The following is a 56,827-nucleotide window of genomic DNA, read 5'->3' on the forward strand; positions in this document are numbered from 1 at the left end:
CCAGCTGCTGGCCATCATCCTGGCCACCCGGTTCAAGAAGCCGATCCCGATCATCCTGGGCATCCTGGTCGCCACCTTGGCCAACCACGCCCTGGCGGCCACGGCCGGCTATTGGGTCGCCGACCTGCTGAGCGGCGTCGCATTCAAGTGGGCGATCGCCGTCTCGTTCGTGGCCATGGCGGCCTGGGCCCTGATCCCCGACAAGGCCGACGACGAGGACGCCGGCGGCGCGGGCCGCTACGGCGTGTTCCTGACCACCGCCATCGCCTTCTTCCTGGTCGAGATGGGCGACAAGACCCAGATCGCCACCGTCGCCCTGGGGGCCAAGTTCCACTCGATCGCCTGGGTCGCCGCCGGCACCACCCTGGGCATGATGCTGGCCAACGTCCCGGCGGTGTATCTGGGCGAGGCGGCGACCAAGGTCGTGCCGCTGAAGTACGTGCGTATTGGGGCGGCGGTGATCTTCCTGGCTTTGGGGCTGTGGCAGGTGGCGGAGCTAGTGGGGGTGTTCGGCTAGAGCTCCAACGGCTGTCATCCCGGACAAGCGCGCTAGCGCGCCGATCCGGGACCGCCGGAAGCGCTGAGCCTGTTGCGGTCCCGGGTCTGCGCTGCGCTACGCCCGGGATGACAATGGTTGTGGACGCGCTATGAGGTGGCGAGCCAAGGAGTCCCGCCCCCCATGACCCATGATCCGACCGCGCGCGGCTGGGAGTTCTGGATCGACCGGGGCGGCACCTTCACCGATATCGTCGCGCGGCGTCCGGACGGATCGCTGGTCACCCACAAGCTGCTGTCGGAGAACCCCGAGCGCTACGCCGACGCCGCCGTCGCGGGCGTCCGGGCCCTGCTGCCCGAGGGCGCGAGCATCGACGCGGTGAAGATGGGTACCACGGTGGCCACCAACGCCCTGCTCGAACGCAAGGGCGAGCCGATGGTGCTGGCGATCACGGCGGGCCACGCCGACGCCCTGCGCATCGGCTATCAGGCGCGGCCCAAGTTGTTCGAGCGCCACATCGTCAAGCCCGAGGCCCTCTACGACCGGGTTGTCGAGATCGACGAGCGGATCAGCGTCGAGGGCCAGGTGCTGCGGCCGCTGGACGAGGATGTGGCGCGGGCGGGGCTGCGGGCTGCGTTCGACGAAGGCTTCCGGGCCGTCGCCATCGTACTGTTGCATGGCTTTCGCTTCACCGACCACGAGGCGCGGGTGGCTCGCATCGCGCGCGAGATCGGCTTCACCCAGGTCTCGGTCAGCCACGAGGTCAGCCCGCTGATGAAGCTGGTCGGGCGGGGCGACACCACGGTGGTCGACGCCTACCTGTCGCCGATCCTGCGGCGCTATGTGGATCAGGTCAGCGACGCGCTTCAAGCGAAGGATGGGGGCGAGGACACGCGGCTCCTCTTCATGCAGTCGAACGGCGGTCTGACCGACGCGCGGGCCTTCCGGGGCAAGGACGCCATTCTGTCCGGCCCGGCCGGCGGCGTGGTCGGCATGGCGCGGACGGCGGAGGAGGCCGGCTTCACGCGGGTGATCGGCTTCGACATGGGCGGCACCTCGACCGACGTCTGCCACTTCGCGGGCCAGTACGAACGCGCCTTCGAGACGGTGGTGGCCGGGGTGCGGATGCGCGCGCCGATGATGAACATCCACACCGTGGCGGCCGGCGGGGGCTCGATCTGTTCGTTCGACGGGGCGCGGCTGCGCGTGGGCCCGGCCTCGGCCGGCGCGGTCCCCGGCCCGGCGGCCTATCGCCGGGGCGGACCGCTGACGGTGACGGACTGCAACGTCATGCTGGGCAAGCTGCGGCCGGAGTTCTTCCCCAAGGTGTTCGGGCCGAATGGCGACCGGCCGCTGGACGCCGAGGCCGTGGCGCGCGGCTTCGACGCCGTGGCGGCCGAAATCGCCAAAGCGACCGGCAAGGCCATGACCTCGCAGGAGGTCGCCGAAGGCTTCGTCACCATCGCCGTCGAGAACATGGCCAAGGCCGTGCGGCAGATCTCGATCCAGCGCGGCTATGACGTCACCCGCTATGTGCTGGCCTGTTTCGGCGGGGCGGGCGGCCAGCACGCTTGTCTGGTCGCCGACGCCCTAGGCATGACGCAGGTGATGATCCACCCGTTCGCCGGGGTGCTCAGCGCCTACGGCATGGGCTTGGCCGACCTGCGCTTGATCCGCGAGCAGACGGTCGAGCGGCCGCTGGATGAGGCATCCGATCTTGCCGAACGGGCCGCCGTACTGGCGATCGAAGCCGAAGCCGCCCTGCGCACCCAGGCCGTGCCCGTCGCGTCGGTCGAGACCGTGGCGACCTTGCGCGTGAAGTACGCCGGGACCGACACGCCGCTGGTCGTCCCGCTGGCGGATGCGGCCGGCGTCCGCGCGGCGTTCGAGAATCTGCACCAGCGGCGTTTCGGTTTCGCCTCGCCGACCACGCCGCTGGTCGTCGAGACCTTGTCGGTGGAAGCGATCGGCCACTCGGACGCGGGAAGCGCGCCGGACCTAAAATCCGTTGGAGCAGATCAAACCGCCGAGCCGCTCGCCACGGTCGACGTCCGCATGGCCGGCGAGGTCCACGCCACACCGGTGTTCGACCGCGAGGCCCTGGCCTTCGGCGCCGCGATCCCGGGCCCCGCCATCATCCGCGAGGCGACCGGCACGACCATCGTCGAGCCTGGCTGGCGCGCCACGGTCGATCCTCGCCTGAACCTGATCCTCGACCGGATCGTCGCCCTGCCGGCCCGCAAGGCGATCGGAACCGAGGCCGATCCGGTCATGCTGGAGGTGTTCAACAACCTGTTCATGGCGGTCGCCGAGGAGATGGGCTTCGCGCTGCAGAACACCGCCTATTCGGTCAATATCAAGGAGCGGCTGGACTTCTCCTGCGCCCTGTTCGATCGCGACGGAAACCTGATCGCCAATGCTCCGCACATGCCGGTGCACCTGGGCTCGATGGGCGACAGCGTGCGGGCCATCCGCGACGCCCGCGAGGGCGACGGCCGGGGCATGAGGTCGGGTGACGTCTACATGCTGAACGCCCCCTACAACGGCGGCACCCACCTGCCGGACGTGACGGTGGTCATGCCGGTGTTCGACGCGGCGGGGGCGCTGCTGTTCTACGTCGCCGCGCGGGGCCATCAGGGCGACATCGGCGGGATCACCCCCGGCTCGATGCCGCCGACCAGCCGGACGGTCGAGGAAGAGGGCGTCCTGATCGAGAACTTCCTGCTGGTCGAGGGCGGCCGGTTCAGGGAGGCCGAGACCCGCGCGCTGCTGGCCTCGGGCCGGTGGCCGGCGCGCAATCCCGACCAGAACATCGGTGACCTGAAGGCCCAGATCGCCGCCTGCGCGCGCGGCGCCGAGGCTCTGACCGGCCTGGTCGCCGAGTTCGGCCAGGAGGTCGTCGAGGCCTATATGGCCCACGTGCAGGACAATGCCGAGGAGGCCGTGCGCCGCGTGCTGGCCACCTTGGAGAGCGGCGCGTTCGCCTACGAGCTGGACGACGGTTCGGTGGTGAAGGTCGCCATCACGGTCGATCAGCAGGCTCGCACGGCGCGCGTCGATTTCACCGGAACAAGCGACCAGGTCCCGACCAACTTCAACGCCCCGGCCTCGATCTGCCGGGCGGCGGCGCTCTACGTGTTCCGCACTCTGGTCGACGACGAGATCCCGATGAACGACGGCTGCCTGCGGCCGGTAGAGCTGGTCATTCCGGAGGGTTCGATGCTGCGGCCGCGCTATCCGGCGGCGGTGGTGGCGGGCAATGTCGAGACCAGCCAGGTGGTGGTCGACGCCCTCTATGGCGCGTTGGGCGTGATGGCGGCGGCGCAAGGGACGATGAACAACTTCACGTTCGGCGATGACCGTCGGCAATACTACGAGACCATCTGCGGCGGCTCCGGCGCGGGGCCGGGCTTCGCCGGGACCGACGCGGTCCAGACCCACATGACCAACAGCCGCCTGACCGACCCCGAGGTGCTGGAAACCCGTTATCCGGTGCTGGTCGAGGCGTTCTCGATCCGGCGCGGCTCGGGCGGGGCGGGCGGTTATCGCGGCGGCGACGGTGTCGTGCGCAAGATCGGCTTCCGCGAGCCGATGACCGCCACCTTGCTCTCCAACCGCCGCCGCGTGCCGCCGTTCGGGTTGGAGGGCGGCGAGCCCGGCGCGGTCGGCAAGGCGTGGATCGAGCGAGCGGATGGCGGCGTGCGGACGATGGCGGCCACCGACCTCGTCGAGGTCGACGCGGGCGACACGATCGTCATCGAGACGCCCGGCGGCGGCGGCTGGGGAAGGGCGTGATGGCCAGGGCCAGTGTGCTGTTCGTCTGTCTGGGCAACATCTGTCGCTCGCCCCTGGCCGAGGGTGCGTTCCGGGCGGAAGCCGAGCGCCTGGGGCTGGACGTCGTCGTCGACTCCGCCGGCACGGGCGGCTGGCACGCGGGCGATCCGCCGGACCCGCGCTCGGTCGGTGTGGCCCGCCGCAACGGCGTCGACATCGGCGGCCAGCGGGCTCGCAAGGTGACGAAGGACGACTTCCGGACCTTCACCCACATCTACGCCCTGGATCACGACAACCTGGAAGGCCTGCGGGCCATCGCCCCGCGCGACGCGACGGCCGAGGTCGGGCTGCTGCTGGACCTGGTTCCCGGCCACGAGGGCAGGGCGGTGGCCGATCCCTACTACGGCGACGACACCGGCTTCGACGTGACCTGGCGTGATGTGGTGATGGCGGCCCAGGTGCTGGCGCGGCGGTTGGCGGATGAGGGGTGGCGATAAAAGAGTTATGTCATCCCGGCCGCAGCGCAGCGGAGAGCCGGGACCGCCACAAGCGCCGAGCTTCTTGCGGTCCCGGATCGGCGCGCTCCGCGTTTGTCCGGGATGACAGGGATTTCTCAGTGCAACGTCGGCCTCCGCACCGGCGCCGCCACGACCTCCGGCGCATCGAAGCGCATCGGCAGGGCCTTGCCGTCGTTGGCCAGCGCCGTGTTCAGAAAGCGCGCCATCACCGTCACCGCCTCGGGCGTGACGACCATGCCTTCGAGCAGGCGGCCGGCGATCTCGGGCGAGGCGGGGCAGACGCCGCAGGCGGTGATCAGGCGCTGCTCGTCGTCGGCATAGCCGCCGCAGCAGGGCGCGGAGACGCAGAGCGGCCGCCGCACCTGACCCTCGATCGCGGTCATCATCAGGATGAAGGCGGTGGCCACCCGGGATGAAACCAGGGCGCCGGCCTTCTTCGACAGGCGCGCGCCGGGCTCCTCGCCCAGCACCCGGGCGGTGACCCACTGGCGCAGCATCCAGAGCAGGAGGCGCTCGCCGTCAGCCAGGCCCACGGGGCCGCAATGGTTCAGGTGAGTTTCGGAGAAAGGGTCGGACCGCACGCCGTAAATCTCCTCGCCAGACAGGGGGCCGACACCCGCCATGGCGAACCGATCTCGGTGAGCGGCCCGACGCGTTCTTGCGAACACTTCTCAACTAGATGGGATGTCTAGTTGAGAGTCAATCGCAAAAGTGTCGGGCCGGTCCTAGCCGCCGAAGCCGCCGCGATAGCCGCCGCTGCTGGCGTAGCTGCGACCACTGGAGGAACTGCGGCCCGTGGCGTAGCTGGAGCTGTTGCCGTAGCTGCTTCGGGCATAGCTTCGATCACCGCCGAACCCGCCACGCGAAACAACCGAAGTGCGGGTCTGGACCTTGGGCGGCGTTTGGCGGATCGCGGCGGGCGGATCAATGCTCTCGCGCGTGATCACCGTCCGGCCGGTGCTGTAGTCCCGGTCGAGGCGACCGCCCCAGGCGGAGTAGTACCCGCCGCCGTAGTCGTCGCTGCGGCGGTAGAGACTGGTGCCGCGATAGCCGCCGCCATCGAGCATCCGGCCAATCACGAAGCCGGCGAGCAGCGGCGTGAAGAAGCTCCCGCTCGAGCCGTTGTTATAGCTGCGCGGTACGCAGTTGCCGGGTCCGTAGACGTCCTCGCAGGTGGAGCGTTCGTCGTAGCGCGGCGCGGATTCCGCATCGTCCTTTTGGGCCGCGGCATACGACGTACGGCACTGGTCGTCCGGGACCTCGTCGGCTTTCAGGCACTCGGCGAGCGTTTTATAGTTGTAGGCCTGAATCTGTTCGCCGCGATTGGGGTCGAAGCTGGCTTGCGAGTTGTGATCCTCGCAGCCGGTCAGGCCCAGCGTGGCCGCGCCGGCCAACATGGTGGTCAGTTGCAGCGAGGCGGAGCGTTTGCGCGTGGTCATCCTGGACGTCCTTAGGCGGTCATGCAGGCGGCGTTCAGCAGGCCGACCGCGATCGAGACGCCCGCCAGATAGATGCCGATCGAGGTCTCGCCATTCTCGATGCGCGTCTTGACGTCGGGCAGGGCGATCATGCGCACGATGGAGAAGGTGACGATCTGGATGACGCCGGCCAGGGTCGCCCAGGCGGCGAATTCCGGCAGGCTGACGGTATGGCTCAGCGCGGAAGCCAGCGGCAGGACGTAGCCGATCAGGGCGCCGGCCAAGGCGATGGCGGCGGCGACGTTGCCGCCGCGGATCAAGGCCTTCTCGTTATAGGGCGTGATCCACTGGTAGATATATTTGAAGGCGATCGTGAAGAGGCCCGCCGCCACGAAGGCCAGCAGGAAGGCGAGCGCGCCATCCTTGAAAGCGATAAGGTCGAACATCTTGGTGTGGCCCCCTTAAGCCTTGAACTCGCCCGCCGACAGCGGCAGGCCGATCATCATCTCGTGCGTCACCTCGCCGCCTTCCGGCTCGAGCGTCAACGCCAACATGAGTTCGCGGCCGTCGCCTGGCAGGTCGCGGCTGAACAGCATGGTGGTTTGGAAGAGCCGCTTGTCGGGCGTCGTGGCCGCGCGGTCGTAATAGACGTCTTCCCAGAACGTCACCGGATCCGCCTCGGCCGCGTCGTCGCCGAACCAGAAGCGGCGATACTCCGGCAATTCGGGCGGCTGGAAGGTGCGCTGACGGAGGCGTTGCGCCCAGTCGAAACGGCTGCCATCGCCGCTGTTCGGATATTCGCTGGCCCACGGCAGGAAGATTGTGAAGTCGTTGGCCATTTCGCCGGCGGCGTCGTCCGAGACCGCTTGGAACATGATCTCGTCGTCGGTGTAGAACCGATGGACGAAAGCCCCTTCGTTCAACCCGATCACGCCCTGGGCGGTGATCTCCAGGGTGTCGCGGTCGAGGGCGAAGCGGGTCTCGGCCCCGAAGCGTCGCCACGTCAGCGGATCAAGGATGACCGTACGACCCACCGTGACGTTGCGGACCACGGGCAGCGCGGCTTGAGGCTCTCTGTCCTTGCCGCCGAAAAGCTTGCCGAACATCGCGCTCAGGCTCCCATCGGATCGGCTAGCCGCTGCTGGGCCACGTAGAACAGCCGGGCGCCGGTCGGCAGGTCAGCCTGACTGCGGACGTCGAACGACGGCTGGTCCGCGCCGGCGGCCTGCCAGGCCAGGAGGGTGGCGTCTCGCTCGTGCAGTCGCTTGGCGGCCTCGTCGATCGTCGCCGGCCGTTCGCCCCGCCACTCGGCGCAGTACAGGGTGGCGGAGTCGTCAAGGTGGCTGATCAGGGCGCTCAGCACCCGGCTGGCGCCAGGGTCCTGGACCGCGCGCACCACGAGTTCGGGTCCCGGCGCGATGATCGCTTCGACGTGTGGACAGTGCAATTTCAACAGGCCGGCGGCGTGATGGTCCTGGAAGTAGCAGACCACGTGCGCGGTTTCATTGATGCCGCTGATGGCGAGGGCGGCGGCCAGAGTGTCAGGGTCGTTGTCCGTATAGATCGCCACCCGCCGAGCATTGTGCGCGCCGGCGCGGCGAAGTTCGTTCGGATCGGTGAGCGTGCGGGCGCGGATATAGAGGACGCGCTCGTCGGGGTCCGCCAGTTCCTTGCGCGTGATCAGCACCACGCGCTGGCCGCCGGCCTCGGCGTGCAGTTCCTCGATCATCTTCGGCGTCTGATCGGGAACGAACCCGATCACCACAGTCGTATCCGTCATGCGTCGAAAATCTCCGCGGCCTTCTCTGCGCCGCCGCCAGAAGTCGCCCATGGCCGTGAGGCTCTTGGCGACGATCGTCGTGAAGATGGCGATCGCGCCTGGAAACACGAAGGCCGCCGTGACCAGCCTTCCGGCGGGCGTCTGGGGGCTGAGGTCGCCATAGCCCACGGTGTAGGCGGTGGTGGCGTACCAATAGAGGAAATCGACCGGCGCGACGATCTTGGATTCGCCATCCAGCATCATCAACAACCATGACAGGCTGGCGTGAGCCGCGGCGGCCGCGCCCAGCACCCACCAGTGAAGCTCAGCGACGGCGAGGTGGAGCCGGTCCGCCGTGCGTCGAAGAAGAATTACGAGCGACAAGCTTGCCCCCAGCCCAAGTCAACTGCAGGATGAACGCGAACCGCATCTTGTCAAGCGTACATGTTATGCGTACATGTAACGCATGCCGGTCAAACCGACGAGAGGCGCTCAAGCCGCTGAAAGGACCCGCGCGTGGCGTGAAGCGCGCAGGAACGCCGGCTTCGTGAAGATCGAGGTCTGGGCGCCGGCGGCGTGCAAGCCCGACATCCTCTCGGCCGTGCAGGCGATCGTCGTCGAGTCGGTCCGCGGACCGACCCTGGCCACCAACCCCCATCCCCCCAAGGGCGTCAGACACATGGACTCCGTTATCGACACCGCCTGGACGATCCACAGCCTGCGCGACGCGCTGGCCGAGAGCGCCCTCGTGCGCCAGGACGAATTGACCGCCACCGTCATCGAGGGCGTCGAGCCGGTTCTGCTGGTCGTCATGCATGAGTTCGGCGACCTGCCGATCTATGTCAGCGGCGGTTCGCTGCAGATGGTCGTCTCGACCATTCTGTGGCCCTGCGACGAGCAGAACGAGCGCGCGGCCTTCAACGAGTTCCTGCTCAAGGCTCAGAAGATCGTGCCGCTGTCGAATTTCGGCATCACCACGGTGGACGGCCGCGACTATTATGAGCTGATGGGCGAGATTTCGTCCAAGACCACCCTGCAGACGCTGATCATCGAGCTGCGCACCCTGGCCGACAACGCCATCGCCGCCGCCAGCGAGCTGCGCGACTCCTTCGAAAAGAGCCGCGTCGCGGCCGCTTAAGACAAAGAGATCTGGAGACTTAAATCGATGTCGATCTGGAGCAAGCTCTCGGCGCTCTTCCGCGGCACGGCCCATGACGGGGCCCAGACGATCGTGGACGCCAACGCCCTGAGGATCCTGGACCAGGAAATCCGCGACGCCGACAGCGCCCAGGGCAAGGCCCGGGACGAGCTGGCCAAGCTGGTGGCGCGCCGCCGCTCGCTGGAGACCGAGGTCGCCCAGCTGACCGACCAGTCGCGCAAGTACGAGTCCTCGGCCCGCGCAGCCATGAACAAGGGCGACCAGGCTCTGGCCCTGGAAGTGGCCCAGCGGATCGCCGACCTCGAGAAGGACGCGACGCAGAAGGCCGGTCAGATGACCGAGCTGCGCACGGCCGAGGAAAAGATGCGCACGATCATCGCCCAGACCGACACCAAGGTCGAAGCGCTGCGTCGCGAAATCGAGATGGTGAAGGTCAACGAGAGCGTCCAGAAGGCCCAGGCGGCGGTGATCTCGCGCTCGGGCTCGGCCAGCGGCGTCGTCGGCTCGGCCGCCGATAGCTTGAAGCGCATCAAGGAACGCCAGTCGGTCCGCGAGGAGCAGTTCCGCCTGCACAGCGAGTCCGAGGACCGCAAGACCGGCGCCGACCTCGACGCCAAGCTGGCCGCGGCCGGCATCCTGCCGGGCGGCGGCGGCGCCGAGGATGTGCTGGCCCGCCTGATGGCCCCCAAGGACGAAGCTCTGCCCGCGCCCATGCTGGCGATCGAGGACAAGGCCAAGGTCGCCCGGGACGGCTCGGACGCCTGATGCGCCGTCTCACCCTGACGCCTCGGCCGGACTGGAAGTCCAAGGCCGAGGCGGTCGGCTTCACCTGGCACCATGCCGACGGCCGTCGCTATTGGGACGAGCGGGCGGCCTACGCCTTCACGCTGGAAGAGGTCGAGGGCCACCTGGAGCCCGCGACCGAGGCGCTGCACAAGCTGTGCCTCGACCTGGTGGCCGACGCCGTCCAGAGCGACGCCCTGATGGCCCGGCTGCAGATCCCGGAAGCCTCGCGCGATGTGGTCGCCGCCTCGTGGAAGGCGCGCGATCCGTCGCTCTATGGCCGCTTCGACTTCTTCTACGACGGGGCGGGTCCGCCCAAGCTCTATGAGTACAACGCCGACACCCCGACCAGCATCTATGAGGCGGGCGTGTTCCAGTGGCTGTGGCTGGAGGACCTGATCCAGCGGGGCGCTCTGCCCGAGAGCACAGACCAGTTCAACAGTCTGCACGACCGGCTGGCCGAGCGGTTCAAGGAGATCTTCCCGAACGGCGGCTTCGTCCATTTCGCCAGCGACGCCGATTTCGTCGAGGATCGCCAGACGGTGCGGTTCCTGGAGGACATGGGCAGGCTGGCGGGCCTGGAGCCCAAGTTCGTACCGATCACGGAGATCGGCCTCGACGCCGACGGCCGCTTCGTTGATCAGGACAACTACCTGATCGGCGCGATCTTCAAGCTGCACCCCTGGGAAGAGATGCTGCGCGAGCCCTACGCCGCCAACATCGCCGCCAGCAAGACCTTGTTCCTGGAGCCGCCGTGGAAGGCGGTGCTGTCCAACAAGGCTCTGCTGCCGCTGCTGTGGGAGCGCCACCCGGGCCATCCGAACCTGCTGGAGACCTATTTCGACGACGACCCCAAGGTCGAGCGCCTGGGCGCCAGCTATGCCCGCAAGCCGCTGTTCAGCCGCGAGGGCGCCAATGTCGAGCTCTGGAAGGACGGCCGCAAGGGTCGGGTCTTGGACCAGGGCTATGGCGCGGAAGGCTGGATCCGCCAGGAACTGAAGCCGCCGCCGAAGTTCGGCGTGAACTATCCGGTGGTCGGCTCCTGGGTCATCGGCGATCAGCCGGCCGGGATCGGCGTGCGCGAGGACCGGGGACGGGTGACGCGTGACCGCTCGCGGTTCGTGCCCCACATCATCGAGGCATAGGGCGTAAATCTCCACCGAAGCGGCTGCGAGAAGCTCTGTTTCAACCCGGTAGGAAACCGGTATCATTCCCGTGAGAGAAAGGTGTCCAACGACAACGACGCCTTCGGGGAGAGACGTCCAGATGACCCACCGCGCCGCCGCCATCGGCCTGTTCCTGTCCGCCAGCCTGCTGGTTGCGCCGGCCTTCGCGGGCGTCATCGGGACCAACGTCCCGGCCCAGCCGATCACCGCCGCCCGGATCGCGACCCTGCCGGCCGCCCAGCAGCCGGCGTGGAAGGCCTATCTCGACCGCTCGACCGCCCAGGAGAAGGCCGACCGCGCCGCCCTGGCCGCCGAGCTGAAGCCGGGCGAGGTCGCCCCAGCGCCACCGCCGTCGGGCCACGGCGACGGCGGCATGGCGCTGAACAAGGACGCGGCCTGGTACGCCTCGCCCGAGGCGCGCCACATCGCCGACGTCATCGTCAGCTTCCAGACCCCGGCCGGCGGCTGGAGCAAGAACCAGGACCGCGAGGGCGCCCTACGCCTGCCGGGCCAGCCCTGGGCCTCGGACAACAATTCCAAATATCTCAGCGAGAACGACTTCGACGCCGCCCGCGACCCCAAGTGGGGCTATGTCGGCACGCTGGACAACAACGCCACCATCACCGAGATGCGCTTTCTCGCGAAAGTCGCCGCGCGGCTGCCGGGCCAGGACGGCGAGGCCTATCGTCAGAGCTTCCTGAAGGGCGTGCGCTATCTCTTGGCCGCCCAGTTCCCGAACGGCGGCTGGCCGCAGGTCTGGCCGCTGGAAGGCGGTTATCACGACGCCGTCACCTTCAACGACAACGCCGTCTCCGAGGCCGCCGCCCTGTTGACCGAAGTGTCCGAAGCCAAGGCCGACTTCGCCTTCGTGCCCACCGACCTGCGCGCCAAGGCCGGCGTGGCGGCCAAGCACGGGCGCGAGGTCATCGTCGCCTCGCAGATCCGCATCGACGGGAAACCGACCATCTGGGGCCAGCAGGCGGACCCGTTCACCCTCGAGCCGGTCGCCGGTCGCAACTTCGAGCCGCCGGCCCTGTCGACGGGCGAGAGCGCCGACCTGCTGATGTACCTGATGAGCCTGCCCGACCCGACCCCCGCGGAGGTGGCCGCGGTCCACGGCGGCGTGGCCTGGATGAAGGGCGCGGCGATCATGGGCAAGGCCTGGATCGGCGGAAAGGGTGACCCCGAGGGCCGCCGCCTGGTCGACCAGCCCGGCGCCGGCCCGATCTGGTCGCGCTACTACAGCCGCACGACGGGCAAGCCGGTCTTCGGCGAGCGCGACAAGACCCTGCGCGACGAGGTCAACGAACTCTCGCTGGAGCGCCGCAACGGCTATTCCTGGTTCGGCGCCCAATCGGCCAAGGCGATCAAGGCGTATGAGACCTGGGCCAAGAGCCACCCGAAGTAGGCGCGCGCCCACATATCCTGTCATCCCGGTCGTAGCGAAGCGAAGAGCCGGAACCGCCGCGAGCTCAGCGCTTCCGGCGGTCCCGGATAGCCTCCGCGAGGCTTCCGGGATGACAAACATCAGAGCCCGCGCAAAACCCTCACGGCCTCCGCCACCGCCGCCTGATCGGTATCCCGCAGCTCCGGCGGCACGAAGCCCATCTCTCCGAGCTTGGACCCGGGCGCCGCTCCGGGGATCGGGCCGCTGAACGAGCCGTGGACTTCGCGCACCCCGGTCCGTCTCACCAGTTCGGCGAGGTTGCCCGGCTTGACGCCCGCGCCGGCCAGGATGCCGATCCGCCCGGCCGCCTGTTCGACCAGCGCTGCGATCCGTTCGGCCCCGGCTTGCGCCGTGAGCGCCCCGCCCGAGGTCAGCACCCGCTCGAAGCCGAGGTCGATGGCGATCTCCAGGGCCGCCGCCTGATCGGGGACCAGGTCGAATGACCGGTGCAGGCTCATACCCAGGCCCTTCGCGTGCTCGACCAGCTTTTCCAGCACCGCCAGGTCGAGCTCGCCATCGGAACGATTGGCCCCGATGACCACGCCGACCAGGCCGTTGGCGCGCACCGCGTCGATGTCGCGGCGCATGGCGTCCAGATCGCCGGCGTCGTAGCAGAAGTCGCCGTTGCGCGGCCGGATCATCGGATAGATCGGGATCGACGCCTTGGCCGCCAAGGCCATGAGGCCAGGGGCGGGAGTCAGGCCCTGCAGCGCCAAGGCCGCGCAAAGTTCGATCCGATCCGCCCCGCCAGCGATCGCCGCCGCCAATCCGGCGGGCGTATCGATACAGACTTCCAGCAGAATGCGGTCGGCGGTCATGCTCAGCTCTCGCTCATGCTACGGATTCGGGGCGGTCTTGTTGGAGCACACGCGCATGATGAATCGTAGGGGCCTGATCGGCGCATCCTTGGTCGGATCGGCGATGATCGGCGCGAAGGCGCCAAGAGCCGAGGCCGCGGCGGAGGGTTCGGTGAAGCTGGAAGGCCCGTGCGTGATCTCCACTTGGGACTTCGGCGTCGCCGCCAACCAGGCGGCCTGGGCGGTGCTGTCCAAGGGCGGCCGGGCGCTGGACGCGGTCGAGGCCGGGGCGCGCGTGCCCGAGCAGGACCTGAAGAACCACAGCGTCGGCCGGGCCGGCTATCCCGACCGCGACGGCCACGTCTCGCTGGACGCCTGCATCATGGACGAGCTTGGCAACTGCGGCGCGGTGGCGGCGCTGGAGCACATCGCCCATCCGATCTCGGTGGCCCGCAAGGTGATGGAGAAGACCCCGCACGTGATGCTGGTCGGGGCCGGGGCCCTGCAGTTCGCGATCGAACAGGGCTTCCAATACGAGGAGCTGCTGACGCCGGACTCCAAGGCCGCCTGGGAAGCCTGGAAGAAGGACGCCAAGTACCAGCCCAAGGCCAACAGCGAAGTCGGCGACTACGGCAAGACCTCGGGCCAGCTCGGCACGCCGGGCGGGGCGAACAACCACGACACCCTCGGCATGCTGGCCATCGACGCCAAGGGCGACATCGCCGGGGCCTGCACGACCAGCGGCATGGCCTGGAAGCTGCGCGGCCGGGTCGGCGACAGCCCGATCATCGGCGCCGGCCTCTATGTCGACAACGACGTCGGCGGCGCCACCTCGACCGGGGTCGGCGAGGAGGTGATCCGCAATGTTGGCAGCTTCCTCGTGGTCGAGCTGATGCGCCAGGGCCGCTCGCCGCAGGACGCCTGCCGCGAGGCGGTCGAGCGGATCCTGAAGAAGAAGCCCCAGGCCAAGGCCATCCAGGTCGGCTTCCTGGCGATCAACAAGCAGGGCGAGGTCGGGGCCTGGGCGATCCAGTCGGGCTTCAGCTACGCCCTGTGCGACGGCCGCAAGCAAGACCTGCTGCTGCCCGGCAAGGCGACCTATCAGGCCGCCTCTTAAAGTGGATAGGCGAACGGATAACGCAGTTATAGCGTGCCGGTCCCATTCAGGAGGAGACCGCCATGTGCGATGACGAAATCCACCCCGGCCTCATACAGGATCCGACGATCTCGCGGCGCAAGTTCGGCCTGCTGACCGCGGCCCTGACCGGCGTCGCCACGGTGGCCCATGCCGACGATACGGTCGAGGAGAAGGACGTCGAGATCAAGACGCCCGACGGCGTCGCCGACGCGGCCCTGTTCTACCCGAAAGGCAAGGGCAAGTGGCCGGCGGTGCTGGTGTGGCCCGACATCTGGAGCCTGCGCCCGGTGTTCCGTCAGATGGGCCGTCGGCTGGCCGCGGCCGGCTATGTCGTGCTGGTTCCCAACCTCTTCTACCGGTCCAAGAAGGCGCCGGTGATGGAGGGGGCGATGAACTTCGCCGACCCCAAAAACCGCGAGACGATCATGGCCCTGGCCAAGACCGTCACCCCGACGACGGCGGTGGTCGACGCCAAGGCCTTCGTGGCCTTCCTCGACGCCCAGCCCCAGACCAACAAGGCTAAGCGGGTCGGGACCCAGGGCTACTGCATGGGTGGGCCGCTGGCGTTCCGGACGGCCGGGGTCGCTCCGGACCGCATCGGCGCGGTGGCCAGCTTCCACGGCGGCGGCCTGACGGCGGATGGTCCCGACAGTCCCTATCTGCTGATCCCCAAGACCAAGGCCGACTATCTGGTCGCCATCGCCGACAACGACGACCAGCGCGATCCGGCCTCGAAGGACAAGCTGAAGGCCGCCTTCGCCGAGGCCAAGCGGTCGGCCACGGTCGAGGTCTATGCGGGCGCCAACCACGGTTGGACGGTTCCCGGCAGCCAGGCCTACAACGAGGCCTCGGCCGAGAAGGCCTGGAGCGAACTGCTGGCGCTGTACAAGAAGGCGCTGGCCTAGCGGATCCGAGCGGCGGCTGGGGCGATGGCCCTGGCCGCCGACCTCCGTTACACCGGGCTCCTCTCCGCCTAGAGGTCGCCCGTGTTGCTTGAAGCCCCGCCGTCCCCGGTGTCCGCCATCGTCGTCGAGGCGCCGCGGTTGCCATCCTTGGCGGGGCAGGAGGCCTTTTCCACCGCGACCTATGATGCTCGGGCCCTGAGCGGCCAGACGCGGCTGGACGATGTGCTGAAGACGACGCCGGGGGTCTCGCTGTTCCGCCGCACCGGCAGCGACGCGGCCAATCCGACCATCCAGGGCTTGTCTCTCCGCGCCGTGGCGCCCTCCGGCGCCGGCCGGGCGCTGGTCACTCTGGACGGCGCGCCGCAAAACGATCCGTTCGGCGGCTGGGTGATCTGGACCGCCTTGCCGGGCGAGGGCCTCTCCGGGGCGACCATCGTGCGCGGCGCGGGGGCGGGCCCCTACGGCGCCGGCGCCCTGACCGGCGTCGTGGTCCTGCGCGAGCGGGCGGTTGGCGGCGGGCTCTCCAGCTTCACCGCCCAGGCCGGTCAGCGCGACAGCTGGCGCGCGGCCGGGACCTTCGGAACCGACCACCTGCTGCTGACCGCTAGTGGTTCGCGCACCGACGGCTATCGGCCCGTACGCGGCGCGGCGGTGGGGGCGGCCGACGCGCCCACGACCCTGGAAGACGGCTCGATCGCCGCCCGGGTCCAGGGCGAACTCGGCGACGTCCGCTGGGCCGTACGCGCCGGGGCGTTCCAGGAGAAGCGCGGGGCCGGCTTGGTCGGCGCCCGCTCTAACGCCACTGGCGGCTCCCTGGCCGTGACCCTGGCCGGCGAGGCCTGGCGGTTGCAGGCCTGGGCGCGGTCCAGCGACCTGGAGAACACCTCGGCCGCCGTCGCCGCCGGGCGCGTCGGGACGACGCCGGCCAACGACCAATACTCGACCCCGGCCAGCGGGTATGGCCTCAACGCCGCTTGGCAGCACAAGGCCGGCGACTGGTCCTGGGAGCTGGGCGGCGACGTCCGTGCTACCGAGGGGCGGACCAACGAGCTGTTCCGCTACATGGCCGGCGCGTTCACCCGCCAGCGCACGGCGGGCGGCCGCACCCTGGTCGGCGGCCTCTATGCCGAGACCGCCTACGCCCGCGAGGACTTCTCGCTGACGGCCGGCGCGCGGCTGGACGGCTGGCGCTCGTACGCCGGCGTCCGGCGCGAGCGCGACGCGGCGACCGGGGCCCTGACCCTGGACGCGCCGCCGGCCGACGCCTCCGGGACGACGCCGACGGCGCGGATCGGCGTGCGTCAGCGTGTATCCGGCGAGACCTGGTGGCGGGCAGCGGCCTATGCCGGTTTCCGGCCGCCGACGCTGAACGAATTGCATCGCCCGTTCCGGGTCGGCAACGACGTCACCGAGGCCAACGCCGCCTTGAAGCCCGAGACCCTGTACGGCCTCGAGACCGGTCTCGCGGGCGAAGGCGCTGTGCGGTGGACCCTCGGCGCCTTCTACAACCAGGTCCAGGACCCGATCACCAACGTCACGATCGGCGTCGGCCCCGGGACCTTCCCGATCGCCGGCTTCATCCCGGCCGGCGGCGTGCTGCGCCAGCGGCGCAACGCCGGTGAGATCAGCGCCTACGGCCTCGAGGGAGACATGGCCGCCGACCTGTCGCCGGCCTGGACCGTGCGCGCCGCCTTCTCGGCCACCCATGCCCGCGTCGACGGCGCGGCCCAGCTGACCGGCAAGCGCCCGGCCCAGGCGCCCGCCCTGACCGTCACCGCCGGCGCGCGCTGGCGGCCGATCGAGCGGCTGAGCCTCGACGCCGACCTGCGCTACGAGAGCAAGCGCTTCGAGGACGACCTGAACACGCGGACCCTGAAGGCGGGGGCGGGCCTGGACCTGCGGGTGGGCTGGAAAGTTTCGCCGACTAGCGAGATCTATCTGGCCGCCGACAACGCCTTGGACGCCGACCTCGCCGTCGGCCAGACGGCGGATGGCGTCACCAGCTATTCGGCGCCGCGGACGATCTATGTCGGCTTCGCTCTGCGTCGCTGAGTGGAAATTGTCCTACAATAACGATTGATAGCGCTATCATCGCCGTGTAGCCCTTTCGCCAACAAGAGGGAGGAACACCATGGCGATGTCGCGCCGAACCGTGCTGGCCACGTTCTCAAGCCTGGCGCCGTTGGCGAATCTGGCCGCGATCACCCGGGCCTGGGCCGCGCCGGCGCCGCGCGTGGTGGCCCTGGACCTGGCCAAGATCGGCGGTCCGGTCGACCGGTTCTTCGACCTCTCGGTCGGCTCGGACTATCCCGGCACCCTGATCCGCCCCGACAGCCAGGCCCAGCTGAAGACCGCCGTCGACGAGCTGGGCTTCCGCTACATCCGCTTCCACGCGATCTTCCACGACGTGCTGGGCACGGTGAAGGTCCAGGACGGCAAGATCGTCTACGACTGGACCAAGCTGGACCAGCTGTATGACGCCCTGCTGGCCAAGGGGATCCGGCCGTTCGTCGAGCTGGGCTTCACCCCTGACGCGATGAAGACCTCCGAGCTGACCATCTTCTACTGGAAGGGTAACACCTCCCACCCGAAGCTGGACCCCTGGCGCGACCTGATCGACGCCTTCGTTCGGCATGTCCGCCAACGCTACGGCGCTGACGAGGTCCGCAAGTGGTTCTTCGAGGTCTGGAACGAGCCCAACCTCGACGGTTTCTGGGAGAAGGCCGACCAGGCGGCCTATTTCGAGCTCTATGACGTCACGGCGCGGACCATCAAGGCGATCGATCCGGCCCTGCGGGTCGGCGGCCCCTCGACGGCGGGCGCGGCCTGGGTCCCGGAGTTCCTGGCCCATGTGAAGACGACCGGTTCGGCCGTCGATTTCGTCACCACCCACACCTACGGCGTCGACGGCGGCTTCCTGGACGAGAAGGGCCAGCAGGACACCAAGCTGTCGGCCTCGCCCGACGCCATCGTCGGCGACGTGCGGCGGGTGCGCGAGCAGATCCAGGCCTCGGCCTTCCCGAACCTGCCGCTGTACTTCACCGAATGGAGCACCAGCTACACGCCGCGCGACAGCGTCCACGACAGCTATGTCAGCGCCGCCTACATTCTGGAGAAGCTGCGGCGCACGCGGGGCCTGGTCCAGGGCATGAGCTACTGGACCTATACCGACCTGTTCGAGGAGCCGGGCCCACCGACCAAGCCGTTCGAAGGCGGCTTCGGCCTGATGAACCCGCAGGGGATCCGCAAGCCCGCCTGGTTCGCCTACAAGTACCTGAACGCGGTGAAGGGGCGCGAGATCGCCTGCGATGACGGCCAGGTCTTCGCCGCCCGCGACGGCGACCGGGTAAGCGCCCTGGCCTATGCCTGGCGCCAGCCGGACCAGAAGGTCAGCAACCGGCCCTTCTACACGCGCCCGCATCCGACATTCGACGTCGAGCCGCTGAAGCTGCGCCTGACGGGCCTGAAGCCCGGGTCCTATCGCCTGCGCGTCCGCCGCACCGGCTATCGCGCCAACGACGCCTACAGCGCCTATATCGACATGGGCCTGCCCAAGACCCTGACCGCCGAGCAGCTGCGCCAGCTGGAGGCGCTGACCCGGGACCGTCCCGAGATCGAGAAGGTGATCAAGGTGCGGGGCGAAGCGGTGGTCGACCTGCCGATGCGCGCCAACGACATCGTGCTGATCGAGTTGGAGCCAGTCTAGGCGGCGTCGCGCGCCGGATCTTCGATCGCGGCGCGCAGCATGTCGAGCCCGGCGTCCAGGCAGGCGATCCGCACCGCGCCGCGACCCACGTCGCCGAAATGGTGCTCGGTCACCTGAACGCTCCCGCCGCGTCGGGCGACACCCAGGAAGACCAGGCCGGGCTCGTCGTCCGGCCCGCCGCGTCCGGCGAAGCCGGTGACCGAGAGGGCGACGTCCGCCTCCGAATCCTCCAGCGCGCCCAGGGCCATCGCGCGGGCGACGGGCGCGGACACTACGCCATGCTCGACGATCAGCTCCGCCGGTACGCCCAGCAGCTGGGTCTTGGCCTGGTCGGTATAGGTGACGAAGCCGCGGTCAAAGGCATGGGCGCAGCCGTCCACGTCGGTCAACAGCGAAGCGAACAGGCCGCCGGTGCAGCTCTCCGCCGTGGCCAGGGTGAGCTCGCGGTCGCAGGCGCTCTTCAGGACGTGTGTGACCTTGCGCTCGACCTCGGGCGGCAGGGTGGGGGACAGCGTCTCTGTCATGGCGGCGAAGCTCCGTGGTCGTATCTTCTGGCAACGCCCAAGGTCGCTCCCGTGCTCCGCGTGCTTTCCTTTGACGGAAATTCCGAGCCCGTGCATCGCTGAGGGTGAAGACCAAGAACAAGGGCGAGGAAACGTGTCGGAGGGACGCGCGCGCATCGTGGCGTGGCTGGGGCGGGAGATCCTGCCCCATGAGGCCGCCGTGCGCGTCTGGCTGCGGCGTTCGTTCGCCGCCGCCGGAGACGTCGACGACATCATCCAGGAGACCTATTGCCGCTTGGCCGCCCTCAGCACCATCGATCACATCAGCGAGCCGCGCGGCTATTTCTTCCAGGCCGCGCGCAGCGTCGCGCTGGAGCAGATCCGCCGCGCCCGGGTGGTGCGCATCGAGACCGTCAGCGAGATCGAGGCGCTGGACCTGGCGCTGGAGGATCCGTCGGCCGAGCGCATCGTCTCGGGCCGGCGCGAGCTGGAGCGGGTGCGGAAACTGATCGCGGCCCTGCCGGAGCGCTGCCGGCGGATCTTCGAGATGCGCAAGATCGAGGGCGTGCCTCAGCGCGAGATAGCCCGGCGGCTGGGCGTAACCGAGCACGTCGTCGAGAACGAGGCGGTGAGGGGGCTTCGCGCCATCCTCGCCGCTATGACCGAACAGGACGCTCCAGCTGGAGCCAAGGGACGAAAAGAGACGACCGATGGCCGAACGCGAAAGCGCCGCTGACATCGAGGCGGACGCCGCCCGATGGATGGTCCGCGTCGACCGTGACGGCGATGATCCCGGCGTCCGCGCCGAACTCGAGGCGTGGCTGGCCGGCGACCGCCGACGCATCGGCGCCTATGCGCGGGCCGAGGCTGGCTGGACACACCTGGACCGCGCCCAGCTCCTGGCAAACGACGTAGCGGCCACGCCGCCGCTACTCCGTCGCCGGAGCCTGGTCGGCGGCCTGGGCGCCTTGGCCGCCGGTATCGTGGGCGTCGTCGTGGCGCCGCGCCTGTTGTCCCGACGCTACGGCACCGCCCTGGGCGAGATCCGACGGGTGCCGATGACCGACGGCTCGGTGGCGGCGATCAATACCAGTTCCGAGCTGGAGGTCGCCATGCGCGGCAACCTGCGCGCGGTGAAGCTGGACCGGGGCGAGGCCTGGTTCGAGGTCGCCAAGGATCCGTCGCGCCCGTTCGTGGTCGAGAGCGGCCCGGTGCGGGTGCGGGCGGTCGGCACGGCCTTTTCGGTCCGCAAGCGCGAGGGCGGCAGCGACGTCCTGGTCACCGAGGGTGTCGTCGAGGTTTGGACCCGCGACGGCAAGACGCCGCCCCGCCGGGTGAGCGCTGGCCAGCGGGTGTTCGCCGACAACAGCCTGGGCGTCCTGACGCCGCCCAAGGCGGAGGTTGACCTCAACCGCCAGCTGGCCTGGCGCGACGGCCAGATCGTGCTGGACGGCCAGACCCTGGCCGAGGCGGCCGCCGAGTTCAATCGCTACAACGACCGCAAGATCGAGGTGGCCGACCCGCGTCTGGCCGACGAGCGCTTCGTCGGATGGTTCCGCACCAACGACCCCGAGGGCTTCGCCGAGGCCGCCGCGACCACTTTCAACGGCAAGGTCAGCCTGCGTGACGACGCCATCGTCCTGCGGGGCGGCTGAGGGTCATTTCGAAAAAATTCGGCGATCGCTGACGGAAACCGGTTTCCGCCGCATCGCTCCAGACAGGCGTTCCCAGAAGCGCCGTTTGAACGAAACATAGAGGGAGGGGCCGCATGCGAACGGCGCTGCGTCACCACAACACCAAGTCCTGTTTGATGCTGGCGGCCGGCGCGACGACCCTGCTGGTCGCCGCTGGGGCCCACGCCCAGGTCCGCAAGTTCGACGTGCCGGCCCAGGCCGCCGCCACCGGCATCCCGCAGTTCGGCAAACAGGCCGAGCTGCAAATCCTGGCCCCGCAAGGCGCGGTCCAGGGCAAGCGCGTCAACGCCGTGCGCGGCGCCTACACCGTCGAGGAAGGCCTGGCCCGCCTGCTGCGCGGGGCCGACCTGACGGTCGTCTCCAACAACGGCCGCACCGCCGTGCTGGGCCAGACCGCCTCGCTGCAGCTGGCCTCCACCGTCCCCGTGCCGCTGCTGGCCGCCCAGGCCGTGTCGCCCGTCGCCGCGCCGCAAGAGGAGGCCGCCTCCGAGGTCGAGGCAGTGGTGGTCACCGGCTTCCGGGCCAGCCTGCAGAGCGCCATGAACCTCAAGCGTCGCGCCAATGGCGTGGTCGACGTGATCAAGGCCGAGGACATCGCCGACTTCCCCGACGCCAACCTCGCTGAGTCCATCCAGCGCGTGCCCGGCGTCTCGATCGCCCGCGACGCCGGCGAGGGCCGCCAGATCACCGTCCGCGGCCTGGGTCCGCAGTTCACCCGCGTGCGCATCAACGGAGTCGAGGGCCAGAGCACGACCAGCGGCACCGACAGCTCGGGCGGCGCCAACCGCAACCGCGCCTTCGACTTCAATGTCTTCGCCTCGGAGCTGTTCAACAGCATCACCGTGCGCAAGACCGCCTCCGCCCAGACCGAGGAGGGCTCGCTGGGCGCCACGGTCGATCTGCAGACCGGCCGGCCGTTCGACTACAAGGGCGCGACCTTCGTCGTGTCGGCGCAAGAAGGCTACAACGACCTCTCCAAGTCGTGGGACCCGCGCCTGGCGGTGCTGGCCTCCAACACCTGGTTCGACGGCAAGCTCGGGGCGCTGGTCTCGGTGGCCTACACCAAGCGCGAGCTGCTGGAAGAGGGCCACGGCTCGGGCGGCTGGCTGAACGGAACCGAGGTCGGCGGCTACAGCCCCGCCTCGACCTTCGCCCAGGCCAGCTCGGCCACGACCTTCTCGCCGCGCTTCCCGCGCTATGGCCGCTTGACCCACAACCAGGAGCGCCTGGGGCTCACCGGCTCGTTCCAGATGCGGCCGGACGACCGCACCCTGATCGGCCTCGACGTCCTCTATTCGGATTTCAAGGCCACGCGCGAGGAGAACTGGCTGGAGGCCCTGTCGTTCGCCCGCAACGCCTCACAGGGCGGCCGGCCCGAGATCGTCGTCCGCGACGGCGTGATCAACGCCAAGGGCGACATGGTCTACGGCCTGTTCGACGACGTCGACGTCGAGAGCGAGACCCGCTTCGACAAGCTGGACACGCAGTACACCCAGGCGACCTTCACGGCCGAGCACGAATTCGGCGACCGCTTCAAGCTGAGCGGCCTGCTGGGCTTTTCGAAGTCGGACTTCGACAACCCGGTCCAGACCACGGTGATCCTGAACCGCGAGAACGCCGACGGTTTCTCGTACGACTACCGGGTCAATCCGAACCTGCCGCTGATGAATTTCGGCTTCAACGTCGCCGATCCGCTGGCCTACAACTTCGGCGCGGCGCGCTCGGAGATCCGCCTGCGGCCGCAGGGCGTGACCAACAAGATCGCCACCTTCCAGCTCGACGGCGACTATCGGATCAACGACGGCCTGCGTCTGAAGCTGGGCGTCAACGCCAAGACCTACAACTTCGACTCCTGGGCCCAGGCGCGGGTCAACGAGTCTGTCGTGCCGACCCTGCCGGCCGGCGTCACCCTGGCCAGCCTGACCAAGCTGGTTTCGGGCTTCGGCCACAATCTCGGCGCGCCGTCAGGCGTGCCGACCAGCTGGGCGGCGCCGGACCTCGACGCCTTCGCCAGGCTCTACAACATCTATAGCGGCGCGGGCCTATTCGAGCTCAGCGGGGCCAGCAACGCCAATGCCCGCGGCAACATCCGCAGCGTCGAAGAGAAGGACAGCGCCGCCTACGCCCAGCTGGACTTCCAGACTGATCGCCTGGCCTGGCCGATCCGCGGCGACCTCGGCGTTCGCTACGTCAAGACCAAGCAGAGCTCGACCGGCTACCAACTGGTGGCGGGCGCGGCCCAGCAGACCACGGTCAAGCGCGACTATGACGACGTCCTGCCGGCCCTGAACATCACGGCCGAGGTGACGCCCGACTTCCTGCTGCGCTTCGGCGCGGCCAAGGTGATGACCCGTCCGAACCTGGGCAGCCTGACCCCCGGCGGCAGCCTGTCGACCGTCGGCGTGTTCAGCGTCAGCTCGGGCAATCCGTATCTGGAGCCGATCCGCGCCACGACCTACGACCTGTCGGCCGAATGGTACTTCGCCAAGGACGCCCTGCTGTCGGTCGGCCTGTTCTACAAGGACATCGAAAGCTACATCCAGACCTCGCGGATCTCGCAGCCGTTCAACGCCTCGGGCCTGCCGCTCAGCCTGCTGGACGGCCTGGGCGTCTCGGCCGGCGACACCTTCCTGTTCAGCCAGCCGGTCAACACCAAGGGCGGTCCGCTGAAGGGGATCGAGGTCAGCTACCAGCAGCCGTTCAGCTTCCTGCCGGGCGTGCTGCGCCACACGGGGGCGATCTTCAACGTGACTCTGGTCGACTCCAAGATCGACTACATCTCGGCCCGCTCGCCGACCGGCTTCGTGCAGAACGACCTCGTCGGCCTGTCGAAGAACGCCTTCAACGCCACGCTGTACTACGAGGACAGCAAGTTCAGCGCCCGCGTCTCGGGGGCCTATCGCGACAAGTACCTGACCGCCGTCCCCAGCGGGACCAGCACCAACGACATCGACGGCGTGCGCTCGACCTTCACCGTCGACGCCTCGGCCTCGTACGCGATCAACAAGCGCTTGAAGGTGACGTTCGAAGGGCTGAACCTGACCGACGAATTCAACGACCAGTACACCGATAGTCGCCGCGACAGCGTCTATGTCTATTCGCACACCGGCCGGCAGTTCAATTTCGGGCTGCGGTATTCGTTCTAGGTCTCGGGATCGTCTCCTCCCCCCGAGAAATCAGGGCGTCGGCTGTCCTCCCGGCCGGCGCCCGCCCCCTTTTGGAAGATGCGTGATGTCGCTGATGTCTCCTTCGCGCCGGGACGCTCTGGCCGGCGCTGTCGCCCTGGCTTCCGCCGGCTCCGCCGTGGCGGCGCCGCGCTATGACGCCGTGCTTTGGCGCGGGCAGGGGAAGGCGCCCGTCGCCGCGCCGAACTATCCCAGCCTGTCGGCGGCGGTCGCGGCCGCGCCGGCGAACGGAACCAAGCCGTTCCGGATCCTGGTGACGCGCGGCGTCTGGGACGAGCAGGTCTTTATCGACAAGCCGTTCGTCCATCTGGTCGGCGAGGACCGCAAGGCCTCGGTGATCAGCCATCTGGCCGCCTCGGGGCTGACCGCGCCCGACGGCAAGCGCTGGGGCACGTTCCGCACCCCGACCCTGTTCGTCCGCGCGCCGGACTTCACCGCCAGCAACCTCACCATCCAGAACGCCTTCGACGGCCTGGCCGAGATGATCAAGCCCGGCGGCCTGCACTCGCACGACGGGGCCGGCCCGCAGGCCGTGGCGCTGATGCTGGACAAGGGCTCGGACCGGGCGCGGCTCACCGAGGTGGACGTCCTCAGCTACCAGGACACGCTGTTTCCGGACGCTGGCCGCGGCCTGTTCGAGCGCTGCCTGATCACCGGCAGCTACGATTTCATCTTTGGCGCGGGGATCGCTTTCTTCCGTGATTGCGAGATCCGTTCGCGGCCCCGGCCCGTGGATCCGATCGATGGCTACATCGTCGCGCCCAGCACCCGCATCGACCAGCCGTTCGGTTTCGTGTTCCAGCACTGCCGCCTGACCAAGGAGCCGGGGACGAAGAAGGGCTCTGTGTATCTGGGGCGGCCGTGGCGGCCGTCGTCGCAGTTCCCGGACGGCCGCTATGGCGACCCGAAATATGTGGGGGCCAGCGCCTTCCTCGACTGCTGGATGGACGACCATATCGCTCCGGCCGGCTGGACCGAGATGTGGTACACCGGCAAGGACGGCAATCCGCGCACCATGCTGCAGCCGGAGGCCGTCCGGTTTTCCCAATATCGGCCCCGTGGCCCCGGCGCGGCGGCCTTCCCGCGTGGCCGCACCCTGACCCAAACAGAGGCCAAGGCAATGAGCATCGACGCGGTGCTGGCGGGCTGGAAGGTCTAGTTCAGGCGGCGCGGCGACCGAAGGCGGCGAGGAAGGTGTCGACCGCCGCCGCGACTTCGGTGTCGACCTCGGCCGGGGTGGGTTCGCCGACATAGTTGGTCAGGCGGGCCTTCAGCAGACGGTTCTGGCAGAGGCCGATGAACTGATGGGCGGCGACGACCGGATCGGCCGCCTGGATATGTCCTTCGGTCCGCATCCGCGCCAGGAAATCGCCCAGGATCGCCGCGCCTCGCCGAGGCCCGGCCTCGTAGAAGGCCTTGCCCAGATCCGGCGAACGCTCGGCGGCCGCCACAATCAGGCGGAAGTGGCGCATGTTGCGGTCCGACAGCACGTTGGACAGGTAGCGGCGGCCGACATTGGTCAGGACCGTCTTCAGATCCGCGCTGTCGTCCAGCAGGCCGAACATCACGTCGCGCTGCCAGTCGCAATAGCGTTCGATATGGGCCTGGAAGATTTCTTCCTTACTTTTGAAGTAGTTGTAGAGCGTGCTCTTCGAGCCGCCGACCCGCGCGGCGATGGTCGACATCGAGGCTGCGTCATACCCTTCTTCGAGGAAAACCTCGGCGGCGACGTCGAGGATGGCCTCACGGCGGGCGTCGCGATCCAGGCGGGGTTTGGCGTCGATCATCATAATTCTTCCAACCGTACGGTACGGTCACCTTGACGGTGCGGCAAGTGCGGCATATTTGCGGCTACGCATATGACTATACCGTACGGTCACATCAAGGCGCCGCCCATGCCGTCTCTTTCCGCCGCCGCTCTCCGTCGTCACGGTCCGTATCTCGCGGCCGCCAGCGCTCTGGTGCTGGCCGCATGCGCCAGCCTGCCGCCCGCCCAGCCGGCGCGGATCGCCAAGGCGCCGCAAGCCTACGAGGCCGCCCACACCCTGGCCGCGCCCGCCGCCGAATGGCCGGCCGACGCCTGGTGGCGCGGCTATGGCGACACTCAGCTGAACGCCTTGGAGGATGAGGCCCTGAAGGGCTCGCCCAGCCTGGCCGCCGCCGAGGCCCGCCTGCGCCGCGCCCAGGCCCAGATCGCCCAGGCGCGCTCGGCTGACCTGCCGCGGGTTTCGCTGGGCGCCAGCGCCGCCGAGGCCAAGCAGAGTTACAACGCCGGCATCCCGCCGGCCTTCGTGCCGCACGGTTATAACGACATCGGTCGCCTGGCCCTCGACTTCAGCTGGGAGCTGGACTTCTGGGGCCGGAACCGGGCGGCCGTCGCCGCCGCGACCTCGGAAGCCAAGGCCGCCCAGGCCGACGCCGCCCAGGCGCGCCTGACCCTGTCGACCGCCGTCGCCTCGACCTATGCCGAGCTGGCCCGCCTCTACGCCCAACGCGACGTCGCCGAGCAGGCCGTGCGCCTGCGGCAAGAGACCAGCGACCTGGTCGCCCGCCGGGTCGCCAACGGCCTCGACACCCGCGCCGAGAGCGAGCAGGCCAGGGCGGGGCCACCGACCTCCAAGGCCGAGCTGTCGGCGCTGGACGAGCAGATCGCCCTGACCCGCAACGCCCTTGCCGCCCTGGTCGGCGCCGGCCCCGACCGAGGCCTCGCCATCGCCCGGCCCGGCGCGACGACGCTGAAGCCATTCGGCCTGCCGGCCAACCTGCCCGCCGACCTGATCGGCCGCCGTCCCGACGTGGTCGCCGCCAAGTGGCGGGCCGAAGCCGCCACGGCGCGCACCCGCCAGGCCAAGGCCGCCTTCTATCCGGACATCAACCTGGCCGGCTTCGTCGGCGTCCAGTCCCTCTATCTCGACAAGCTGTTCTCCAGCGGTTCGGACATCGGACAGGTCGGCCCGGCCCTGCGCCTGCCGATCTTCGAGGGCGGGGCCTTGCGCGCCGGCCTGCGCGGGGCCGAGGCCGACCGCGACGCGGCGGTGGCCGCCTATGACGGCGCCCTGACCCAGGCCCTGCGCGAGGTCGCGGACGCCGCCGCCAGCGAGAAGGCCTTGGCTTCGCGCCTGACCGACGCGCGTTCGGCCCTTGCGGCCAACGAGAACGCCTATCGCATCGCCCGCCTGCGCTACGAAGGCCAGCTGTCGACCTATCAGTCGGTGCTGCTGGCCGAGCAGTCCGTGTTGGCCCAGCGCCGGGTCGTCGCCGACCTGGAAAGCCGCGCCTTCGCCCTCGACATCGCCCTGGTCCGCGCCCTCGGCGGCGGCTTCACCGGCGCCTGAACCCCGATCATCACAGCATCCGCTCGCCCAACATTCGCTTGCTAGGACTTCCTCACATGTCCGACACCGCTCAACCCGCCGCCGCTCAGAACGCCGCGAATGGCAAGCGCCGTCGCCAACTGACCCTGCTGGGCGGCGCCGTCGCCATCGGCCTGGTCGGCTACGGCGCCTGGTGGCTGGCCTTCGACTCCCACTTCGTCGAGACCGACGACGCCTATGTCGGGGCCGAGACCGCGCAGGTCACCGCCCTGTCGCCCGGCCCCGTCGCCAAGATCTTCGTTTCGGAGACGCAGAGCGTGAAGGCCGGCGATCCGCTGATCGTCATCGATGACGCCGACGCCCGTATCGCGGTCGCCCAGGCCGAAGCGGCCCTTGGCCAGGCCGAGCGCAAGGTGAAGACCTATTTCGCCAGCGACACCGCTCTGCTGGGCCAGTTCGACGCTCGCCAGGCCGACGTCCAGCGGGCCGACGCCCAGATCCTGGCCGCCAAGGCCGACGTCGAGCGGGCTCGTATCGACCTTTCGCGCCGTCAGGCCCTGGTGGGCGAGGGCGCCGTCTCGGGCGACGAGCTGACCACCGCCCAGAACCGCCTCGCCAACGCCCAGGCCGCCCTGACCGTCGCCCAGGCCGTCCGCGCCCAGGCCCTGGCCAGCCGCGAAGCCGCGGTCGGCACGCGCGAGGCCAACACCGTGCTGATCTCCGGCGCCTCGGTCACCGAGAACCCGGAGGTGAAGGCCGCCCAGGCCCGGCTGGACGCCGCCCGCCTGAGCCTGGCCCGCACCGTGGTCCGCGCCCCGACCGACGGCGTGGTCGCCCGCAAGTCGGTGCAAGTCGGCCAGCAGGTCGCCGTCGGCGCGCCGCTGATGTCGGTCGTCCCGACCACCCAGGCCTATGTCGACGCCAACTTCAAGGAAGTGCAGCTGGACAAGGTGGTCCCCGGCCAGCCGGTGATCCTGGTCTCGGACCTCTACGGCGGTCGCGTGAAGTTCCACGGCAAGGTCAAGGGCCTGGCCGGCGGCACCGGGTCGGCCTTCTCGCTGATCCCGGCCCAGAACGCCTCGGGCAACTGGATCAAGGTGGTGCAGCGCGTGCCGGTGCGGATCACCCTGGACCCCGCCGAACTGGCCAAGCACCCGCTGCGCGTGGGCCTGTCGATGAAGGCCAAGATCGACGTCGCCAAGTAGGTCAGAGTTCCCGAGGAGCCGCCCCATGGCGTCCGAACAAACCCAGGCGGCCGGTCCGCCGCCGATGACCGGGATCCTCCTGGCCGTCACCTCGATCGCCCTGGCGCTCGGCACCTTCATGCAGGTGCTGGACAGCACCATCGCCAACGTCTCGATCCCGACCATCGCCGGCAATCTGGGCGTCAGCTCCAGCCAGGGGACGTGGGTGATCACCGCCTTCGCCGTGGCCAACGGCGTCTCGGTGCCGCTGACCGGCTGGCTGATGGGCCGCTACGGGGTGGTCAAGACCTTCGTGGCCTCGGTGATCCTGTTCACGGTCGCCTCGTTCCTGTGCGGGGTCTCCTGGAACCTGTCGTCGCTGATCTTCTTCCGGATCCTGCAAGGCGCGGTGTCGGGACCGATGATCCCCGGCTCCCAGGCCCTGCTGATCATGATCTTCCCGCCGAACAAGCGCGGGACGGCCCTGGCCATCTGGTCGATGACCACCCTGGTGGCCCCGATCTGCGGGCCGATCCTGGGCGGCTACATCTCGGACAACATCTCCTGGCCGTGGATCTTCCTGATCAACGTGCCCGTCGGCATCCTCTGCGCCGTCGTCTGCTGGCGCAACATGGCCAGTCGCGAGACCCCGACCCGCAAGCTGCCGATCGACCGCACCGGCTTCATGCTGCTGCTGGTCTGGGTCGGCGCTCTGCAGGTCATGCTGGACACCGGCAAGGAGGCCGACTGGTTCTCCTCGCCCGCCATCGTCGTCGAACTGTGGATCGCGATCATCGGCTTCGTGGCCTGGGTCATCTGGGAGCTGAACGAGAAGCACCCGATCGTCGACCTGTCGCTGTTCCGCTCCAGCAATTTCGCGATCGGCACGCTGGCCTTCTGTCTGGGCTACGCGGTGTTCTTCGGCAACAACCTGCTGCTGCCGCTGTGGCTGCAGACCCGGATGGGCTACATCGCCACCTGGGCCGGGCTGGTGGCCGCGCCGAGCGGCGTGGTCGCGGTGTTCCTGACGCCGTTCACCGCGCGGCTGATGGCCAAGGTCGACGCGCGCTGGCTGGCGACCCTGTCGCTGGCCGCCTTCGGCCTGTCGTTCTACATGCGCTCCGGCTATACGCCCGACGCCAGTTTCACCGTGCTGGTCATGCCGATGCTGGTGCAGGGCGTGGCGATGAGCACCTTCTTCATCTCGATGGTGACCATCTCGCTGAACGGCATCCCGCCGCAGCAGACGCCGCAAGCCTCGGGCCTGTCGAACTTCTCGCGGATCACCGCCGGCAGTTTCGCCGCCTCGCTGGCCACGACGATCTGGGACCGCGGCGAGGCCGTCCACCAGACGCGGCTGGCCGAGACCATGGGCGCCACCAACCCGGCCTGGGTCGACGCCGTGGGCAAGTTGCAGGCGGCGGGCATGACCCACCTCCAAGCCGTGGGAGCGGTCACCCAGCAGGTGATCAACCAGGCCTATCTGCTGGCGGCGCTGGACTTCTTCCGGGTCTCGGCATGGCTGTGCGTGATCCTGATCCCGATCATCTGGCTGACCCGCAAGGCGATCAGCGGCGGCGGGGCGCACGCGGCGGCGGACTAGGTCTCCGCCAGTCCGACCTTTGCCGACAGCGGCAGGCGGATCGCGCAACGCAGTCCCTCGGGCAGGAAGCGAAGGTCGACGCCGCCGCCCAGTTCGCGCGGCAGGCCTTGCTCCAGCAGGCGCGAGCCGAACCCCCGCCGCGAGGGCGGCGCGACCGCGGGACCGCCCGTCTCGCGCCAGTCGATGATGATCTCCCGCGTGTCGCCGTCCAACGCCCAGGCCACCTCCACCCGACCGTCGGCCGTCGTCAGCGCGCCGTATTTGGTGGCGTTGGTGGCCAGCTCGTGGAACGCCATGTTGACCGTGACGGCGGCGTTGGGTCCCAACCGGACGGACGGGCCCGTCAAGACCATGCGCTCCTGCTCGCCGGCCGGAAGATGCACCTCCAGGGTGCGGCGGATCACGTCCATCAGGTCCGCGCCGCGCCAGGCGCTCGCCGTCAGCAGTTCGTGCGCGCGCGACAAGGCGTGGATCCGCGCCTGGAAAGTATCGGCGAAGGCCGTCGGATCGCGGGCGTATCTCAGCGTCTGGAGGGCGATCGACTGCACGCTGGCCAGGGTGTTCTTGGCCCGGTGGTCCACCTCGGCCAGCAGCAGGGTCTGACGCGCCTCGGCGGCCTTGCGCTCGGTGATGTCCAGGGTCACGCCGGCGATGTGGACCGCGCGGCCCTGGTCGTAGGTCGCGCGCCCTCGCGCCATCACCCAGCGGACGCCGTCGTCCGGGCTCTGGATCCGATACTCGACCTCGAGATCCTCGCCCGAGGCGATCGCATGCTGGATCTCGCGATCCCGGCGTTCACGGTCCTCCGGATGCACGCGCGCGACGACGTCGTCATAATGTTCGAACGGGTCGTCGGGGCGCAGCCCGAACAGGGCGCGGCAGTGGTCGGAGACGGTGATGCGGCGGGTGGCGACGTCCATCTCCCAACTGCCCAGCCGCCCGGCTTCGAGCGCGAACTCCAGCTGCTGTTGGCTCTGACGCAGCGCCGCGCGGCCGCGTTCGGCGATCATCTCGGCCCGCAGGGCCTGCTCCCGGCGCGCGGCCTGGCGACGTTGGCGGGCCAGGCGCACCGCCCCGTCGACCCGGGCCCGCAGCTCGCGCGCGCTGAACGGCTTGACCAGATAATCGTCGGCCCCGGCGGCCAGGCCCTCGACCCGCGCCTCCTCGCCGGCCCGGGCCGACAGCAGGATGACCAGCAGCCCTTCCAGTCTGGTCTCGGCGCGCAGAGCCGCCAGCAGGCCGAAGCCGTCCAGCCCCGGCATCATCACGTCGCTCAGCACCAGGTCGGGCGGCGGACCGCGCAGCGCCGCCTCCAGGGCCGCGCGACCGTCGGACACGGCCTCGACCGCGTAGCCGCCGGCTTCGAGCAGCCGTTTGACGTAGGCGCGCATGTCGGCGTTGTCGTCGGCCAGCACCACGCGGGGGCGGCCTTCGACCAGGCCGCCGAAGTCTTCCGCCGCCTCCGGCACGTCTGACGGAACAGCGTCCTCGGCATCGGGCAGCCATCGCATCGCCTCGGCGACGAAGGCTTCGGCGTGGACGCTGGCGTCGCTCAGGGTCTCGCGGTTCGAGACCTGGTCGCGCGGCAGATGCGCCGCGCCCAGCGGCAGGCTGACCGTGAAGGCGCTGCCTTCGCCGAGCTGGCTGCGCACCGACACCGCGCCGCCATGCAGCTTGGCCAGCTCCTCGACCAGGGCCAGGCCGATACCGCTGCCCTCGTGGGTGCGTCCGCCCTGACCCTCGATCCGGTGGAAGCGCTCGAACACGCGCGGCAGTTCGGCGTCGGCGATGCCCACGCCAGTGTCCTCGACAATCAGCTCGACCCGCCCGTCCACGCGATGCAGGCGAACCGCGATCCCGCCCTCCAGCGTGAACTTGAAGGCGTTGGAGAGCAGGTTGAGGACGATCTTCTCCCACATCTCGCGATCGACATTGACCGGCTCCGGCAACGGCGGGCAATCGACGACCAGGGCCAGGCCCGCGCGCTCGCAGGCCGAGCGGAAGTTGCTGGCCAACTCGGCGGTCAGGCCCGCCAGGTCCGTGGGCTGGAAGGCGGCGCGGGATCGGCCGGCCTCCACGCGCGAGAAGTCCAGCAGCGAATTGACCAGCTTGAGCAGGCGCAGGGCGTTGCGGTGGGCCACGGCCAAGCGCTCGCGCTGGGCCGGGGGCAGGTCGTCGCCCGCCTCGAGCGCATCCTGGATGGGCCCCAGCATCAGGGTCAGCGGCGTGCGGAACTCATGGCTGACGTTCGAGAAGAACGCGGTCTTGGCCTGATCGAGGGCGGCCAGCATCTCGGCGCGCTGGCGGGCTTCCTCGTAGCCGCGGGCGCTGGCTAGTCCCGCGCCCAGGGCCGAGGCCAGCAGGCCGAGGAAGCCCCGATAGGCCTCGTCCAGCGGCAGGCGGGCGCTGGCGCCGACCATCAGCAGGGCCTGCGGCCGCGCCATGTCGGGCGCGGGGATAGGGAAGGCCAGGGCGACGCTCGGAGATTCTTCGTACGGGCCGCGCGCGGCGCCGTGTCCGGGTTGCGGCAAGGCGACTTCGATCGGCTCGCGCGCCATGGCCAGGGCCTCGACGGGCCAGGGCGCGGCGGCGTCTTCCGGCAGAACCGCCGGCGCGATGGGGTCGTCGGGCGCGACACCGGCGGACCCCGCCAGACGATAGGAGCCGTCCCGGGCGTCCAGCGCGTAGAGCAGGACGAACGGCAGGTCGAAGGCGTGCTCGGCGATGATCGCCAGGATGTTGTCGAACACCTGCCGGGTGGTGCGCGCCTCGGCCAGGCGGGCGTTCAGGTCGCGCAACAGCCGCGCGCGGCGCTCGGCCAGCATGCTGGCGGTGGTCTCGGTGACCGGGTGGAACAGCCCGCCGATCCCGCCGCTCTCGTCGCGGATCGGGCTGAGCGAGAAGGTGAAGAAGGTCTCCTCCAGATAGCCGTTGCGGAACAGGAACATCCGCTGGTTCTCGAGGAACGAGGTCTCGCCGGCCAGGGCGCGGTGGAACGGTTCGCCGATCGCCGGCCAGGCCGAGGCCCAGGTCACGGTATAGGGCTCGCCCAGCGCCTGCGGGTGGGCCGCGCCGCAGACCACGCGATAGCCGTCGTTGTAGATCTGGCAGTGCTCGGGACCCCAGATGATGTTGATCGGGAAGTTCGAGGCCAGGCAAAGGCTGACGGTGGTGCGCAGGCTTTGCGGCCAGGCGTCGATCGGGCCCAGCGGGGTCGTCGACCAGTCGGTCTCGCCGATCAGCCGCGCCATCTCGCCGCCCCCGGAGAGGAAGGCGGAGTCGCCCGCGACCCTGACGCCGTTACGACTGTTCATACCCTGGTCCGAGACCGGCCACGCCGCCGGAGGAGATGCTCGTGGCGACGGCCGATCCCGAAACCGTATCGACCGGTTTGGGGGCGGGCAACGCCGATGGCGAGCCCGGCTTCGACTGCGCGCGGAGCGGGAGCTGTCGAAAAGCGATCGCCATCGCCGCCGGCCAAGGCTTTTCGGACGCTAGCGCCTTCGTAGCCTGCGACGACGCGCCGCAGGGGCGGAGGCCTTCGATGTCGACGCGGGCATGGGCGGGACTAGCGCTCGCAATGACCAAAGTCTTTTGTCGTACCGGTTGCGACGCTTTCGCGCATTGGCCCATAGTGTGACTCCGGCGACTGTGCTTCCGTCGGAGGAGATCGATCGCATGACTTTGCCGCATGATCCGGTCCCACGTGTACTGTTGGCGGACGTGGACGGCCGCGACGCCAGGATCGTGCTCGCCGAGCGCGGATCTCCGCCGACCGAGATCACGACCGTCGCGTGCGCGAGCCAAGACCAATTGATCGCCATCCTGGCGGCGACCCGCACCGCGTTTGGCGGCCAGGTTCTTGGCGCCGCCATCGCCGCGCCTGGCCCCAGCCTCGACGGCGTCATCCAGCTGACCCATTCGTCGATGCGCCTGGAGGCGGCGGTTCTCTCCGAGCGGCTCGGCCTGGATCGCCTGCACCTGGTCAACAATTTCACCGCCAGGGCCTTGGCGGTGCCGCTGCTGGGGCCCGACGCCATGGAGCAGATCGGGGGCGGCTTTCCGCATCGGGACGCGCCCGCCGGCGCGATCGGGCCGTCCGCGACGGGTCTGGGCATGTCGATCCTCAATCCCGACGGCTTCGTCGGCTGGATGGCCGCCGCCGCCGAAGGCGGGCACGCTGACCTGGCCGCCTCGAACGACCGCGAGGCCGACGTGATCCGTGTGCTGCGCGAACGGCATGGCCACGTCTCGGCCGAATGCGTCCTGTCGGGCGAGGGCGTGCTGGACGTGGCGCTGGCTCTATCGACCCTGGCCGGGAAGCCCGAGCGTCCTGAAAATCTGGAAGTGCTGCTGGCGGCCGCCCGGAGCGGCGACCCGCTCGCGCGCGAGGTCTTCGCCCTGGTCTCGGGATGGCTGGGCGCGGTGTCGGGGAACCTAGTCCTGACCGCCGGCGCGCGCAGCGGCGTCTACATCATCAGCGCGACGGTGCTGTCCTGGGGCGAGATGCTGGACCGCGCCATCGTCCGCGAGCGCTTCGAGGCCAAGGGGCGGATGGCCGCCTATCTGCGCGACGTGCCGTTCTATCTGGTCAATGAGCCGAACTGCGGCCTGCTGGGCCTGTCGGCGCTGTTCAACTAGAGCGTGGCGGCCGAACCGGCCGCCTCACACCACGTCGACCCAGTTGCGATAAGGCAGGTTGAGCGCCGGGCAGGCGACTTCGCCGGTCGGGGCGTTCGACAGGGGAGCGATCATCGGGCCGCTGAGGAACGGGGCCTTCAGGCGGCGGCAGAGGTCCAGTTCCTTGAGGCTGTTGACCATCGCCACGCCCTGCCAGACCCGCTTGGCGCGATACATGGCCGGATCCTTCAGGAAGCGGGTGATCGTCGCCAGCCGGGCGCGTTCGTCCGCGCCTTCCAGCACCAGGGTGACGCTGTGGACGGCGCCGGCCGGCAGGCTCTCGATGCGGAAGCCCGGGTCCTTCACGTGCAGGTCGATCAGCGAGAAATAGGGATTGAGGAAATTACGGATCTGGCCGATCGCGCCGTACGACGGCTCGCGCGGCACGTCATAGACGCTGGCGGCCATGCGGGGGCGCAGGCCGCGCGGAAACTTCTCGATATACGACCGGTAGCTCTCGCGCACCGACGGCTTGATCAGCGACGAGAAGCAGAACGGCAAGAAGATGTAGCCCGGCCGTTGCTGGCTCAGCTGTTCCAGAGCCGAGTCCAGACAGGCCTGGTCGCGGGCGACCACGTCGGCGTCTTCGATCGCGCCGAAGCCGACATCGTCCCAGGCCTTGCGCCAATCGACGCCGCTGCCGACGAAACGCTCCTTGGTCAGATAATAGATGCCCCACCAACCGGTGTTCGGCGCCGCGACGTCCAGGAGTTCGTCGATGCCGCCCAGCGGCGGCTCCGGCTCGATCGCCGCCAGTTCCTCGGCCGGCGGCGCGCCTTCCAGCGGGCCGCCCGGAGGCGCGATGCTGGTGACGGAGTCCGGCGTGATCTTGCAGACCCGCCCGGAGAACTGGCCGTCGTCCTCGCCGGCCAGCAGCGCCTTGAGCACGTCGGCATGGGTGCTGGCGAACCGCATGACGTCCGTCTGGTCGCCTTCGAACATCAGCAGGGCGATGTCGCCCTCGCCCTTTTCGCCGAACATCTTGAAGTGCAGGTCCCGCGCCAGCTTCTGCAGCTCATGGGCGTCCAGCCGCGTCGCGCGGGGATCGGCCAGCACGAAGGAGTAGGGGGCGACGAGACCATAACGTCGCGGCCAGACCCACTCGGTCTCCAGATAGGCGCTAGCGACCTTGGCCACGAGCGTGGCCATGGTTTCGGAATCGGCGAACCGCAGATCCTCGCCGACGAAAATCTTCAGGCAGGCAATCGCTGTCATGCACCTAGGATGGCGGGTTTATTGTCTGAAATCCATTAGGAGTTGCGGTCCCGTTGTCGCGGCTAGACGTCGCAAGCAGGGCGAGGCCCGGTAGCGGTGCGCGCTAAGGCCCTACGAGGCCCAGCGGCGCGAGGGGCGGTCCTCGTCGCGACACAGGTCGTTGGCGGACCTGATGACGCGATAGCGTACGCCTTCCTGAATGAAGCGGACGCCGATCTCGGTCTCGCTCCGCCAGACGACGGCGACCCGGTGGCTGAAGCCGGTGGCCGGATCGACCAGGACGACGTAGCGCGGAAGCGTCGCGCCCTTGCCGACCACGATCCGCGCGCCGCCCTCGGACACGTCGGCGAAGGCGCACTTTCGCGCGACGGCGCCGTCGCCGACATAGACAGGACTATGGTCTTGGTAGCGGGGATGGGCCCGACGGTCCGCGCCGTCCGCACTGGAATCGATGATCGACGTCATGATCCAAACGCTAGGACGCGGAGGGTTAATCGACGTTATCGTCCAGGTTGCGGCGTGTTGTCCCACGCGAGCCGCGCGTGGTCCAGTTTCCGCGAGCTCGGCGCTCGAGGAAGGTCGCGCTCCCCCGAAGGGGAGCGCGGTAGGCGTTAGAAGCTCTTGCGGATGCTGGCGTAAACGTACCGCCCATAGGGTTGGTACATCGCGCCGAGATAGCCGTTCGACGACAGGGGCGGGGCCTCGTTCGTCAGGTTGCGCACGCCCAGCTTCAGGCGGGTGTTGGCCGCCCAGCCCTCGGTGAAGGCGTACTGGCCGTAGACGTTCGTCGTGATCTGGGAGTCGATGATCCACGGGGCGCCAAGCGAATCCAGCAGGGCCGTTTCGTCGACGTCCGACAGGTACTGGGTGAACACGCCGATCGACACCTGTTCGAGGCTCCAGGTCGCCGAGGCGGTCCACTTCCAGTCCGGCTTGCCGTTTTGACGGATGTAGCTGCCGCCGCCGTTGATCGTGGTGCCGGCGTTGATCGTGCCCGCGCCACGCGCCGCCAGCAGCGCCGCGATCTGCGGCGACGGCTGCTGGTAGAACTTGATCAGGTGGGCGCCGTTGATCGTGACGTCGAAGTCGCCGAACCGCGTGCCGTGCTTGCGCCACATCACGGCGACGTCCACGCCGCGGGCTTCCTGCGGCAGGGTGTTGACGTACTGATCCTTGACGTAGAGCACCGTGCCCACCGGGGCCAGGCCGGTGCCGGCGAAGGCGGCGATGTCGTCGGCCGTCGGATTGGCGCGGACCACGTTGGCGTTCGACCCGCCGCCGACCCGCTGCAGATAGTCCTGGATCAGGGCGTTGCCCTCGCCGAACAGGCCGACGATGCCCTTCTGCTTCACACGCCAGTAGTCGGCGGTGAAGGTGAACGAACCGAAGTCGGACGGGATGAACTTCGGCTCGAACACGAAGCCGAAGCCCATGGTTTCGGAATCTTCCGGCTTCAGGTCGGGGTTACCCGAGCGCTGCGCCTGGACGCTGAGCGTGCGGGTGCAGTTGCTGAAGCTGGTGATCCGCCCGGCGCGCAGGTCGGCCTCGCAGCGCACATAGTCGGTGCGGGTGTTGGCGCGGGTGACGACGGTGGCGTTGATCTGCTCCAGGTTCGGGGCCTTGAAGCCCTGGGCCCAGGAGCCGCGCACGCGGAAGCCGTCGACCAGGTCCCAGGCCACGGCGACCTTGGGCTTGGCGACCGAACCGACGTCGCTGTACTTCTCGGCGCGGCCGGCCAGCTGGACCTCGACGCTGCGGACCAGCGGGATGTCCATCTCCGGCGAGATCACCGGCACGGCGAACTCGATATAGGCCGAGCTGACCTTGCGCGAGCCCTTGGTGTCGGGCGACGGGCTGGTGCCGATCAGGTCGCTGCCATAGACGAGGCCAGTGACCGCGTTGGTGTAGGTGATCGTGCCGTCGACGTGCGCGTCGCGGTCGTCGTGCTGGGTCTCACGGCGCCATTCGACACCGGCGGCCACGCCGACGTCGCCGCCGGGCAGTTGGAACAGGTCGGCCTTCGAAACCCGGAAGTCCCACGAGGCCAGCGAGCTGGTGCTTTCGCGGATGGACTTGATGCGGATCGCGTCGATCGCCGCCTGGCTGCTGGGCGTGGCGTCGCCAACGCTGGGATTGGCGACCGTGCCGCCGTTGAACGGGTTGTAGGCGTCGGGCGTGGACAGGGCGAGCTGCTTCTGCAGCGCCGTGGCGCTGATGCCGTCCGAGACGTCCTTGACCTTGGCTTGCGAGTACAGCAGCGCCGACTCCCACTTCCAGCCCAGGGCCTGGCCGCGCAGGCCGGCCAGGAAGCGGGTCTGGTCGTTGGTGACGTCGACCCGCTGCTTGCCCACATCGGCGAAGTCGTAGCTGGTCAGGGTCACGGCGAGACCGCCAGCGGGAGCGTTGATCCCCGCCAGGCGGTTCGGATTGGCCGCGCCGTTGGCGAAGGTGACCGGACCGAAGGGGTTCCAATAGTTGGAGGTGGGCGCGGTCAGCACCTGGGCCGAGGTGGTCGTCACCGGGGCTTGGAAGGACCGCGTCTTGGCGTGATAGACGCCGACCTCGCCAAAGGCGGTGATGGAGTCGGTGACTTCGTAGTTGCCGCTGACGAAGACGTTGAGGCGCTTCAGCGCCGGCATGACCGTCAGGTCGCTGGCGGCGGCGTCGTAGCGCAGGTTCCGATCCTCGCCCGAGGTGGCCAGCGCGCCGTCATCGATGCTGATGCCCGCGCCGACGGTCGCCAGGCTGCCCGGGTTGCTGGTCGGCTGGACGTGGAAGGCGCCGGCCGAGCTGGTGATCAGGGTCGTGCCGACCCGCACCGCCGAGGCGGCCGTGAAGCTGCCCCACGGGGTCGTTGTAATGCGGCCGTCCAGCGTCGCGGCGCTGTCGAACCGCGTGCCGCTGAACAGGACGCGCTTGTCGGCCGAGGCGGTGTAGGTCTGGTCCAGCGACCGCAGGGCGGTGCGCTTGTCGTAGCCGACATAGGCGGTCACGTTGCCGCGTTCGAAGTTGTGGCCGAACAGGCCGTTGAACTCGTATTCCTTGAGGTTCGTGCCCTTGGCGGCGCCGTACTGGGCCTCGACGTCCACGCCGTCGAAATTGTCCTTCATCACGGTGTTGACCACGCCGGCCACGGCGTCGGTGCCGTAGATGGCCGCCGCGCCGTCGCGCAGCACTTCCAGGCGCTTCAGGCCCGAGGTCGGGATGGCGTTGGTGTTGTAGGTGAGGGTCGGCACCAGGCTGGTGCCGTCGGCCTGGCTGGTCGGGTGGGCGACCACGCGGCGGCCGTTCAGCAGCACCAGGGTGTTGCCCGAACCGAGGTTGCGCAGGTTCACCGAGCCGATGTCGCCGCGGGCCGAGTTGCTGCTGCCCGGCAGATAGCTCGAGTTGTAGTTCACGTCGCCCATCTGCGGGATGGCGCGGAACAGGTCGTCGCCCGAGCTGGCGGCCACGGCGTCCAGCTGCTTGGCGTCGACGACGGTGACGGGCAGGGCGGCGGTGGCCTTGGCGCCTTCGATCCGCGAACCGACGACGACGATTTCCTCGACGGTGCTGTCCGGGGCGCTGGCGGTCTGGGCGACGGCCTGGCCGCCCCAGGCCGCGCAAAGCGCTGAAGTCGCAAACATAGTCGCGCGAAGCGCTCTGGAATTAGTCATGAAGCAGTCCCCTCACTTGAAGTTTTCGCTTTAGACAGCAAATTCGTAAATACAACGTGTCGTCGTTTTTATGTAATGCTTATGGGTTGGTTGTATCGTTGCTATCTATGCTAAGTATTTCTGAAAGTGGATAAATCTGATCAGTAGAGATCGACGTTATCTATTTCCATCCACAGTTTCTCGCCGCCTTTGCGGCCGCCCATGAACTCGACCTCGGTCAGGTCCGAGCCGGTCCATTCGCCCTTGGGGCCGCGTTCTCCGGCCGGCTTGAGGGCCGAGAACGGGATCTCCACGGTCTTCCAGGCCGAGCCCGCCGAGAACGGCGCCGACCAGCGGCCGCCGGCCGTGCTGACGCCCAGCGCGTAGTCGCCGTCGCCGCGCACCTCGAAGCGCACGCCCTTGAAGGCGCGGGCGTCGACGGGTTGGATCGAGCCGCGCGTCAGCGGGATGATCACCCCGGCGTAGGGCCTGGGCTTCATCGACATGCGAGCGTTGATCGACAGGGCGTGGCCCTGGTCGCCGCGAGCGATTACCTGGCTGACCTCGACGGTGCGGTCGAGGCCGCCGTCGGGATCGTCGGTGCGCAGGGTGTCGAGGCTGGAGCGGCCGTCGGCGCGCTCGAAATCATCGATCGCGGGCTTGGCCGGGATCGAGGGCAGGGTCGTGGCCTGGTTGGCCGTCATCGGCGGCGCGCCCGGGCCGAAGACCAGCTTGCCGTCGATCAGCACCCGGTCGGTCTTGCGCACGTCGCCGATGGTCTTCCAGGGTTCGCCCTTGATCAGGACGAGGTCGGCGCGCTTGCCCTTTTCGATCGTGCCGCGATCGCCCAGCAGGTTGATCACCTTGGCGCTGAGCGCGGTGCCGGCCATCAGGGCCTCCGTGGGCGTCAGGCCCGCGCGGACCATCAGCTCCATCTCGTGCAGGGTCGAGACGCCGTGGGGCGTGCCGGGCATGCCCGCGTCGGTGCCCAGGGCGATGATCACGCCCGCGTCGTGCAGCGCCTTGGCGTTGTGCAGGGCGTTGTCGAACTTCTTAAAGCTCTGCTTGACGCTGGGGCTCTCGTCCGGATCGCGCGGCGGCTGGCCCGGCTTGACGGGCTCGTAGACGGCCAGGGTCGGCGTGTCGGCCGTGCCGCCCGCCTTGAGGATGTCGATGGCCTCGGCGTCGAGGCGGCGGTCCTGCAGGCTGTGGGTGATGACGTCGACCTTGGCGCGGCCGGCGACCTCGCCGCGATCGACGCTGACGGTGTGGGTGAAGACCTTCAGGTCGTTCTTGTGGGCCTCGTCGACCAGGGCGGTCAGGGTCCACTCGTCCATGCTGGTGTTGTCGGGCGCGGTCCCGTAGCGCCAGCCGTCGGTGAAGGCCTTGATCAGGTCGGGCTTGTAGGGGACCAGCGCCTTGACCGCGGCGCGCGCCGCCTCGGGCGTGTTGACCCACTTGGTCGTGGCCGTGTCGGCCCAGTCGGCGCCGTGGCCGCCGGGCGTGCTCATGCGGGCCGCGAAATTGACGTGCGGGGCGACCAGGGTCGACAGCCACTGGCGGCGCGGCGCGAACGACTCGGGCGCGGCGTTGAAGTCGCTGACCGTGGTGACGCCGGCCGAGACATAGGCGGTGGCGATCTGCGGCGTGGTGGCGGGAACGCCGCCCGGCGTCCAGTGGGTGTGCAGGTCGAAGAAGCCCGGCAGCAGGGCCTCGCCCTTGGCGTCGATCACCTTGGCGTCGCGCGGCGCCTTCACGTCCGGTCCGACCTCGGCGATGCGCCCGTCGCGGATGATCACATTGGCCGGATGCGGCGCGGAGCCGGTGCCGTCGAACACCGTGGCGCCCATGATCGCGACCACGTCGGCATTGGCGGACTTGGCCGCCTGGGCGACCCCGAAGGCGGCCACGCCGAGGATCCCGGCCAGCGCCGTCGCGCCGAAAAAGCTTATCCGGACAGGCTTCATGATGGTGCGATCCCCTGGCGTCGCGCACTGCGATATCAGATCGACGGGTGAGACCACCGTTTCCGCCGGTCCGCCGCGAAACTTTTTGGATCTTGTACGGGTCCGCGCGCGCTAGGCGTCGTCCGGTTTGGGCACGACGCTGATCGTGCCGCCGGCTTCCAGCGTCGCCAGGCTGACGTCCTTGGCGTCGGCGGCCTGCTCCATGCGTAAGCCTTCGGCGAGGTCGGCGCGGCTGATCGCGTGCCGGCGCAAGGCGTCTTTATCGACGACGCCGTCGCGCACCAGAACTACCGGCGCGCCCTTGAACAGCCGTGCGACGACGTTCCATCGTAAGGTCGCCATGGCCAGCAGGCGATGCAGCACGACGACCACCAGGGTGGCGGCCAGCCCGCCGAAGAACGGCGCCTTGCCGGTCATCGCGCGGCTGAGGTTCGAGCCGATGATGATCGCCACGATGATGTCCAGCGGGGTGATCTGCGAGAATGTCCTTCGGCCGGCGACGCGGATGCAGACGACGCCGAACAGGAACAGCAGCACCGCGCGGACGCAAAGCTGGCCGATACTCGCCGCGCCGGTGTCGGGACCGATCAGAAGGCGGAAGGTTTCCATGCGGATCTAACGGACGTCGGACGGCGTGGTTCTCGGCGCTGAGCCTAGGCGCCTTGGCCCCAGTTGGTCTCCAGCCCGCCGTCGATCGTGAAGCTCTGGCCGGTGATGTAGTCGGCGTCCTCGGAGGCAAGATAGACCGCCAGCCTCCCGATCTCGCGCGGTTCGCCGGCCCGCTGCAGCGGGATGTTCTTCTTGATGTTCTCCCGACCCTCGGGGCTCTCGATCCGTTCCAGCGTCGGCGGCGCGCGCGTCAGGCCGGGGGCGATGGCGTTGACGGTCGTCCTCTGCGGGGCCAGCTCCAGCGCCAGGCCGCGCGTGAAGCTCAGCAACCCGCCCTTGGCGGCGTTGTAGGCGGTGTATTTCGGGCTGGGCGTGACCTCGTGCACCGAGGTGATGTTGATGATCTTGCCGCCGCCGCCGCGCCGCCGCACGAACTCGCGGCTGCAGAAGAATGGGCCGTAGAGGTCGACCTTGAGCATCCGGTCGAAGTCGGCCGTCGGGGTCTCGGCGAACGGGGCCTTTTTAATGTCGGTGGCGCCGGCGTTGTTGACCAGGATGTCCGGTGTGCCCAAGGCCTCGCCGACCCCGTCGAACAGGGCGCTGACCGAAGTCTCGTCGGCCTGGTCCAGGCGCGTGACGAACGCGCGGCGACCGCACGCCTCGACCTTGCGACGGGTCTCGGCCGCGCCGGCCTCGTCGTGCAGATAGGTGATGGCCACGTCCGCGCCTTCGCGGGCCAGTTCCTCGGCGATGCCCTGGCCGATCCCCGAGTCCGATCCGGTGACGATCGCGATCCTGCCGTTCAGCTGTCCCATGGCGTGGTCCTCCTGCCGTTGCGCCACCAGCAACGCCCGGCGAAGGCCCTGGGTTCGAACCTTTGGCGCGGTCGGGGAGTTGAGTGGATCTGCGCCTTGAGAGGGAGAAGATGTCGCGACCCATCAGTCCTCCGCCCGTTTCCGGTGATGGAGGCCCGGATCTGCCCGCCTATGTCAGCAACGGCCTGATCGGCCTGCGGGTGCGCTGCCAGCCGCTTCAGGCGGGGATGGCCCTGGTCAACGGCTATGCCGGCGAGGATCCCGAACGCCAGATCGAGGCCGCCGCGCCCGCGCCCTATCCATTGGCGGGCGACATCGCCATCGGCGGCGTCTGGTTGTCGGACCTTCCGCACCAGGCCAGCGATCTGGAGCAGGCCTACGACTTCTCTTGCGGAGAACTGACCAGCCGCTTCGTCTTCACCGCCCAGGGGCGCCGCCTCGACTGCTCGGTGCTGACCTTCGCCAGCCGCGAGGATCCGACCCTGGTCTGCCAGGAGATCACCGTGGAGGTCGACGGCGCCTGCGACGTTCAGCTCCGCGCCGGGATCGCCACGGCGGGGGTTCTGGGGCGCGCCCTGCGGTTCTTGCGCGATACGCCGGGCGAGGCCGTTCAGCACAGCGACGGCGGACTGCTTTGGGAATCCGCCGGCGCGATATGTGAGGTGGGCCTGGCCTATGTCACCGAGCTGTCCGGCGGGGCGACGAGCGAGATCGAGCCGGTTCGGCCTGCTCTGGACGCCACGGGCCTGATCACCACCTACGGCTTCCGGGCCCGGGCCGGGACGACCTATCGCCTGCGCCAGATCACCAGCCTCGTGCCCAGCGCCCTGCACACCCGCCCGGCCGAGCAGGCCACGCGCATGGCGGCCAAGGCCCGGCACGACGGCTTCGAGGCGATCCGCGCCGAGAACCGCCTGGCCTGGGACGAGATCTGGAAAGGTCGCGTCCGCCTGGTTGGCGCCGAGCCGCGCTGGCAGGCCCTGGCCGATGCGGCGTTCTTCTATCTGAACAGCTCGGTCCACGCCTCGGCCTGTTCGTCGACCTCGATCTTCGGCCTCTCGATCTGGCACGACTATCACTACTATTACGGCCACGTGATGTGGGACATCGAGGCCTTCGCCGTTCCCGTCCTGACCTTCCTCCAGCCCCAGGCCGCCGCCGCCCTGCTGGACTATCGCCACCGCAATCTCGACCAGGCCCGCGCCAACGCCAAGCTCATGGGCCGGGCCGGCGCGCAGTTTCCCTGGGAGAGCTCGCCCTCGCGCGGCGAGGAGGCCGCGCCGCTGCCAGGCACGGCCGCCTGGCACGAGGACCACGCGTCGATGGACGTGGCGCGCGCCTTCGCCCTCTATGCCGACGCGACGGGGGATGCGGAGTTTCGGCTCGAAAAGGCTTGGCCGGTGCTGGCGGCTGTCGCCGACTGGATCGTATCGCGCGCGCACCGCGCCGCCGAGGGCTACGAGATCCGCGCCTCGATGGGCATCGCCGAGCGCGAGCAGGAGGTCGACAACGCCGCCTTCAGCAACATGGCCGCCGTGGTGGTGCTGAGGGACGCGATCCGCACGGGCGAGCGGCTGGGGCGCCAGATCAATCCGGCGTGGCGCGCGATCGCGGGGAACATGATCCTGCCGCGGCGGGGCGACGTCGTCGTCTCGCACGACGGCTATCGCAAGAACGAGGAAAAGGGCGCGACGCCTGATCCGCTGATGGGACTCTGGCCGTTCGGCTTCGAGCTCGCGCCCCACGAAGAGCAGGCGACCCTGCGGTTCTATCTCGACCAGGCCGACAACTATCTAGGCAGCCCGATGCTGTCGGCGCTGTACGGAGCCTGGGCCGCGCGAACGGGCGATCGCGCCTTGGCGCTGAAGCTGCTCGAGGAGGGTTACGCCCAGTTCGAGACCGGGCGTTTCAGCCAGATCCTGGAATATCGGCCCGACCGGTTTCCCGAACAGCCCCGCGCGGGTCCGTTCTTCGCCAACATGGGCGGGTTCCTCAGCAGCCTGCTGCTGGGCTTTCCGCGCCTGGAGCCGGACGAGGGCGCGCCGGAAGGCTGGGGGCGAGCGACCGTCGTCCTGCCGCGAGGCTGGGAGGCGATCGAGATCAATCGGTTGTGGGTGCGCGGCCGACCCATGCGCCTGGTCGCGCGTGACGGCCAGGTCGCCAGCCTGACGCTGCTGGAGGAGGATTTCACATGAAGCGCTACGCCTATGCCTGGCTGACCGGGCTGTTCTTCTTCGTCTCGATCATCGGCCATTGGGCCTTCGGCTGGTTCGCCTTCGTCGACGAACAGCAGAGCCTGCACCAGGCGCCGCAACTCGCGCCCTATCTGGTCGAGATGGGGCGCGACACCTTCGAGAACTGGCAGTCGGAGTTCCTGCAGCTGATCTGGCAGGTCGTGGGCCTGGCCTATTTCCTCTATGTCGGCTCGCCGTCCTCGAAGGAGAACGACGACCGCTCCGAGGCCAAGCTGGACGCCCTGATCCGGCTCCAGGCCGGCGAGCGGGCCGAGGACATCATCGCCGAGATCGACCGCCGCTTCCTGCGAACGGGCGGTCACTCCAAGCCGCATGGCCACGGCGCGCCGGACGTCGTCGTCGGCCGGGAGTAGCGGACCGGGCGCTGCCAAACGCGCCGCCATCCAGGGGTTTGTGATCAAAAAGGCATCACCGGCCTCGTCTTCACGCTATCGCCAAAGATGGGCTTGGCTGGAGTTATGATATAACATACTAAGCCGCAGTTCGCTTTTTCTGGAGAAGCCAAATGCGGCTGCGTTCGATGGTGTTGACGGCGTCCAGCGCTGGGGTCCTGCTAGGGTTGGGCGCGGGTGCGCACGCCCAGGATCTGGGGCATTCTTCGGTGTCGGAGGTGGTGATCACCGCCTCGCCGCTGGCCGGCGACCCCGACCGCTTCGCCACCATCGTCGAGCAGGTGACCCGTGACCAGGTGCTGAGCAACGGCGGCGCCAGTCTGGCCGACGCCCTGCGCAACGTGCCTGGCGTCGCCGGGACGGGCTTCGCGGCCGGCGCCAGCCGTCCGGTGATCCGTGGCATGGACGCCCAGCGCGTGAAGCTGGCCGAGAACGGCCTCTCCAGCTCGGACGTCTCGGACGTCGGTCCCGACCACGGCGTGCCGATCGATCCGCTCGCGGCCCAGCAGATCGAGGTGGTTCGCGGCGCGGCCACCCTGCGCTACGGCAGCCAGGCGATCGGCGGCGTGGTCAACGTCATCAACAACCGCATTCCCATGAAGCCGATCGACGGGATCGAGGGCGAGGCCACCACGGCCTATTCCACGAGCTCGGCGACGGGTGAAGGCACGGTCAGCCTCGACGCGGGGCAGGGCCCGTTCGCGGTCCACCTGGACGGCTTCGGTCGCCGGGCCAGCGACTACGACACGCCCGACGGCAAACAGCCCAACTCGTTCTTCCATGGCAACGGCTATTCCGCCGGCGCGTCCTACTTCTTCGGCGACGACAGCCGGGTCGGCGCCAGCGGCACGCACTACGCGGCCCGCTACGGCATCCCGTCCGACGACACCTTCATTCGCATGAAGCAGGACAAGGGCGCGTTCGGCGGATCGTTCAAGTTCGGCGAGGGCCTGCTGCAGCGGGTGAACGTCGACGCCGGCTATGCCGACTACTCTCACAGCGAGATCGACCCGGAAGGCAATGTCGTCCTGTCCACCTTCAACAACAAGGAGTGGGACGGGCGGATGGAGGCGTTGTTCGGCGCCATGGGGCCGCTGTCGGCCTCGGCCGTCGGCGTCCAGTTCCAGGACCGCAAATTCGCCGCCCTCGGCGAAGGGGCCGACTATCTGCTGCCAACCCACACCCGCAGCGGCGCGGCCTTCGCCTTCGTCGAGGCGCCGGTGGGCGCCCTGCAGTTCCAGGGCGCGCTGCGTGTCGAGCGCATCCGGATCGACGGCACGCCGGCCTCTGGCGTCGAGACGCGCCGCAACTACACGCCGTTCAGCGCCTCGGCCGGCTTCACCTACGACGCTTCCGACGCCCTGCGCCTGGGCCTGACGGCGGCCTCGGCGGCGCGCGCGCCGGCCCAGACGGAACTGTTCGCCCGCGGCCCGCACGACGGCCCCGCGACCTACGAAACCGGCAATCCCGACCTGAAGCTCGAGCGCGCCAACTCGCTGGAGGCCACCGCCCGCTACAAGCTCGGGACGGCCGGCCGCATCGAGGCCTCGGTCTGGGGCGCGCGCTTCGACAACTACATCTACGGCGCCCTGACGGGCCGTCTCTGCGACGAGGACGGCGTCTGCGCCGCTGGCGGGCCTGGCGACCTGAAGGAACTCAACTACGGTCAACGCGACGCCAGCTTCTGGGGCGTCGAGGCCAAGGCGTTCTTCCCGCTGACCTCGGTGGCGGGCGGCAAGCTGTCGGGCCAGGTGCTGGGCGACTATGTCCGCGCCAAGTTCGCGGGCGGCGGCGGCGACGTGCCGCGGATCCAGCCCGGCCGCTTCGGCGGCGGCCTCGACTGGGCCAACGATTCGTTCGACGCCAGCTTCCTGGTGCTGGCGGTGTCCGCGCAGGACCATGTCGGCGTGGCCGATCCGGCGACCGATGGCTACACCTCGGTCGACGCCCAACTGCGCTGGAAGCCGTTCAAGGCCAAGCCGGGGATCGAGCTTCTGCTGGTGGGCCACAACCTCGCCGACGAGACGATCCGCAACGCCACCGCGCTGAACAAGGACTCGGTGGTGATGCCCGGTCGCGACGTGCGGCTGGTGCTGAGCGCCAAGTTCTGACGCTGGGGGACCTCGGCGGGCGCCGCCCCGCCGAGGGACTTTCGAAGGCGCCTCGGACCTCTTGACGCGGACCGCGCGCGACCTAACTCATCGCTTGCCGCCGGGCGCCGAAAGGGCCCGGCCCTGGGGCGTGCGAACGCCGCCCCTCATGTCCAACTTGCTTTCGAGGAGATGGAAATGAGCACCGTGTTCGATTTTTCTCCGCTTCATGACTCGCTGATCGACCAGGCGGCCGCGCCAAAAGCGCGGCAGGCGGCCTAGGCGGTCGGGAGCAGGGCGCCATGCAACCGCTCTCTGTCTCGACCGGCCGGACGCCGCCGTGGCCGGTGCGGCCGGCCGTCGGTTTTCTGCATCCGCTAGAGGTCGTCAAGGACGACGATCTGGACGTCGCCGCCAAGCGCGAGATCCTCGCCGCCTGGGCGTCGGACGCCAGCGCCGTCGAGGATCGGCCAACCCAGAGATGGCTCCTGGGAACCCCCGCGCCCGTGCCGCTCAGCGAGGTGCTGGCCGCCCTGGGTCGCCTCGACCGGGCCAGATTCCCTTGAGTTGGGGCGGACGGTCGGCTCGCGGAGGACCGGCCGTCACTTCCCCCGAATACGCTTAAGTTTGTTCGAGAATGACCATGCCGAGTCTAATCGTCGTGGAGCCGGCCGGAGACGCGTGGGCCGTCCGCAGCTCCCTCAGCGACAATCCCATGCTGTATCGCACCGGCGCGCGGGCCGAGAGCACGGCCCGCGACCTGGCTCATCGCCTGGCCGACGCCGGCGAACCCGTGGTCCTGGAAATTCGGCTCCGCGACGGCGCCTCGGCGGGACGATTTCTCTTCCCGCCTCGGATCCACGGCGAGATCGTCGCCGCTTGATCGCTCCAGGCTCTAGGCGGCCAGCGTCGTGGCCGCCGTCTTCATGCGCCGGAACGCCAAGGTGAGGTCGGCCAGCGCCTGGGCGAACGGCATGCCGTTGCGGAGCCCGCGCTGGGCCTCGGCGAATTGGCCGCGCCCGACCTGTTCGGCCACCGCGCCTGCCGCGGCATGAAACTCACGATGCGCCTCGAGCAGGCTGAGGAAGGCGTGGTTGCCGGCCCAGCGCTTGCCGCCCTCGCCGTGGAGCCAGCATCCCGCCGGACAAAGCCGGTCGGACTTGAAGGCGGCCGGATCGATGCGGCGCTGCTCGGTGATCGCCGCGCCGAGCGTCTCGCGGATTTGACTGTGCTGGTGTGCTTGTTCCTGGAAGTCCATGACCAAACCCGTTGGTTCAATCCCAATGCGCGTGTTTTCCACCAGGGTGGTTTCTGAACGGTTGCCGCGGGCGTGATCGTCCACAGGATCGGCGCAACTATCCACGATCGCCCATTAGAGCCTTTTACGCGGCGTGCAGGCGGATCCCGCGCCTCGCCGCGCCTGGAGACGATTTAATTTCCTGAGCGGAACACCAAGAGAATTCAGCGGTTTGTGCCGGCATCGCACGCGAAGACAGGCACAGGCCGCGCCGCCGGCCAGGCCTCAACTCAGGAGATGCTCGATGGCCCAGGACCCGCACTCGCAAGACCATTCGCATCACGCGCCCTACCAGCGCCTGGCCGCCATGACCGTCCTGTCGTTCCTGGCGATGTACGTCCTGATGTACGCCATGGTCGACAAGGCCTCGAACATTCATCCCAGCTTCAACCAGGCCTACATGGCCGGTCTGATGGCTGCGCCGATGGTGATCATCGAGCTGCTGCTGATGGGGATGATGTATCCGCGCAAGGGGCTCAACAAAGGGCTCCTGGCGGCCAGCCTGGCCGTGGGCCTGCTGTGCTTCGCCGCCATTCGCCAGCAATGGCTGATCGGTGACCGCGAGTTCCTGCGCTCGATGATCCCGCACCATTCGGGGGCGATCCTGATGTGCGGCAAGGCGCCGATCAAGGACCCCGAGCTTCGCCAGCTCTGCGCGACCATCATCGAGGGGCAGCAGCGGGAGATCGATCAGATGAACGCGATGCTGGCCCGGGGCCGCTGAGACCTTTCGCCCTAGCATGTCGCGCGCGGCGACGCCGTCCGCCACAATGGGTCAGCCGACGCCCGGATCCTTCGCGCGAGGGATCCGGGCGTCGCGCGCGTATCCTTGTGGTGCAGAGGTCAGGGGATCGGCGATGAGCGACCAGCTCGACCATCTTTTCGAGGCGTTGCGGCGTGAGCCGGATGCTGATTTGCCGGGACTGGAGGGTCAGGTCTGGACCCGGATCGACGCCTGGCGCGAGCACCGCCACGCATCGAGCGCGCTCGCGCCGCTGAGGGCGGCGTCGGTAGTCGCGGCCCTGGGCCTGGGGATCGTCGGCGGCAGCCTGGCGGCCAGCGCCGGCGCGCGGGCGCCGGTGGAGATCTCGGCCTTTTCGGTCGACGCGCACCTGGCGCCCTCGACCCTGCTGATCGGCCGCTGACATGCGCAGGATTTCCCGTGGCGCGGTTCTGACCGTGGTCCTGGCGCTGCTGGCCGGGGTGGCCGGCGGATGGCTCGGATCCGGTCGCCTGGCCCAGCGCCCGGCCCCGTCGCTGCATGAGATGGTCCATCATGAACTGAAGCTGACCTCGGCCCAGGACCGCCAGATCGAAGGGCTCGAGCAGGATTTCGCCGTCCGCCGGCGGGCTCGCGAAGCCGAGCTGCGGGCGGCCAACGCCCAGCTGGCCGCGGCGATTCAGGCGCGCCACGAATACGGACCCGAGGTCGCGGCCGCCGTCGAGCGTTTCCATGCCGCCATGGGGGCGTTGCAGCTCGAGACGGTCCAGCACGTCCTGGCCATGCGCAAGGTGCTGACACCCGAGCAGGCGGCCAAGTTCGATCGTCGCGTCAGCGAGGCGCTCACGAACGAAGCGCCGTGACCTCCGGGGCGGACGAGGATGACGACGGCGCGCTGGCCCGGCGGGCGGCGCTGGGCGACGAGCGCGCCTTCACCCGGTTGATGCGCCGTCACAAGGGGCCGCTGCACGCCTTCGCGCGACGTCACGTCGGCGACCCCGAGGCGGCGCTCGAGGTCGTGCAGGAAAGCTTCGTGGCGGCGTGGAAGGCGCTTGGCCGCTATGATCCTTCGCGTCCGTTCGGCGCCTGGATGCGGACGATCGTACTCAACAAGTGCCGCGACCGGGGCCGGCGCCTGCTGGTGCGCCGGCTGATCCTGGGGGAGCGGTCGATCGACGCGCCCGGCGCGCCCGACTATGCCGACCCCGCTCCGGGACCGGAAGCCGCCAGCCTTCGCGCCGAGCAGCTGGCGCGGCTGGAGGCGGCCATCGCCCGCTTGCCCGACCAGCTGAAGGAGCCGTTGATCCTGACCTATCTGGAAGGCTATTCCCAGCAGGCGGCCGCCGACCTGCTGAAGGTCAGCGTCAAGACGGTCGAGACGCGGGCCTACCGCGCGCGCAAGCGACTGGCCGACTGGATGGACAAGTCCTGAATTTTCGCCCCCGGCCGGCGAGGGAGATCAAGGCGGGCCGCGTAGCTATCCATTGATATCGCGGCGTCCGTTCGTCTCTCGCCAGCGCGCCATCGCCTAAAGGGCTGTCATGCATCGACCCGGTACGGCTTTCGATCGCCGCCGCATCCTTCAAGCGCTGGCCGTGCTGGGCGGCGGGGCGACCCTCGCTGGCCTGCTGCCCGGCTGGGCGCGCGCGGCGCGGGGCGCGGATCCGGGCCGTGCGCCGCCGGCGCTCTCCGGCGACGAGATCAAGCTGACCATCGGCCACACGCCGGTCACGGTAGATGGCAAGAGCGCCCACGCCGTGACGATCAACGGCACGGTCCCCGGCCCACTGATCCGGCTGAAGCAGGGCCAGCACGTCCGCCTGTCGGTGACCAACACGCTGGACGAGGAAACCTCGATCCACTGGCACGGCCTGCTGGTGCCGTTCCAGATGGACGGCGTCCCCGGCGTCAGCTTCCCCGGCATCAAGCCGGGCGAGACCTTCGTCTACGAATTCCATGTCCGGCAGTCGGGGACCTACTGGTACCACAGCCATTCGGGGCTGCAGGAGCAGATGGGCCACTATGGTCCGATCATCATCGATCCCGCCGGTGAGGATCCGGTGGCCTTCGACCGCGAGCATGTCGTGGTCCTGTCGGACTTCAGCGCGCTGCATCCGCACCAGATCTTCAAAAAGCTGAAGCAGCAGAGCGGCGTCTTCAACTATCAGCGCCAGACCATCGCCGGCCTGCTCGCCGGGCGCGACCAGGTCCTGGCCGAGCGCCTGGATTGGGCGAAGATGCTGATGGACCCGACCGACATCTCGGACGTCACCGACGCGGCCTACACGTTCCTGGTCAACGGCCATGGGCCCAAGGACAACTGGACGGCGCTGTTCTCGCCCGGCGAGCGGGTGCGCCTGCGGTTCATCAACGCCGCGGCCCAGTCGGTCTTCAACGTCCGCATCCCGGGGCTGCGGATGACCGTGGTCGCCGCCGACGGCCAGCACGTGCGCCCGGTCGAGGTCGACGAATTCCAGATCGGCAACGCCGAGACCTACGACGTCATCGTCCAGCCGGCGCAGGACAAGGCCTTCACCATCGTCTCGGAGTCGGTCGACCGCTCCGGCCTCGGCCGCGCCACCCTGGCGCCGCGTCCGGGCATGAGCGCCGAGGTTCCGCCGCTGCGCGAACGCCCCCTGACGACCATGCGCGACATGGGGATGGACATGGGGGGCATGGGCGGCATGAACCTCGGGTCCATAGCCGGCATGGACCACGCCGCCATGGGCCATGAGGCCATGACGGCGAAGCCAGTTCCCGGCATGGCCGCGCCGCGCCCGCGCGGAAGCGACGTGATGGGCAAGATGGAGTCCGGCGGCATGGACATGTCCATGCGAAATCCGGAGAACGCGCCGCAGGTCAAGCTCGGCCCGGGCGTGCAGATGATCGCCCCCATGCCGATGGATCGCACCGGCGAGCCGGGGCAGGGGCTGGCGAGCGTCGGCCATCGAGTCCTGGTCTATCGCGACCTGGTGGCGCTGGAGCCCAACGCCGACACCCGCCCGCCCGAGCGGTCGATGGAGATCCACCTGACCGGCAACATGGAGCGGTTCATGTGGGGGTTCGACGGGCGCAAGTTCAGCGACCGGCCGCCGCCCTATGCGTTCCGAACCGGCGAGCGGGTGCGGGTCACCCTGATCAACGACACCATGATGGCCCACCCGATCCACCTGCACGGCCACTTCTTCGAGCTGACCTTCGGGCCGGCGGGCTACCTGCCGCGCAAGCATACGGTGATCGTGCTGCCCGGCGGGCGCGTGAGCTTCGACTTCACCGCCGAGCGCGGCGACTGGGCCTTCCACTGCCACATGCTCTATCACATGCACGCGGGGATGTTTCAGGTGTTCAGCGTGCGCGACACGAGCCCGGAGGGCGCGCGATGAAGGCCTCGCTGATCGCCCTCCTGCCGGCCCTGTGGGCGGCGCCCGCCATGGCGCAGCATGCCGGCCACCACGCCGCGCCGCCACCGAGCGCTCAGCCCGCCCAGGCCAGTCCGAAGCCGGCCGCCGATCCGCACGCGGGCCACGACATGGGCGCCATGCCTGGCATGGACGCCCCCAGCCAGGCCGTCCAAGGCGCGCCGCCGCTGCCGGACCATGAGACGGCCGCGCCGTCGCCGCCCGCCGATCATCTGGCCGATAAGGTCTACGACCCGGCCGCCATGGACAGCGCCCGCGCCCTGCTGCGCGAGGAGCACGGCGGAGCGCGCCTGTCGAAGGTCATGGCCAACCTCGTGGAGTACCGGGCAGGGTCTGGCGCCGACGGCTACCACTGGGACGGCGAGGCCTGGTTCGGCGGCGACCTGAACCGCTTCGTCCTCAAGTCCGAAGGCGAGGGCGACCGCCACGGCGTCGAGGCCGGCGAGGTCCAGGCGCTCTATTCGCGGGCCGTGAGCCTCTACACCGATCTGCAGGTCGGCGTGCGCCAGGACGTCGAGCCCAAGTCGCGCACCTACGCCACGGTCGGCGTCCAGACCCTGCTGCCTTATTGGGTGCAGGCCGGCGGCGCGCTGTTCCTGTCCAACAAGGGCGACGTCCTGGGCCGGGCGGAAGGGGCGATCGACTGGCGACTGACCCAGCGCCTGGTCCTGCAGCCGCGCGCCGAGCTGAACTTCGCCGCCCAGGATACTCCCGAAACCGCGACTGGATCGGGCCTCTCCGAGGGCGAGCTGGGCCTGCGCCTGCGCTACGAGGTCCGCCGGGAATTCGCGCCCTATGTCGGAGTGAGCTGGGCGAGGCGCTTCGGGCGCACCGCCGACTATGCCCGCGCCCAGGGCCGCGACGTCTTGGACACCAGCTTCGTGGTCGGGGTGCGGGCCTGGTTCTAGCGAGCTACTGGGCGGTGATCGGGGCCAGGCGGCCCAGCCAGGCTGCCAGGCCCAGCACCGCCAGGCCCGCGCCGAACTCCAGCAACAGGCTGCGGCGCAGCGCGTCGATCGCCGCGCCCGCTTCGGCGGGGTCCGTGAGCGCCGCCCGGAGCGCGGGCGTCAGCCGAAAGCGGTTGGCGGCGGCCAGGGCGACCATGGCGGCGAACAGGACAAGCTTGAGGATCAGTAGGCGGCCATAGGACGTCTCCACCAGTCCCGTCCAACCTGACGGACCGACCAGGAACCAGCCGTTGACCAGGCCGCTGGCGGCCAGGGCGGCGACCACGCCCGAGCCCAGGCCCGAGAAACCCGCCAGCGCGGCGTGGAAGGCCGCGCGGCGGTTCTCGCTAAGCCGCGCATCGCCGGCGAGGATGACGAAGAAGGCGAGGGCCCCGATCCAGACCGCCGCGGCCGCCAGGTGGACGATGTCCGCCAACAGGTGAAGGCCGCCGGCCGCGCCTTCGGTCGCCGCGCCGTGACCCATCCAGGCCATGCTGGCCGTCGCCACCGCGCCGAGGGACGCCGCGCCGACCCAGACGCCGCGACCCGGTCGAACAGCGAGCAGGAGAACGAAGGCCAGAGCGGCCGCCAAGGCGCGGACCAGCGACGCCGCGCCCATGGCCATCTCGGTCAGCACCGAGACGAGGATGGACGGGTCAAACGCCGCGCCCGGGGAGCCGGCGACGACCGCGGTTTGCAGCAGCAGGCCCGCGATGCTCGCGAGACCGAGCATGGCGGCGACCCAGCCGAGCAGCCGGCGGGGCCATTCCAGAGTCCCGGCGCTGGCGGGGCCGCTGGCCGGCAGCGCGTAGATCGCGAACAGCGCTCCGCCCATCAGGACGAAGCTCGCCGCGTACTGCGCCCATCGCAGCAGGACGACCCCGGTCTCCATCGCCTATTTCACCGTGAAAGCGACGACGCCGTCCATCCGATGGCCGTCGTCGGCCGCCGTCGCGCGCCAGCTGATCTTGTAGGCGCCGGACGCCAACCGGCCCTTGAGAACGCCGGTGATGACCTTGCGGTCCTGGGAAATCGACGTCTTCACCGGCGTCGTCCTGCCGTCGGCGGTGGTCAGCGCGAAGGTCGAGAACGCCGGGGCGAGCTTCTCGTTGAAGGTCAGGCGGATCGCCGTCGGCGCGGCCACGGTGGCGTTGGCGGCGGGGTTGGACGCCACGAGCTTGGCGTGGGCGCTGGCCTCGCCGGCGGTCAGGGCCGAGGCCGAAAGGACGGCGGTCAGGAGAAAGGCGCGGAAGGCCATGAGGGGTCCTGTCGAGCTGCGGTTGCCTAGTAGGCTACGCGGGATCTAGCGCTGGCCCTCACCGCTCCGCGATTGCCCTCTCCATTTTCTTCGCGAGCGTCAAATTTGTCTGAGTATAAGATCGGTGCCGAGATGGCGGAGCCGACGTGGCTCAGGCGGGCAGCGGCGCCGTAAGAGCGATTCGTCTTAATGTAGGACAAAAGGACGAAGTGCGCGCGGAGCCTGGGCCAGCGGATTCGCCCAACGGCAGCGCCAAGAAGGCCATCGAAAATCCATTCGAACCCAATGCTGATTAATAATATCAATTCTATTGACGATCGGCGCTGACGAGGGCACGTCTAGTCGGACAAAAGATGGTCGCGAGGAGAACGCCTCGCGCGGGATACTGGGAGGAAATTATGAAACGCCTTGCGTTTATGCTGTCGGTCGCGCCGATGGCGCTGTTGGCCTTGCCCGCCGTGGCGCAGACGACGCCCGCCGGACAGGTCTTGTCCGACAAGTCGGCTCCGGCCAGGACGGCCGCCGCGACGAACGACTCGGCCGTGACCGAGGTCGTCGTGACCGGCCTGCGGCAAAGCCTGCGCTCGGCGCAGCAGATCAAGCGCAACTCCGACGCCATCCTCGACGCGGTCGTGGCCGAAGACATCGGCAAGCTTCCCGACAACACCGCCGCCGAAACCCTGGCGCGCCTCGCCGGCGTCCAGGTCGAGCGGTTCAGCGACGAGGCCAACCGCGTCCTCATCCGCGGCCTGCCGGACGTGGCCACCACCTACAACGGCCGCGAAATCTTCACGGCCGAGCTGCGCCGCGTGCAGCTGCAGGACTTCCCGGCCCAGGCCCTAGCGGGGATCGAGGTCTACAAGTCCGGGACGGCCGACATCGTCGAGCCTGGCCTGGCCGGCCTGATCAATGTCCGCACCCGCCGTCCGTTCGACTTCAAGGACTGGTTTGTCGGCGGCGGCGTCCGCGGCACCTACA

At 69.1% G+C, this 56,827-nt stretch carries 49 protein-coding genes (2 of these 49 cut by a window edge); 31 read left to right on the plus strand and 18 right to left on the minus strand.

Annotated features, from left to right (window positions below; all coding sequences use genetic code 11):
- The 3 genes from ASC70_RS10235 to ASC70_RS10245 all read left to right on the plus strand — a co-directional run.
- Positions 1-517, plus strand: the 3' portion of a protein-coding gene (locus tag ASC70_RS10235) for a TMEM165/GDT1 family protein (RefSeq protein WP_056049658.1). It extends 59 nt beyond the left edge of the window; the window shows 517 of its 576 coding nt (coding positions 60-576); its start codon lies off the left edge, out of view; it ends in the stop codon at positions 515-517.
- A gap of 162 nt (positions 518-679) precedes the next feature.
- Positions 680-4,291, plus strand: a complete 3,612-nt coding sequence (locus ASC70_RS10240; protein WP_056049660.1) for a hydantoinase B/oxoprolinase family protein — start codon at positions 680-682, stop codon at positions 4,289-4,291.
- The gene (locus ASC70_RS10245; RefSeq protein WP_056050584.1) at positions 4,276-4,767 is read left to right on the plus strand and encodes a low molecular weight protein-tyrosine-phosphatase; all 492 of its coding nucleotides are present in this window, start codon (positions 4,276-4,278) and stop codon (positions 4,765-4,767) included. The genes ASC70_RS10240 and ASC70_RS10245 overlap by 16 nt, the downstream gene beginning before the upstream one ends.
- 116 nt (positions 4,768-4,883) lie before the next feature.
- On the opposite strand, the gene ASC70_RS10250 is transcribed toward ASC70_RS10245, so the two are convergent.
- From ASC70_RS10250 to ASC70_RS10270, 5 genes are all read right to left on the minus strand, one after another.
- The gene (locus ASC70_RS10250; RefSeq protein ID WP_082539643.1) at positions 4,884-5,369 is read right to left on the minus strand and encodes a hypothetical protein; all 486 of its coding nucleotides are present in this window, start codon (positions 5,367-5,369) and stop codon (positions 4,884-4,886) included.
- 144 nt (positions 5,370-5,513) lie between these two features.
- Positions 5,514-6,227 carry a DUF1190 domain-containing protein gene (locus tag ASC70_RS10255; protein WP_082539607.1) on the minus strand — a complete coding sequence of 238 codons (714 nt, stop codon included), beginning with the start codon at positions 6,225-6,227 and terminating at the stop codon, positions 5,514-5,516.
- An 11-nt stretch (positions 6,228-6,238) separates the two neighbouring features.
- Positions 6,239-6,652 (minus strand): DUF350 domain-containing protein, encoded by a 414-nt coding sequence (locus ASC70_RS10260; RefSeq protein WP_056049664.1) that lies wholly within the window; start codon positions 6,650-6,652, stop codon positions 6,239-6,241.
- Positions 6,653-6,667: 15 nt separating this feature from the next.
- The gene (locus ASC70_RS10265) at positions 6,668-7,312 is read right to left on the minus strand and encodes a DUF2491 family protein (RefSeq protein ID WP_056049668.1); all 645 of its coding nucleotides are present in this window, start codon (positions 7,310-7,312) and stop codon (positions 6,668-6,670) included.
- A gap of 5 nt (positions 7,313-7,317) precedes the next feature.
- Positions 7,318-8,349: a potassium channel family protein gene (locus tag ASC70_RS10270; protein ID WP_156396178.1), complete on the minus strand. Its 1,032-nt coding sequence runs from the start codon at positions 8,347-8,349 to the stop codon at positions 7,318-7,320.
- Positions 8,350-8,431: 82 nt separating this feature from the next.
- Here ASC70_RS10270 and ASC70_RS10275 point away from each other — a divergent pair, with 82 nt between their 5' ends.
- The 4 genes from ASC70_RS10275 to pelA all read left to right on the plus strand — a co-directional run bounded on the left by ASC70_RS10275 (position 8,432) and on the right by pelA (position 12,481).
- Positions 8,432-9,103 carry a YjfI family protein gene (locus ASC70_RS10275; RefSeq protein ID WP_047409517.1) on the plus strand — a complete coding sequence of 224 codons (672 nt, stop codon included), beginning with the start codon at positions 8,432-8,434 and terminating at the stop codon, positions 9,101-9,103.
- 27 nt (positions 9,104-9,130) lie between these two features.
- Positions 9,131-9,889 carry a PspA/IM30 family protein gene (locus ASC70_RS10280; protein WP_047409514.1) on the plus strand — a complete coding sequence of 253 codons (759 nt, stop codon included), beginning with the start codon at positions 9,131-9,133 and terminating at the stop codon, positions 9,887-9,889.
- The gene (locus tag ASC70_RS10285; protein ID WP_056049673.1) at positions 9,889-11,052 is read left to right on the plus strand and encodes a glutathionylspermidine synthase family protein; all 1,164 of its coding nucleotides are present in this window, start codon (positions 9,889-9,891) and stop codon (positions 11,050-11,052) included. Before ASC70_RS10280 ends, ASC70_RS10285 begins: the two co-directional genes overlap by 1 nt.
- 121 nt (positions 11,053-11,173) lie before the next feature.
- Positions 11,174-12,481, plus strand: a complete 1,308-nt coding sequence (gene pelA, locus ASC70_RS10290) for a pectate lyase (RefSeq protein WP_056049674.1) — start codon at positions 11,174-11,176, stop codon at positions 12,479-12,481.
- 119 nt (positions 12,482-12,600) lie between these two features.
- On the opposite strand, the gene ASC70_RS10295 is transcribed toward pelA, so the two are convergent.
- Positions 12,601-13,338, minus strand: a complete 738-nt coding sequence (locus ASC70_RS10295; RefSeq protein ID WP_056049676.1) for a copper homeostasis protein CutC — start codon at positions 13,336-13,338, stop codon at positions 12,601-12,603.
- Positions 13,339-13,393: 55 nt separating this feature from the next.
- Here ASC70_RS10295 and ASC70_RS10300 point away from each other — a divergent pair, with 55 nt between their 5' ends.
- The 4 genes from ASC70_RS10300 to ASC70_RS10315 all read left to right on the plus strand — a co-directional run bounded on the left by ASC70_RS10300 (position 13,394) and on the right by ASC70_RS10315 (position 19,066).
- The gene (locus ASC70_RS10300; RefSeq protein WP_056049680.1) at positions 13,394-14,434 is read left to right on the plus strand and encodes a N(4)-(beta-N-acetylglucosaminyl)-L-asparaginase; all 1,041 of its coding nucleotides are present in this window, start codon (positions 13,394-13,396) and stop codon (positions 14,432-14,434) included.
- A gap of 62 nt (positions 14,435-14,496) precedes the next feature.
- The gene (locus tag ASC70_RS10305) at positions 14,497-15,360 is read left to right on the plus strand and encodes a dienelactone hydrolase family protein (RefSeq protein ID WP_056049682.1); all 864 of its coding nucleotides are present in this window, start codon (positions 14,497-14,499) and stop codon (positions 15,358-15,360) included.
- 81 nt (positions 15,361-15,441) lie between these two features.
- Entirely contained in the window at positions 15,442-17,412 is a 1,971-nt protein-coding gene (locus ASC70_RS10310; protein ID WP_056049685.1) for a TonB-dependent receptor, read from the plus strand.
- A 79-nt stretch (positions 17,413-17,491) separates the two neighbouring features.
- On the plus strand, positions 17,492-19,066 hold the full coding sequence (locus tag ASC70_RS10315; RefSeq protein WP_235519333.1) for a cellulase family glycosylhydrolase: 1,575 nt from the start codon (positions 17,492-17,494) through the stop codon (positions 19,064-19,066).
- On the opposite strand, the gene ASC70_RS10320 is transcribed toward ASC70_RS10315, so the two are convergent.
- The gene (locus tag ASC70_RS10320) at positions 19,063-19,590 is read right to left on the minus strand and encodes a CinA family protein (RefSeq protein WP_056049687.1); all 528 of its coding nucleotides are present in this window, start codon (positions 19,588-19,590) and stop codon (positions 19,063-19,065) included. The two genes, ASC70_RS10315 and ASC70_RS10320, sit on opposite strands and share 4 nt — an antisense overlap.
- Positions 19,591-19,723: 133 nt before the next feature.
- Between ASC70_RS10320 and ASC70_RS10325 the strand changes: the two genes are divergently transcribed.
- The 4 genes from ASC70_RS10325 to ASC70_RS10340 all read left to right on the plus strand — a co-directional run bounded on the left by ASC70_RS10325 (position 19,724) and on the right by ASC70_RS10340 (position 25,607).
- Positions 19,724-20,305 carry an RNA polymerase sigma factor gene (locus ASC70_RS10325; protein ID WP_056049694.1) on the plus strand — a complete coding sequence of 194 codons (582 nt, stop codon included), beginning with the start codon at positions 19,724-19,726 and terminating at the stop codon, positions 20,303-20,305.
- Positions 20,280-21,224 (plus strand): FecR domain-containing protein, encoded by a 945-nt coding sequence (locus ASC70_RS10330; protein WP_056049697.1) that lies wholly within the window; start codon positions 20,280-20,282, stop codon positions 21,222-21,224. Before ASC70_RS10325 ends, ASC70_RS10330 begins: the two co-directional genes overlap by 26 nt.
- Before the next feature lie 113 nt (positions 21,225-21,337).
- Positions 21,338-24,409 (plus strand): TonB-dependent receptor, encoded by a 3,072-nt coding sequence (locus ASC70_RS10335; RefSeq protein WP_082539606.1) that lies wholly within the window; start codon positions 21,338-21,340, stop codon positions 24,407-24,409.
- A gap of 85 nt (positions 24,410-24,494) precedes the next feature.
- Positions 24,495-25,607, plus strand: coding sequence for a pectinesterase family protein (locus ASC70_RS10340; protein ID WP_056049699.1), 1,113 nt, complete (start codon positions 24,495-24,497; stop codon positions 25,605-25,607).
- Between the two features lies 1 nt (position 25,608).
- On the opposite strand, the gene ASC70_RS10345 is transcribed toward ASC70_RS10340, so the two are convergent.
- Positions 25,609-26,235, minus strand: a complete 627-nt coding sequence (locus ASC70_RS10345) for a TetR/AcrR family transcriptional regulator (RefSeq protein ID WP_235519335.1) — start codon at positions 26,233-26,235, stop codon at positions 25,609-25,611.
- A 108-nt stretch (positions 26,236-26,343) separates the two neighbouring features.
- Here ASC70_RS10345 and ASC70_RS10350 point away from each other — a divergent pair, with 108 nt between their 5' ends.
- From ASC70_RS10350 to ASC70_RS10360, 3 genes are read left to right on the plus strand one after another with little or no spacing between them, the layout of a single operon-like run.
- Entirely contained in the window at positions 26,344-27,783 is a 1,440-nt protein-coding gene (locus ASC70_RS10350) for an efflux transporter outer membrane subunit (RefSeq protein WP_056049703.1), read from the plus strand.
- Positions 27,784-27,839: 56 nt separating this feature from the next.
- Positions 27,840-28,967 carry an HlyD family efflux transporter periplasmic adaptor subunit gene (locus ASC70_RS10355; RefSeq protein WP_056049706.1) on the plus strand — a complete coding sequence of 376 codons (1,128 nt, stop codon included), beginning with the start codon at positions 27,840-27,842 and terminating at the stop codon, positions 28,965-28,967.
- Between the two features lie 25 nt (positions 28,968-28,992).
- Entirely contained in the window at positions 28,993-30,549 is a 1,557-nt protein-coding gene (locus tag ASC70_RS10360) for a DHA2 family efflux MFS transporter permease subunit (RefSeq protein WP_056049709.1), read from the plus strand.
- On the opposite strand, the gene ASC70_RS10365 is transcribed toward ASC70_RS10360, so the two are convergent.
- Complete coding sequence (locus ASC70_RS10365; RefSeq protein ID WP_056049713.1) at positions 30,546-33,863, minus strand: ATP-binding protein; 3,318 nt, start codon at positions 33,861-33,863, stop codon at positions 30,546-30,548. The genes ASC70_RS10360 and ASC70_RS10365 overlap by 4 nt on opposite strands.
- 364 nt (positions 33,864-34,227) lie before the next feature.
- Between ASC70_RS10365 and ASC70_RS10370 the strand changes: the two genes are divergently transcribed.
- A complete protein-coding gene (locus ASC70_RS10370) occupies positions 34,228-35,190 on the plus strand; it encodes a glucokinase (protein ID WP_047409473.1) in 963 nt (320 codons plus the stop codon).
- 24 nt (positions 35,191-35,214) lie between these two features.
- Here the strand turns inward: ASC70_RS10370 and ASC70_RS10375 are convergent, their stop codons facing one another.
- From ASC70_RS10375 to ASC70_RS10400, 6 genes are all read right to left on the minus strand, one after another.
- Positions 35,215-36,444, minus strand: coding sequence for a hypothetical protein (locus ASC70_RS10375; RefSeq protein WP_047409470.1), 1,230 nt, complete (start codon positions 36,442-36,444; stop codon positions 35,215-35,217).
- Positions 36,445-36,555: 111 nt separating this feature from the next.
- The gene (locus ASC70_RS10380) at positions 36,556-36,909 is read right to left on the minus strand and encodes a PilZ domain-containing protein (protein WP_056049716.1); all 354 of its coding nucleotides are present in this window, start codon (positions 36,907-36,909) and stop codon (positions 36,556-36,558) included.
- Between the two features lie 146 nt (positions 36,910-37,055).
- Positions 37,056-40,070, minus strand: a complete 3,015-nt coding sequence (locus ASC70_RS10385; protein WP_235519336.1) for a TonB-dependent siderophore receptor — start codon at positions 40,068-40,070, stop codon at positions 37,056-37,058.
- 170 nt (positions 40,071-40,240) lie between these two features.
- Entirely contained in the window at positions 40,241-42,046 is a 1,806-nt protein-coding gene (locus ASC70_RS10390; RefSeq protein ID WP_056049723.1) for an amidohydrolase family protein, read from the minus strand.
- 111 nt (positions 42,047-42,157) lie between these two features.
- The gene (locus tag ASC70_RS10395) at positions 42,158-42,655 is read right to left on the minus strand and encodes a DUF421 domain-containing protein (protein WP_056049725.1); all 498 of its coding nucleotides are present in this window, start codon (positions 42,653-42,655) and stop codon (positions 42,158-42,160) included.
- Between the two features lie 44 nt (positions 42,656-42,699).
- On the minus strand, positions 42,700-43,470 hold the full coding sequence (locus ASC70_RS10400; RefSeq protein ID WP_056049727.1) for an SDR family NAD(P)-dependent oxidoreductase: 771 nt from the start codon (positions 43,468-43,470) through the stop codon (positions 42,700-42,702).
- A gap of 110 nt (positions 43,471-43,580) precedes the next feature.
- Here ASC70_RS10400 and ASC70_RS10405 point away from each other — a divergent pair, with 110 nt between their 5' ends.
- The 5 genes from ASC70_RS10405 to ASC70_RS10425 all read left to right on the plus strand — a co-directional run bounded on the left by ASC70_RS10405 (position 43,581) and on the right by ASC70_RS10425 (position 49,090).
- A complete protein-coding gene (locus ASC70_RS10405; RefSeq protein ID WP_056049730.1) occupies positions 43,581-45,665 on the plus strand; it encodes a glycoside hydrolase family 65 protein in 2,085 nt (694 codons plus the stop codon).
- Positions 45,662-46,078: a DUF6766 family protein gene (locus tag ASC70_RS10410; protein WP_056049733.1), complete on the plus strand. Its 417-nt coding sequence runs from the start codon at positions 45,662-45,664 to the stop codon at positions 46,076-46,078. The genes ASC70_RS10405 and ASC70_RS10410 overlap by 4 nt, the downstream gene beginning before the upstream one ends.
- A 152-nt stretch (positions 46,079-46,230) precedes the next feature.
- Positions 46,231-48,228 carry a TonB-dependent receptor gene (locus tag ASC70_RS10415; RefSeq protein ID WP_056049736.1) on the plus strand — a complete coding sequence of 666 codons (1,998 nt, stop codon included), beginning with the start codon at positions 46,231-46,233 and terminating at the stop codon, positions 48,226-48,228.
- Positions 48,229-48,509: 281 nt separating this feature from the next.
- Positions 48,510-48,773: a hypothetical protein gene (locus ASC70_RS10420; protein WP_056049739.1), complete on the plus strand. Its 264-nt coding sequence runs from the start codon at positions 48,510-48,512 to the stop codon at positions 48,771-48,773.
- 77 nt (positions 48,774-48,850) lie between these two features.
- A complete protein-coding gene (locus tag ASC70_RS10425) occupies positions 48,851-49,090 on the plus strand; it encodes a hypothetical protein (RefSeq protein WP_047409440.1) in 240 nt (79 codons plus the stop codon).
- A 12-nt stretch (positions 49,091-49,102) separates the two neighbouring features.
- On the opposite strand, the gene ASC70_RS10430 is transcribed toward ASC70_RS10425, so the two are convergent.
- Positions 49,103-49,549, minus strand: coding sequence for a CZB domain-containing protein (locus tag ASC70_RS10430; protein WP_056049742.1), 447 nt, complete (start codon positions 49,547-49,549; stop codon positions 49,103-49,105).
- A gap of 199 nt (positions 49,550-49,748) precedes the next feature.
- Here ASC70_RS10430 and ASC70_RS10435 point away from each other — a divergent pair, with 199 nt between their 5' ends.
- The 6 genes from ASC70_RS10435 to ASC70_RS10460 all read left to right on the plus strand — a co-directional run bounded on the left by ASC70_RS10435 (position 49,749) and on the right by ASC70_RS10460 (position 54,552).
- The gene (locus ASC70_RS10435; protein WP_056049746.1) at positions 49,749-50,228 is read left to right on the plus strand and encodes a DUF305 domain-containing protein; all 480 of its coding nucleotides are present in this window, start codon (positions 49,749-49,751) and stop codon (positions 50,226-50,228) included.
- Positions 50,229-50,361: 133 nt separating this feature from the next.
- Positions 50,362-50,649, plus strand: a complete 288-nt coding sequence (locus tag ASC70_RS10440) for a hypothetical protein (RefSeq protein WP_056049748.1) — start codon at positions 50,362-50,364, stop codon at positions 50,647-50,649.
- A 1-nt stretch (position 50,650) separates the two neighbouring features.
- On the plus strand, positions 50,651-51,088 hold the full coding sequence (locus tag ASC70_RS10445; RefSeq protein WP_056049751.1) for a Spy/CpxP family protein refolding chaperone: 438 nt from the start codon (positions 50,651-50,653) through the stop codon (positions 51,086-51,088).
- Entirely contained in the window at positions 51,085-51,657 is a 573-nt protein-coding gene (locus tag ASC70_RS10450) for an RNA polymerase sigma factor (protein ID WP_056049754.1), read from the plus strand. The genes ASC70_RS10445 and ASC70_RS10450 overlap by 4 nt, the downstream gene beginning before the upstream one ends.
- A gap of 109 nt (positions 51,658-51,766) precedes the next feature.
- A complete protein-coding gene (locus ASC70_RS10455; protein ID WP_056049756.1) occupies positions 51,767-53,608 on the plus strand; it encodes a copper resistance system multicopper oxidase in 1,842 nt (613 codons plus the stop codon).
- Positions 53,605-54,552: a copper resistance protein B gene (locus ASC70_RS10460; RefSeq protein ID WP_056049759.1), complete on the plus strand. Its 948-nt coding sequence runs from the start codon at positions 53,605-53,607 to the stop codon at positions 54,550-54,552. Before ASC70_RS10455 ends, ASC70_RS10460 begins: the two co-directional genes overlap by 4 nt.
- Before the next feature lie 4 nt (positions 54,553-54,556).
- Here the strand turns inward: ASC70_RS10460 and copD are convergent, their stop codons facing one another.
- A complete protein-coding gene (copD, locus tag ASC70_RS10465; RefSeq protein ID WP_056049762.1) occupies positions 54,557-55,483 on the minus strand; it encodes a copper homeostasis membrane protein CopD in 927 nt (308 codons plus the stop codon).
- A 3-nt stretch (positions 55,484-55,486) separates the two neighbouring features.
- Entirely contained in the window at positions 55,487-55,849 is a 363-nt protein-coding gene (copC, locus tag ASC70_RS10470) for a copper homeostasis periplasmic binding protein CopC (protein WP_056049765.1), read from the minus strand.
- 398 nt (positions 55,850-56,247) lie between these two features.
- Between copC and ASC70_RS10475 the strand changes: the two genes are divergently transcribed.
- Positions 56,248-56,827, plus strand: the 5' end (the start) of a protein-coding gene (locus tag ASC70_RS10475) for a TonB-dependent receptor (RefSeq protein WP_056049767.1). It continues 2,243 nt past the right edge of the window; the window shows 580 of its 2,823 coding nt (coding positions 1-580); it begins with the start codon at positions 56,248-56,250; the stop codon falls past the right edge of the window.

It is taken from the genome of Caulobacter sp. Root343 (assembly GCF_001425745.1).
GTDB lineage: Bacteria > Pseudomonadota > Alphaproteobacteria > Caulobacterales > Caulobacteraceae > Caulobacter.

Coding starts and splice junctions, on each gene's coding strand:
- ASC70_RS10240 (WP_056049660.1), top strand. CDS start 680: ATGACCCATGATCCGACCGCGCGCGGCTGGGAGTTCTGGATCGACCGG.
- ASC70_RS10255 (WP_082539607.1), bottom strand. CDS start 6,227: ATGACCACGCGCAAACGCTCCGCCTCGCTGCAACTGACCACCATGTTG.
- ASC70_RS10260 (WP_056049664.1), bottom strand. CDS start 6,652: ATGTTCGACCTTATCGCTTTCAAGGATGGCGCGCTCGCCTTCCTGCTG.
- ASC70_RS10265 (WP_056049668.1), bottom strand. CDS start 7,312: ATGTTCGGCAAGCTTTTCGGCGGCAAGGACAGAGAGCCTCAAGCCGCG.
- ASC70_RS10275 (WP_047409517.1), top strand. CDS start 8,432: ATGCCGGTCAAACCGACGAGAGGCGCTCAAGCCGCTGAAAGGACCCGC.
- ASC70_RS10280 (WP_047409514.1), top strand. CDS start 9,131: ATGTCGATCTGGAGCAAGCTCTCGGCGCTCTTCCGCGGCACGGCCCAT.
- ASC70_RS10285 (WP_056049673.1), top strand. CDS start 9,889: ATGCGCCGTCTCACCCTGACGCCTCGGCCGGACTGGAAGTCCAAGGCC.
- pelA (WP_056049674.1), top strand. CDS start 11,174: ATGACCCACCGCGCCGCCGCCATCGGCCTGTTCCTGTCCGCCAGCCTG.
- ASC70_RS10295 (WP_056049676.1), bottom strand. CDS start 13,338: ATGACCGCCGACCGCATTCTGCTGGAAGTCTGTATCGATACGCCCGCC.
- ASC70_RS10300 (WP_056049680.1), top strand. CDS start 13,394: ATGATGAATCGTAGGGGCCTGATCGGCGCATCCTTGGTCGGATCGGCG.
- ASC70_RS10305 (WP_056049682.1), top strand. CDS start 14,497: ATGTGCGATGACGAAATCCACCCCGGCCTCATACAGGATCCGACGATC.
- ASC70_RS10315 (WP_235519333.1), top strand. CDS start 17,492: ATGGCGATGTCGCGCCGAACCGTGCTGGCCACGTTCTCAAGCCTGGCG.
- ASC70_RS10320 (WP_056049687.1), bottom strand. CDS start 19,590: ATGACAGAGACGCTGTCCCCCACCCTGCCGCCCGAGGTCGAGCGCAAG.
- ASC70_RS10330 (WP_056049697.1), top strand. CDS start 20,280: ATGGCCGAACGCGAAAGCGCCGCTGACATCGAGGCGGACGCCGCCCGA.
- ASC70_RS10335 (WP_082539606.1), top strand. CDS start 21,338: ATGCGAACGGCGCTGCGTCACCACAACACCAAGTCCTGTTTGATGCTG.
- ASC70_RS10340 (WP_056049699.1), top strand. CDS start 24,495: ATGTCGCTGATGTCTCCTTCGCGCCGGGACGCTCTGGCCGGCGCTGTC.
- ASC70_RS10345 (WP_235519335.1), bottom strand. CDS start 26,235: ATGATCGACGCCAAACCCCGCCTGGATCGCGACGCCCGCCGTGAGGCC.
- ASC70_RS10350 (WP_056049703.1), top strand. CDS start 26,344: ATGCCGTCTCTTTCCGCCGCCGCTCTCCGTCGTCACGGTCCGTATCTC.
- ASC70_RS10355 (WP_056049706.1), top strand. CDS start 27,840: ATGTCCGACACCGCTCAACCCGCCGCCGCTCAGAACGCCGCGAATGGC.
- ASC70_RS10360 (WP_056049709.1), top strand. CDS start 28,993: ATGGCGTCCGAACAAACCCAGGCGGCCGGTCCGCCGCCGATGACCGGG.
- ASC70_RS10365 (WP_056049713.1), bottom strand. CDS start 33,863: ATGAACAGTCGTAACGGCGTCAGGGTCGCGGGCGACTCCGCCTTCCTC.
- ASC70_RS10370 (WP_047409473.1), top strand. CDS start 34,228: ATGACTTTGCCGCATGATCCGGTCCCACGTGTACTGTTGGCGGACGTG.
- ASC70_RS10375 (WP_047409470.1), bottom strand. CDS start 36,444: ATGACAGCGATTGCCTGCCTGAAGATTTTCGTCGGCGAGGATCTGCGG.
- ASC70_RS10380 (WP_056049716.1), bottom strand. CDS start 36,909: ATGACGTCGATCATCGATTCCAGTGCGGACGGCGCGGACCGTCGGGCC.
- ASC70_RS10385 (WP_235519336.1), bottom strand. CDS start 40,070: ATGTTTGCGACTTCAGCGCTTTGCGCGGCCTGGGGCGGCCAGGCCGTC.
- ASC70_RS10390 (WP_056049723.1), bottom strand. CDS start 42,046: ATGAAGCCTGTCCGGATAAGCTTTTTCGGCGCGACGGCGCTGGCCGGG.
- ASC70_RS10395 (WP_056049725.1), bottom strand. CDS start 42,655: ATGGAAACCTTCCGCCTTCTGATCGGTCCCGACACCGGCGCGGCGAGT.
- ASC70_RS10400 (WP_056049727.1), bottom strand. CDS start 43,470: ATGGGACAGCTGAACGGCAGGATCGCGATCGTCACCGGATCGGACTCG.
- ASC70_RS10405 (WP_056049730.1), top strand. CDS start 43,581: ATGTCGCGACCCATCAGTCCTCCGCCCGTTTCCGGTGATGGAGGCCCG.
- ASC70_RS10410 (WP_056049733.1), top strand. CDS start 45,662: ATGAAGCGCTACGCCTATGCCTGGCTGACCGGGCTGTTCTTCTTCGTC.
- ASC70_RS10415 (WP_056049736.1), top strand. CDS start 46,231: ATGCGGCTGCGTTCGATGGTGTTGACGGCGTCCAGCGCTGGGGTCCTG.
- ASC70_RS10420 (WP_056049739.1), top strand. CDS start 48,510: ATGCAACCGCTCTCTGTCTCGACCGGCCGGACGCCGCCGTGGCCGGTG.
- ASC70_RS10425 (WP_047409440.1), top strand. CDS start 48,851: ATGCCGAGTCTAATCGTCGTGGAGCCGGCCGGAGACGCGTGGGCCGTC.
- ASC70_RS10435 (WP_056049746.1), top strand. CDS start 49,749: ATGGCCCAGGACCCGCACTCGCAAGACCATTCGCATCACGCGCCCTAC.
- ASC70_RS10440 (WP_056049748.1), top strand. CDS start 50,362: ATGAGCGACCAGCTCGACCATCTTTTCGAGGCGTTGCGGCGTGAGCCG.
- ASC70_RS10445 (WP_056049751.1), top strand. CDS start 50,651: ATGCGCAGGATTTCCCGTGGCGCGGTTCTGACCGTGGTCCTGGCGCTG.
- ASC70_RS10455 (WP_056049756.1), top strand. CDS start 51,767: ATGCATCGACCCGGTACGGCTTTCGATCGCCGCCGCATCCTTCAAGCG.
- ASC70_RS10460 (WP_056049759.1), top strand. CDS start 53,605: ATGAAGGCCTCGCTGATCGCCCTCCTGCCGGCCCTGTGGGCGGCGCCC.
- copD (WP_056049762.1), bottom strand. CDS start 55,483: ATGGAGACCGGGGTCGTCCTGCTGCGATGGGCGCAGTACGCGGCGAGC.
- copC (WP_056049765.1), bottom strand. CDS start 55,849: ATGGCCTTCCGCGCCTTTCTCCTGACCGCCGTCCTTTCGGCCTCGGCC.